Origin of the sequence: Pseudomonas sp. SWRI50 (assembly GCF_014269095.1) — a bacterium.
GTDB classification, from domain to species: Bacteria; Pseudomonadota; Gammaproteobacteria; order Pseudomonadales; family Pseudomonadaceae; genus Aquipseudomonas; species Aquipseudomonas kermanshahensis.
The window spans coordinates 1-57,671 of the sequence record NZ_JABWRW010000013.1 but is presented as its reverse complement, the minus strand read 5'-3'; the positions used below and the strand labels follow the sequence as shown (position 1 = coordinate 57,671).

Below are 57,671 nucleotides of genomic sequence, written 5' to 3'. Positions count from 1 at the left end.
CAGCCGTTGGCCAGCATTTCGGTTGGCACGCTGCCGAGGAAGGCCAGTTGCAGCAGGGCGTAGATCGCGGTGGACAACAGCACCGACAGGATCAGCGCGATGGGAATGGTGCGCTGCGGGTTCTTCACTTCACTGGCTACCGAAATGATCGGTGTCAGCCCCAGGTAGGCGAAGATGATGCCACCCGCCGAGACGGCCATTTCCACACCGGACAGGCCGAATGGCGCAAAGCCCTGTACCTCGAAGTTTGCCGGTTTGAAGAAGGTGAACAGCACGCCGATCACCAGCAACGGCACGATGAACTTGAATACGCTGACCAGGTTGTTGGCTTTGGCGAAGGTCTTGACGCTGCGGTAGTTGAGCAGAAAGAACAGCCCCAGCAGCGCGAACTGCACCAGCCAGCCGAGCACGCTCGGGTCACTGGACCCGGCCTTGGTCAGTTCGGGGAACCAGGCCGCGGCGTATTGCCGTGACGCGACCACTTCGATGGCGATCAGGCTGGAAAACGCGATCAGCGTGATGAAGCCCATCAGGTAGCCAAGCAGCGGGCCGTGGGAGTACACCGGGTAGCGCACTACGCCACCGGCGCGGGGCAGGGCGGCGCCGAGCTCGCAGTAGACGATACCCAGCAACAGCACGGCGAAACCGCCGAGGAACCAGGACAAAATACCGGCGGGGCCAGCGATGGCCGAGACGTGGCTGGCGGCGAACAGCCAGCCAGAGCCGAAGATGGCGCCTAGGCCGATGAAGGTGAGGTCGAGCAATGAGAGCTGTTTTTTGAATTTGCCTGACATGGGTACGCCTTTTTGTAGGTTTTGGATAGGCAGGTCTGATGTCACGAGGTGCGGCTTTTTGGGCCGCGCTCTTGTAGGTATTGGGCGGCTTGTGTGGGGCATAGAGTGGACCGATCTGGGCATCGGTTCTTGATGGTTTTCTGCAGGGTGGATGACGAAATCGGCACAGTTGCAGAAAAGTAGTGGCGGGGTGGTGGGCTCGTGGATAGGCTGAAAGCCATACCGCATAAGGGCTTGGGAGATGCAGTGCCAGTGCCGGCCTCTTCGCAGCACAAGGCTGCTCCTACAAGGCAGTGCGGTTCCTGTAGGAGCAGCCTTGTGCTGCGAAGAGGCCAGTAAAGCCATTAGAGATCAACCCGATGAGCGCCCCTTCCCTGGCAACCCTGTACCAGTCCTTGGACCAGCACCGCCCCGCCACCCTGGAGGCCCTGCTCGCCGGGGTCTCCCTGCTGCTGCCGATCCTCGACGCGATCCCCAACGCCGCGATCTTCATCAAGGACGCCGACGCCCGCTACGTGCTGGCCAACAACACCCTGGTCCAGCGCTGCGGCCTCAAGCGTTTGCAGCCCTTGCTGGGCAAGACCAGCGCCGAGGTCTTCCCGGCACAACTGGGCCCCGGCTACACCGAGCAGGACCGTCGCGTACTCAAGGATGGCCTGGTGTTGCAAGACCAGCTCGAACTGCACCTGTACGGCAGCCGCGAACCGGGTTGGTGCCTGACCCACAAGCGGCCTTTACTCAACCCCGACGGCGCAATCATCGGCCTGGTGGGCATCTCGGTCGACCTGCAGTCAGCCGCCGACACCCACCCCGCTTACCAGCGCCTGGCAGCCGTGGATGAGCACATTCGTCGGCATTTTCATCAACCCATCAGCATGGGCGAACTGACCCGCATCGCGGGTATTTCCGTGGCGCAGCTGGAGCGCTATTGCAAGCGGGTGTTCCACCTCACGCCACGGCAGATGATCCACAAGGCGCGGCTGGAGCATGCCCATCGCTTGCTGCACAGCGACTTGCCAATCACCGAGGTGGCGATGCAGTGCGGCTACACCGACCACAGCGCCTTCAGCCGCCAGTTCAAGCAACTGACCGGCTTCACCCCGCGCCAGTACCGCCAGGCGACGGCCGCTCAGGAAGGTTGAAACAGCGCGCGCGCCTCGTCAAAGCACTGCTCGGCAATCGCCGAACGCGGCTCGCTGCGGCGCAGCAGCAGGCCCACCGGGCTGTGGATGCTGGCGTCGACGATAGGCAGGATGCGCATGTGCTCGCTCAAGTCTTCCAGCCCGCAATCCAGTGGCATGATCGCGCAGCACACGCCGGTGCTGATGGCTTGGATCAGCTGGAAGCTCGAGTCGCTTTCCAGCACGGCGTTGGGTTCCAAGCTGCGACTGCGGAAGCTCAGGTCCAGCGATTGACGGTAGTGCATGCCTTTGCTCAGCAAGCCCAGTGGAATCTCGCCGAGGTCTTCCCAACGCAGGGTGTCGGCCTGGAACTGGAAGTGGCGGGTATCGTGCAGCAGGCCCATGGTGGTGGTGCCCAGCTCGATCACTTCGAAGAAGCTGGCATTGACTTGGTCCAGGTAGCAGATGCCCAGGTCGAGCTGGTTGCGGCTCAGGCTATCCATGATCTGCTCGGTGCTGTGCGAGCTGATCTGGAAGTGCAGCTCGGGGTATTTTTCGCGCAGCGGCAGCAGCAATTGCATCGGGTTGAAGCTGGCCAGCGGCACGGTGCCCAGGCGCAGGCTGCCGACCACCTGGCCGCGGCAACTGGCGGCTTCGGCTTGCAGGCCGTCGTGGGCCGCCAGCAGCGTGCGGGCCCAGGCCAGAATGCGTTCGCCGGCTTCGGTGAACCCTTCGAAGCGCTGGCCGCGTTTGACCAGCACCAGGTCCAGTTCGTCTTCCAGGTTGCGCAGGCGCATCGACAGCGTCGGCTGGGTGATGTGGCACAGCGCTGCGGCCTGGCCAAAATGGCGAGTCTGGTCGAGCGCGATGAGGAACTTGAGTTGCTTGATGTCCATGGGAGTGCCTGGCGTCTGGTTATGCTGACCTTAACCAAGTCAGCGATAGATGTCATTGATCACCCGGTACGCCATATCGATTGGACGCCCCCCGGCCGTGCCTCTAGCGTGGTGACAATGCCCTTTCAGGAGTAGCCCACCGTGAGCGTCAAACCCGATGCGGTCTTCGTACCGCTCAACATCGCCGTACTGACCGTCAGTGACACCCGCACCTACGACACCGACACCTCCGGTGAGCTGCTGGCCAGCCGCTCGGTGGAAATCGGCCATCGCCTGGTGGCGCGAGCGCTGCTCAAGGACGACCTGTACAAGATCCGCGCCCAGGTCGCCACCTGGATCGCCGACGAGCAGGTGCAAGTGGTGCTGATCACCGGCGGTACCGGCTTCACTGGGCGTGACAGTACGCCTGAAGCCGTTGAATGCCTGTTGGACAAACGTATCGATGGCTTCGGTGAGCTGTTCCGGGCGTTGTCCATTCTCGATATCGGCACATCGACCATTCAGAGCCGGGCATTGGCCGGGCTCGCCAACGGTACCTTGGTGTGCTGCCTGCCAGGCTCGACCGGGGCTTGCCGCACAGCGTGGGAAGGGATCCTGGCCGAGCAACTGGATGCGCGCCACCGGCCGTGCAACTTCGTGCCGCACCTGAAGCCTGTGGAGGCTTGCGCAAGCCGCGGTTAATGCCCTGCCCGCGAAGCGGCCAGCACAGGCAGTAAAAGAATCAGCTCAACACATACCCCACCGGCTCCAATGCCGGTGGCAGCGGCTCAACCCCCAACCCCGCCAGCACATCGCGCTCCACGGTGCGCACCAGCGCATCGGTAGGCAGGTCGTTCTCATCGCGCCCAAACGGGTCTTCCAGTTCGTTGCCAATCGCATCCAGCCCAAAAAACGTATAGCCGACGATGGTGGTGAACAGCGGCGCCAACCAGCCCAGCGGTTCAGCCAGGGCGAACGGCAGCAGCAGGCAGAAGATGTAGATGGTGCGGTGCAGCAACAAGGTATAGGGGAACGGCAACGGTGTGCCTTTGATCCGCTCGCAGGTGGCCTGCACTTCGGTCAGCCCCACCAGCCGCTGTTCCAGCACGCTGTAGCGCCAATCGCTGATCTGCCCCTGTTGCGCCAGCCGTGAGCAGTGCCCGCCGGCTTCGCGCAAGATCGTGTCGCACACATTGTGCGCGCTGATCGCATTGGGGTTGGCCAGCCAAGGCCGGGCGGCCGCCAGGTCATCCTCGTTGCGCAGCCGGGCGTTGAGCGCATGGGCAAAGCCGCACAGGCTGCGCAACAGTTCGGCACGCAGTGCCGGGTCGGCGATCACCACGCTTTCGCGCACGAACGAACGGGTCTCGATGATCAGCTTGCCCCAGGCCTTGCGGCCTTCCCACCAGCGGTCGTAGCAGGCGTTGTTGCGAAAGCTCATGAAGATCGACAGCGACAGGCCCAGCAAGGTGAACGGTGTGGCGCTGACCGGGTAGAAAAATGCCGGATAGTGGCGCTCGACCAGCACGATCAGTGCGGCCAGCAGGGTGACCATCAGGCAGCGCAGGGCGATGCGTTTGACGATCGACCCCTTGAGGGTGAACAGCACGCGCAGCACATCGGGGCGGGGGTGAACGATCATGGAAATCCAGAGGTGGCTGTTCAGCCGCCGGTCATGTTCATGAAACGCAGGATCTGCACGTCACCCCCCACCTCGAAATGATGGCGGTAAGGCTTGAGGTGCAAGGAGTCGCGGATGGCGTTTTCCAGGCGCTCGGCGTTGCCCGGGTGGGCACGCAGGACCTGCTTGAGGTCCACCGAATGCTCGTTGCCCAGGCACAGCAGCAGGCGACCTTCGACGGTCAGGCGCACGCGGTTGCAGGTGGCGCAGAAGTTATGGCTGTGCGGCGAGATGAAGCCGACCCGGGTGTGCGCCGCTTCGGCCAGGCGCCAGTAGCGTGCCGGGCCTTGGGACGACTCGGTGGACTCGATCAGGGTGAACTGCTCGGCCAGCCGGTCGCGCACCTCGTCACTGGAGTAGAACGACTCACCACGCTGGTGTTCGCTGATGTTACCCAGGGGCATTTCTTCGATGAAGGTGATGTCCAGCTCGCGGTCGATGGCAAAGCGCACCAGGTCGACCAGTTCGTCATCGTTGCGGCCCTTGAGCACTACGTAGTTGAGCTTGGTCTTGCGAAAGCCTGCCTGGCGCGAGGCGTCGATGCCGGCGATCACCTGGTTGAGGTCGCCGGTGCGGGTCAGTTGCTTGAAGCGCCCAGGGTCCAGGCTGTCGAGGCTGATATTCAGGCGCGAGACGCCGGCGTCGAACAGCGGCTGGGCCAGGCGCCCGAGTTGCGAGCCGTTGCTGGTCATGCACAGTTCGCGCAGGCCGGGCAGGGCGGCGATGCGCCCGCACAGCTCGACGATGCCCTGGCGCACCAGCGGCTCGCCACCGGTCAGGCGGATTTTGCGGGTGCCCAATGCGACGAAGCGCTCAGCCACCTGGAACAGTTCTTCGAGGCTGAGGATCTGCTGGCGCGGCAGGAACTGCATGTCTTCAGCCATGCAGTACACGCAGCGGAAGTCGCAGCGGTCGGTGACCGACATCCGCAGGTAGTCGATTTTCCGGTTGAAGCCGTCGATCAGGGCCCGGCTGTTCTGTTCCACGATTGCGCTCGAATGGGATGGACTCAGCTCCAAGCTATAACCTGGCCGCACCCCCGTCAAATTGCTTTCCCCGACTGGTTGATCAATCTGCTCTATCACGGCTTCAGGCCCCGGCATGTATGGGAGATTCCCCCTGTAGGAGCAGCCTTGTGCTGCGAAGAGGCCATTGCAGCCACAGCTTCTCGGCTAGCCAAACCGGCCTCTTCGCAGCACAAGGCTGCTCCTACAGGACGCGATCTGGATTGTCAGTGCTGGCCCGTGATCGAAACGGCTTATCAGCCCGTAAGATCTTTCGATTGGACGCTTGTGCCCCACGCTCAATAGTCTGGAAAAAACACCGAGCGTGAGGATTCACCGCATGAGCCAGGACGAACATATCAGGGACTACAAAGGCGCGGCTGCCGGCTGGGGGGCGCTCAAGAGCGTGACCAAAAGCTGGCTGGGCAGCGAAAACGCCTTCAAGAACCTGCGGGCCATGCTCAAGACCAACCAGAACGGCGGCTTCGACTGCCCCGGCTGCGCCTGGGGCGAATCGCCGGAAAACGACATGGTCAAGTTCTGCGAGAACGGCGCCAAGGCGGTCAACTGGGAAGCCACCGGTCGCTCGGTAGACCCTGCATTCTTCGCCAAGTACAGCGTCAGTGCGTTGGCCGAACAGACCGATTACTGGCTCGAATTCCAAGGCCGGCTGACCCACCCGATGCGCTACGACGCGGCCACCGACCACTACGTCGAAACCTCCTGGGAAGAGGCCTTCGCCCTGGTCGCCAAACACCTGCAGGCGCTCGATTCGCCCGACCAGGCCGAGTTCTACACCTCGGGGCGGGCCAGCAACGAAGCGGCGTTTTTGTACCAGCTGTTCGTCCGCGCCTACGGCACCAACAATTTCCCCGATTGCTCGAACATGTGCCACGAGGCCAGCGGTGTGGGCATGTCGGAAACCCTTGGCGTGGGCAAGGGCACCGTGGTGTTCCATGACCTGGAACTGGCCGACGCCATCTTCGTCATCGGCCAGAACCCCGGCACCAACCACCCGCGCATGCTCGAACCGCTGCGCGAGGCGGTCAAGCGTGGGGCCCAGGTGGTGTGCTTCAACCCGCTGAAGGAGCGTGGCCTGGAGCGCTTCCAGCACCCGCAACACCCGTTCGAAATGCTCAGCAACGGCTCCGAACCGACCAACACCGCGTACTTCCGCCCGGCCCTGGGCGGCGACATGGCGGCCATGCGTGGCATCGCCAAGTATTTGCTGCAATGGGAACGCGAGGCCCAGGCCAAGGGTGAACCGGCGGTGTTCGACCATGCCTTCATCGCCGAACACACCAGCGGCGTCGACGCCTACCTGGCGGCGGTGGATGCCACCTCCTGGGCGCATATCGTCGAGCAGTCGGGCCTGACCCAGGCCGAGATCGAGTTGGCAGCGCGCATGTACCGCAAGGCCGAGCGGGTCATCATGTGCTGGGCCATGGGCGTCACCCAGCACCGCCACTCGGTGCCCACTGTGCAGGAAATCGTCAACTTGCAACTGCTGCGGGGCAACGTTGGCAAACCCGGTGCTGGCCTGTCGCCGGTGCGTGGCCACAGCAATGTGCAGGGTGACCGCACCATGGGCATCGACGAGAAGCCCAAGGCCGGGCTGCTCGATGCCCTGGAAAAACGCTTCCAGTTCCGTGTGCCCCGTGCCCACGGGCATAACGCGGTGCTGGCGATCAAGGCCATGGAAGAAGGGCAGGCCAAGGTCTTCATCGCCCTGGGCGGTAACTTCGCCCAGGCTACCCCAGACACCCCTCGAACCCACGCGGCCCTGCGCAACTGCGCATTGACCGTGCAGATTTCCACCAAGCTCAACCGTTCGCACTTGGTCACCGGCCGTGATGCGCTCATCCTGCCGTGCCTGGGGCGAACCGAGATCGACCTGCAGGCCGACGGGCCGCAGGGCGTGACCGTGGAGGACACCTTCAGCATGGTGCACATCTCCCACGGCCAATTGCGCCCGCGCTCGCCACACTTGCGTTCGGAGCCGGCCATCGTGGCCGGCATGGCCCAGGCGACCTTGGGCAAGCAGCCGATCGATTGGGAGTACGCCATTGCCGACTACAGCCGCATCCGCAGCATGATCGCCGATGTGATCCCCGGCTTTACCGACTTCAACGAGCGCTTGCAGCACCCGGGTGGCTTCCACCTGGGCAACAACGCGGCGGATCGCACGTGGCGTACCGCCACCGGCAAGGCGCGTTTCAGTGCCAGCCAGTTGCCGGAGCAACTGGTCAATGCCCAGGTGCTGGCCCGTGGCGACAAACCGGACCTGATTCTGCAGACGTTGCGTTCGCACGACCAGTACAACACCACCCTGTATGGCCTGGATGACCGCTACCGTGGGGTGTTTGGCCTGCGTGAGGTGGTGTTCGTCAATGAGGCTGACATCCGTCGCCTGGGGTTCGAGCCTGGCGAGCACGTGGACTTGGTGTCGTTGTGGGAGGACGGGCGCGAGCGGCGGGTCTCCGGGTTCCGCCTGGTGGCGTATGACGTGCCGCAGGGGCAGGCCGCGGCGTATTACCCGGAGACCAACCCGCTGGTGCCGCTGGAGAGTTATGGCGAGGGGACGTATACGCCGACCTCGAAGTTCGTCGCGATCAGGGTAGAGAAAGCCAAGGCGGGGAACCGGATCGAGGCGGTGCAGGCGGCTGAATAAAGGTTTGCCTGATCCGGCCTCTTCGCGGGCAAGCACCGGTCAGGGCCGGTGCACCGGGTAAGCGGTGGTGTACTTCATCTGCTCCATGGCAAAACTCGACGTAATGTTGGAAAGCCCGTCGGTGCGGGTGATCAGCTTTTTGTAGAACCGGTCATAGGCGGCAATGTCACCCACCACCACCCGCAGCATGTAATCCCAATCCCCCGACATGCGGTAAAACTCCATCACCTCCTCGAAACCGGTCACGGTCGCGGCAAACTGCTCCAGCCAGGCGCTGTCGTGGCGCTGGGTCTTGAGCTGGACGAACACGGTCAGGCCCAGCCCCAGGCGTGTGGGGTCGAGCAGGGCGACGCGGCCAAGGATGTAACCCTCTTCTTCCAGCCGTTTGACCCGCTTCCAGCAGGGCGTGGTGGACAGGTTTACCGCCTCGGCCAGGTCTTTGAGGGAAATGGACGCGTCGCGCTGCAGCAAGGTGAGGATGTGTTGGTCGAAATTGTCCATGTCGATTACAGGCTGGCCAGAGAATGATTTTCTCCAGATTACTGCAAAACCGGAAAAATGCGTGACCCCCGTTGCACGTCCTTGCCGCCGGCAATGGTTGTGCGATAGTTGCAGGCTTACCTCAGTCAATGGACCGGATCATGTCCGACAAGCCGCGTAATTTCGCCACCCGTACCATCCACGCCGGCGAGCAGCATAGCGTTGCCGACAACGCGATCTTCCCGCCCATTTATACCGCCAGTTCGTACATCAAGCGCAGCCTGGACGACAACCCCGAGTATGCCTACAGCCGCGTCGGCAACCCGACCCGGCATGCTTACGAGAGCTGTGTCGCGGCGCTGGAAGAAGGTGTCGGCGCGGTGGCTTGCGCCTCCGGCGTGAACGCCACGGCGACGGTGCTGGAGTTGTTGCCCAAGGATGCCCACGTGGTGGTGATGAACGGCGTATACGGCGGCACCTTCCGAATTCTGGAGGACTATCGCAGCCACACATCAGGGCTGACCACCACTTACGTCGATCTCAACGACGTGCAGGCTGTGGCCGCGGCGATTCGCCCAGAAACCCAGCTGATATGGATCGAGTCGCCGACCAACCCCTTGCTGCACCTGGTCGACATCAAGGCGGTCTGCGACCTGGCGCGCTCGCGCGGTATCCTCACCTGCATCGACAACACCTTCTGCTCGCCCTGGAACCAGCGCCCGATCACCCTGGGCGTGGACCTGGTGATGCACTCGGCAAGCAAGTACATCGGCGGCCATTCCGACCTTACTGGCGGTGTGGTGGTGGCCGCTAACGACGCGCTGCTGGCGCGGTTGCGCAAGATCAGCATGGCGGTCGGGGCGATCCAAGGGCCGTTCGACTGCTACCTGGCCCTGCGTGGCCTTAAAACCTTGGACGTTCGCATGGAGCGCCAGTGCGCCAATGCCCTGCAGGTGGCGCGTTTTCTCGAAAGCCATCCGCAGATCGAGCAGGTGTTTTACCCGGGGCTAGAAAGCCACCCCCAGCATGCGCTGTGCAAGCGCCAGATGCGTGCGGGCGGGGCCGTGGTGGCCATGAAGGTCAAGGGTGGCGACCGGGCGGCGCTCAATCGCCTGGTCGAGGCGCTGCAGATCTTCGTACTTGCCGATTCGCTGGGCGGCGTGGAGAGCATGATCAACCACTCCTGGAGCATGTCGCACAACTCCCTGAGCCCGGAGCAGAAGGGCGTGATGGGCATCAGTGAGAACTTGCTGCGGCTGTCGGTGGGGATCGAGGACTATCGGGACCTGATCGAAGATCTGGATACGGCGTTGAAGGCTTCGGCTAGCGTATAAAAGCGGCTGGCCCTATCGCCGGCTTGCTGGGGATAGGGCCGGTTGATTCAGCAGAAGCGCTTCACGATTTCGGCGGATGAATGATCCGTTCGATCTTGTCCTTGATCAGCAGCCGCTCCTTGCGCAGTCGGGTGATGGTGTCATCAGTGCTGGCGTTGCCTTCAGCGGCCAGCACTTCCTTGTCTTTGGCGTTGTACTCCTTGTGCAGTTTGTGCAGGTCATGGTCTTTGTCGATGCGCGTCTGGAAATCCTCGGCAGTGATGTTCAGGTCAGCGAGCAGATCATGCGGAACGGGCATTTCTTCACCTCTCGTGGGGGTTGGCGAACGGTCCTGACCTTTGAGGATAGTCGCCTTTGCGCAGGTGCGGGGCGGGGGGAGGCCGGCGCAGCCTTCTCGCAACCGGGCAGCACACTTGGCCTGCCAGGCTGAATGGCGGCTGAATAAACTTCATTTAATGTTGGGATAACGCCATCTCACGGTTTTGTTGGCGTCTTTTTCACGAAAAATTGATGGTGGCCTTTCTAGAGTTCAGCCAACTTTTCGCGGTGCCGTACAGGCCCGCGGGCTGATAATCACTCTTGATTGCGAACACTGATGCTCAACTTTAAATCCCTGCGGACTGAATGGGTCACGCTGCTGGCCAGCCTGTACCTGCTGATCGGCTTCAATTTCTTTCTCTGGCAGCACCTGGAGCACGTGGTTCCGCCAGGGTTGGCGGGGCTTTGGCTGAGCCTGGCATTTGCCGTGCTGATGCTGTTCGCATTCAACCTGATTTTGACCTTGTTTGCCTTCCGGTATGTATTAAAGCCGGTACTTATTGTGCTGTTCATGAGTGGCGCGGGTGTGGCTTACTTCATGAATCAGTACGGGGTGCTTATTGATGCCGGCATGTTCCGTAACATGGCAGAGACCAATGTTGCGGAAGTGCGCGACCTGATGTCGTTCAAGTTTGCCGCTTATATATTATTGCTGGGCGTATTGCCCTCGGTCCTGCTGTGGAAAACACCGATCGCCTACCGCGCCTGGCCCCGTGAGCTGTTGGGCAAGCTGGTGGTCAGCGGCGCCTGTGTGGTCGCCCTCGGGTCGGTGGCGTTGGTCAACTACCAGGGCTTGTCGTCACTGTTTCGCAATCACCACGAACTGCGCCTGATGCTCACCCCGAGCAATATCGTGGGTGCCTCTATTGGTTATGTCAGCGAACGCGTCGGTACAGCGGCCAGGCCCTTCCAGAATTATGGTACGGATGCGAAACGTGATGCCGCCTGGCAGAAGCATGAGCGCAAGTCGTTGACGGTGCTGGTCGTCGGCGAAAGTGCGCGGGCCGACCATTTCGGCGTGCTCGGTTATGACCGCGACACCACCCCCAGCCTGGCCAAGGAGCAGGGCCTGCTGGCCTTCTCCGATGTGCATTCGTGCGGGACTGAAACCGCCGTTTCGGTGCCCTGCATGTTCTCGGGCATGCCGCGCAAAGACTACGACGCGCGCGTGGCAAAAAACCGTGAAGGGCTGCTGGATATCCTGCAGCGGGCAGGCCTGGCCGTGCAGTGGCGCGACAACCAGTCGGGCTGCAAGGGCACCTGTGATCGGGTGCAGTTCATCGATGTCAGCAACCTCACCGACCCGGCGCTGTGCGCCAACGGCGAATGCCATGACGAGATCCTGTTGCAGGGCCTGGGTGAGCTGATCGACAACCTCGACAAGGACACCGTGCTGGTGCTGCACCAGATGGGCAGCCACGGCCCCGAGTACTTCAAGCGCTACCCCAACGCCAGCGAGCGCTTTACCCCGGTGTGCCAGAGCAATGCGCTGAACCAGTGCAGCGAGCAGGAAATCATCAACGGCTACGACAACACTTTAGCCTACACCGACAAGGTGCTGGCGTCCCTGATCGACACGCTGCGCAGCAAGCAGGGCAAGGTCGACACAGCGATGATCTACCTCTCCGACCACGGTGAGTCGCTGGGTGAGTACAACCTGTTCCTGCACGGCACCCCTTACCCCATCGCCCCGGAGCAGCAGAAGCACGTGCCACTGCTGACCTGGTTCTCCGACAGCTACAAAGAGGACTTTGGCCTGGACACCGACTGCCTGGCCAAGCTCAGCGATGCGCCGCTGTCCCAGGACAACCTGTTCCACTCGATGCTCGGCCTGTTGCAGGTGCGCACCGAGGTCTACCAGCAATCGCTGGACATGTTCGCCAGCTGCCGGCCGTGGCTGGCCGCCAAGCGCTGATCGCGCATGGCTTTTACACCACCGTTTATCTATTCCAGGGATGGCGCAAGTTTCACCCGCAGTGCCCGCGCCGTATATACTGCGCGCCAATGTTAGTGGGAGAGCCTCGTGGCCATCGAAATTCACTGGATCCGTGACGACCAGACCCTGGCCGACCTCTGCCGAAAGTGGCGCCAACTGCCCTTCGTAGCGCTCGACACCGAATTCATGCGGGTAGACACGTTCTACCCCAAGGCGGGGCTGATCCAGATTGGCGACGGTCAACGTGCCTTTCTGATCGACCCACTGCTGATCAAGGACTGGCAACCCCTGGCCGAACTGCTTGAAGACAGCGGCGTGGTCAAGGTGTTGCACGCCTGCAGCGAAGACCTCGAAGTGTTGCTGCGCCTGACCGGCAAGCTGCCACAGCCACTGTTCGACACGCAGTTGGCCGCCGGTTACCTGAACCTGGGTTTCTCCATGGGTTACTCGCGCCTGGTCCAGGACGTGCTGGGGCTCGAGCTGCCCAAGGGCGAAACCCGGTCTGACTGGCTGCAACGCCCGCTGTCCGACACCCAGGTCAGCTACGCCGCCGAAGATGCCGTGCACCTGGCCGAGCTGTTCATCGCGCTGCGCCCGCGCCTGTCCGATGACAAGTACGCCTGGGTGCTGGAAGACGGCGCCGAGCTGGTGGCCCAGCTGCGCCGGGAAGTCGAGCCCGAGAGCCTGTACCGCGACGTCAAGCTGGCCTGGAAGCTGGCGCCCCAGCAACTGGCCGTGTTGCGCGAGCTGTGTGCCTGGCGTGAGCGCGAAGCGCGCAACCGCGACGTGCCGCGCAACCGCATCCTCAAGGAGCACTCGCTGTGGCCGATGGCCAAGTCCCAGCCCTCTAACTTGTCGGCCCTGGCCAAGATCGACGAGATGCACCCGCGCACCATCCGCCAGGACGGGGAGTTTCTCGTGCAACTGATCAAGCGTGCTGCCAGCCTGCCCGCCGATCAGTGGCCGCAGGTTTTGCCTGAGCCATTGCCGATCGAAGCGGCCGGCATCCTCAAGCAGCTGCGCGCCATCGGCCAGGCCGAAGGCGAGCGCTTAGGCATTGCCCCCGAGCTGATGCTGCGCAAGAAAACCCTGGAAGCGCTGCTCAAGAGCGGCTACCCCAATGGCCCCTATCAACTGCCCGATTCGCTGCGCGGCTGGCGTCGCGAGCGCATGGGCCAGGCCCTGCTGGACAACCTGGCAGGCGCCGGAGAGACCCGATGAAACGTATCTGCTCGATCTACAAGAGCCCCCGCAAGAACGAAATGTACCTGTATGTGCTCAAGGCCGAAGGCCTGGAGCGCGTGCCCGAGGCCTTGCTGCCGTTCTTCGGCACCCCCGTGCATGCGTTCGACCTGGTGCTGAGCCCCGAGCGCAAGCTGGCGCGCGAGGACATCACCAAGGTGCTGGAAAACCTCGACAACCAGGGCTATCACCTGCAGATGCCGCCGGCCGAGGATGAGTACATCGAGCACCTGCCCGAAGAGCTGCTGCGCCGTAACGACCCGGTCTGACCCAGGCCCGGTTCCTCTCATTCGCCAAGTGGCCCGCCTGTCGGGCCGCTTTCGTTGTCTGCCAAGGTTGTTTTCACGATGCGCGTTCTGATCGCCGAACAGGATCATGCCAAGTACACCCAGCTGCTGGGCGAAGCGGCCCCTGACCTGCAAATCCTGACCAGCAGCGACTCTGCCGAGCTGGCGCTGCAGGCGCCGCAGTGCCCAGTGTGGCTGGGCCAGCCCGACTTGTTGGCGAGCCTGCTGCGCCAGGGCCACAAGCCGGCCTGGATGCAGTCGACCTGGGCCGGCATCACCCCGTTGCTGGCCGAGGGTTTGCCACGGGACTATCGCCTGACGCGCGCAGTTGGCATTTTTGGCCAGGTCATGGCGGAGTACATGCTCACCTACCTGCTCGGCCATGAACGCGAGGTGCTGTCGCGCCTGGTGAGCCAGGTCGAGCGGCGCTGGGACGACCGCCCAGGGCGCACCCTTGAGGGGCGCAAGGTGCTGATCGTCGGCACCGGTGATATCGGCCAACGTGTGGCGGAGTTTCTGCTGCCGTTCGGCGTGACCCTGTACGGGGTCGCGAGCAGCGCCCGCGAGCAGCTGCCGTTCGTCGAAGTCGCGGCCCTGGCGGACCTGCCGCGCATGGTCGAGCAGGTCGACTACGTGATCAACCTGCTGCCGGACACGCCTGCCACCCACGATTTGTACGATGCGGCGCTGTTCCAGCGCTTCAAGCCCAGTGCCTTGTTCATCAATGCCGGGCGTGGAGTGGCGGTGGTCGATGCCGACCTGGTGGAAGCACTGAAGCAGGGGCATCTGGCGGGCGCGGTGATCGATGTGTGCCGCCAGGAGCCACTGCCCCAGCGTCACCCGTTCTGGACCGCCTGGGGGTTGCTGCTGACCGGGCACAGCTCGGCGCCCACCTCGCCGGCGGCGATGGTGCGGTTGTTTGTCGAGAATGTGCGGGCGTATGAGGCGGGGCAGGGGTTACGCGGGGAAGTGGATTTCGCCCGGGGTTACTGATTGCTAGTGGCCTGTACCGGCCTCTTCGCGGGGCAAGCCCGCTCCCACAAGTACTGCGCCGACCTTGGGCCTGCGGAGTACCTGTGGGAGCGGGCTTGCCCGCGAAGAGGCCAGTACAGCCCATAAAAAGGCTTACAGGCTCCCACAAGTACCGCGCCGACCTTGGGCCTGCGGGGTACTTGTGGGAGCGGGCTTGCCCCGCGAAGAGGCCGGTACAGCCAACAAAAAGCCTTACAGGCTAAAATCCCCCTCAGCCGCCAGCTCGCTCAGCGGCCGGCGCGAGCTCGGCACTTCACGCGCCTGCAGCGCCTCAGCCAAGGTCGCCTTGTCGCCCAGCTTACCGATCGCCACCATGGCATGCAGCTCGTAACCCTCAGGCACCTTCAGTTCGCTACGCGCCAGCTCCTTGTCGAAGCCGGCCATGCCGTGGGTGTGCCATCCGCTGATGCTGGCCTGCAGGGCCAAGTGCCCCCAGGCGGAGCCAGTGTCGAAGGTGTGCCACAGGGCAGGGCTTTCTTCCGCGGCGCCAGGCGCTGCGAAGGTGGTTTTAGAGATGATCAGCACCAGCGCCGACGCCTGTTGCGCCCAGCTGCGGTTGAACGGCACCAGCAGGTTCAGGTAGCGCTCCCAGTTCGCGGTATCGCGACGGGCATAGAGGAAGCGCCAAGGCTGCGAGTTGTACGCCGACGGCGCCCAGCGCGCGGCTTCCAGGAAGCTCAGCAGGGTCTCCTCACTGATCGGCTCGGCGGTGAAGGCGCGTGGCGACCAGCGGTTGATGAACTGCTCGTTAATGGCGTAATCGGCAATACGGGGGGTGGCGCTCATGGCTTTTCCTACAAGCGGATGGGAAAACTCCACGCTACTGCGTCCCGTCATGACTGACAAGCGGTCTGGCTTTGCCGAAGGCCAGGCTCTAGACTGGCGCCGCCGCGCGCCGCGCACTGATGATGAATGCAGGAAACCCGTGTGATGATCGCAGACAGCGCGCCGTTCTGGCGGCGCAAAACCCTCGAACAACTCAGCCCGCAAGAGTGGGAATCGCTCTGTGACGGCTGCGGTTTGTGCTGCCTGCAAAAGCTCGAGGACGAGGACGACAACAGCATCTATTACACGCGCATTGCCTGCAAACTGCTGGATCTCGACACCTGCCAGTGCAGCGACTACCCCAACCGCTTCGCCCACGTGCCCGACTGCATCCAGCTGACCCCTGGCAAGGCTGACCAGTTCAAGTGGCTGCCAAGCACCTGCGGTTACCGCCTGGTCAGCGAAGGTAAGGACCTGCCTGACTGGCATCACTTGATCTGCGGCGATCGCCAGCAGGTCCATGAACAGCGTATTTCCCAGTCAGGGCGAATGCTCAGTGAGCATGATGTCGATGAAGACGACTGGGAAGACCACCTGATTTTTCGCGCCAGCTGACCGGCGCACCCCCGTCGCCTCTGGGAAACAAGGAGTTTCTGTATGCGTTGCCAGCTGTTGTTGCTGCTGAGCCTGATGGCCTGTTCGCCGGCCTGGGCGAAGAAAGTCGACCTGGATTATCACGTGCGCCTGTTGCCAGCCAATGGCCAGGCCGAAGTGCGCCTGACCCTGGCCGAAGGCAGCAGCGTACGCAGCCTCGACTTCGACCTGGGCAAGGCCGGCACCTACAGTGGCTTCCAGGCTGACGGCCAATGGCAAGTCGCAGGCAAGGGCGAGCGCGGTGTGTGGCACCCGGCGCCCGGCAAGACCAGCCTCAGCTACCGCGTGCAACTGGACCAGAAGCTGCGCAGTGGCGCTTATTCGTCGCGTATCACGCCCCATTGGGCCTTGTTCCTCGGCGACCAACTGGTCCCGCCCGCGCACCTTGATCAGCAGGACGGTACGGAATTGGTGGCACGCCTGTGGTTCGACCTGCCAGAAGGCTGGAAAAGCATCGAAACCTCCTGGCCGCGCATTGGCAAGGACAAGTTCCGCATCGACAACGTCTCGCGCCTGTTCGACCGCCCCACTGGCTGGATGCTGGCGGGTGACCTGGGCAGCCGCCGGGCGCGGCTGGGCGAGACTGAAGTCACCGTTGCCGCGCCAGTCGGGCAGGGCATGCGTCGCATGGACAGCCTGACCCTGCTGACGTTCGTCTGGCCGCAATTGCAGGCCGTGTTCCCGCGTAACCCACCGAAACTGCTGTTGGTCGGCGCCCGGGACGGCATGTGGCGCGGGGCGATGGCGGCGCAGGGCTCGCTGTATATGCACAGCGCCCGGCCGATGATCAGCGAAAATGGCAGCAGCCCGTTGTTGCGTGAATTGGTGCAACTGTTTGCGCAGATTCATGGCCGTGACGGCAGTGACTGGCTGATCGAGAGCCTAACTGACTACTACGCCAGTGAGTTGTTGCGTCGGGCAGGTGGGGTCAGCGATGACCGCTATGAGGCCTGGCAGGCGCGTTTGAGCAAACAGGCTGCTAAGGTTACCCAGCTCAAGGGCGAGCAGGCCAACCCGGCGCAGGTTGCCCGTGGGGTGCTGTTGCTGCAGGCCCTGGACAAGGAGATCCGCATCCACACCCAGGCCAAGCGTTCGCTGGATGACGTGGCGCGGGCGCTGATGCGATTACGGAGTGTGAGCACCGAAGAGTTCGTGCAGATCAGTGAGAGTGTGCTGGGGCGGCGGTCCGAAGTGTTGCAGAGCAAGGTGTTGCGCTAGCGATTTGTGTTACCTGTGCCGGCCTCTTCGCGGGGCAAGCCCGCTCCCACAGGATTGCGCTGCTCTGAGGCCCCATGGAGCAACTGCACTGCTCTGGGGGCCAATGGAGCAATGGACTGCTCTGAGGCCCCCATGGAGCAACTGCACTGCTCTCAGGATTAGTGAATAATTGTGGGAGCGGGCTTGCCCCGCGAAGAGGCCGGCACAGGCAAAACAAAATCAAAGGCCAGTCAGCGGATCCTTCCCTGTCACCGTCACCCCGCGTGTAGCCGCTTTGGCACTCGCCTTCAACGCCTGCAACTGCGCAGCACTGTCTTCGATGTCCGCGCGCAACCGGTTGTATTCCTGACGATGCCGCTGCCACCAGGCCTTGGTCGAGCAATGCCCGCTGACCCCGCGCGCCACGGCCATACCGCCCACCACCATCTGCAGCAGCCCAACCAGGCCGCCATGGCGCAGCCCCTTGCTGAACATCAGCGCCCCGCCGGCCAGCGAACCGACCCTTTCCAGGCCCTGAACATTGTGCTCCGGCGACGCCGCAGCGGAATGGATATCGAGCATGGCAAGCCCTCCGTATGAAGTGTAAGCAGCTGACCGCAGGGGGCTCGCAGCCGTTCATTCGCTGCGCCGAATGGTTGCCAGGCGCACGGCCTGCGCATTGCCAATCAGCGCCAGCACCTGAAAAATGTCTTGTCTGGGCAGCTATTTGTCCGGTTTGGCAATGCAGCCCGCCAGGTGTTTAATCTCACCCTTTAAAACCGCGAAGCCCTTTAAATACGGGCGATCCAGAGATTCAACCGCTCATCTAAAATGCTGTAGACACATTGTCTAACAGTGCCCTATAGTCGTTATACAAATAGTAGACACAGCGCTATGACAACAAAGAAGGCCGCCATGAAAGCCACCGTTCAAGCCATCAGCGAAGAAGCGCCGCAGGACCGCAAGGCCGTCCTCGCCGAAGCGCTGCGCCGCCGGATCCTCAGCATGGAACTGGCCCCCGGCGCTGTGGTGGACGAGTTGGCCCTGTGTGACGAGTTCGGCCTGTCGCGCCCGCCGGTGCGTGAGCTGCTGCGCCAGATTGCCGCCGAAGGCTATATCGAGCTCGAGGCCAACCGCGCGCCACGGGTTGCCGCGATGAACCACGATTCGCTGCACAGCTTTTTCGTCGCGGCGCCGCTCATCTATATCGCCACCACCCAGTTGGCCGCTACCTACGCCAGCGAAGCGGAAATCGAGGCGCTCAAGGCTATCCAGGCGCAGTTCCGCCAGGCCATCGAAGCGCGTGATGTGGAAAACCGGGTGGTCTACAACGACGCATTCCACCTGGAAATCGGCAGGATGGCGCACAACGACTACCTGATGCCGAGCCTGCGCCGCCTGCTTATCGACCATGCCCGTCTAGGCAAGATTTTTTATCGCCACCCGACCACTGATGACATGCAACAGGACCTTGAAACCGCCTGCGACCAGCATGACCAGATGATCGATGCCATCGAACGCCGTGACCCCGCGCGCGCCGGGCAACTGGTGCGAGAGCACTTCGAGCTATCGCGCCGGCGCATGGCTGAATACGCGGCACCCCAAGGGCTGGATGTACCGATTCAGATATGAGGTTTCCAGGTCGTCGCCACTGGCGCTGATCGCTCGTCAACAACAAGATCCAGGTTAGTGACATGACAAGAATAAGCTCGTTACCTGCCGATGATGCCACCTGTGGTTGGTATCACCTGAGCACACCCCGCACGCCACGGCCGGCCCACCGTGGCCATAGCCAGGCGCGCTGGGTGGTGGTCGGTGCCGGCTTCACCGGGCTGGCCGCTGCGCGCCAGCTGGCAACGAACTTTCCGCATGACGAGGTTGTGCTGGTCGAGGCCCAGGAAGTCGGTTTTGGCACCTCCGGGCGCAACGCCGGTTTTGCCATCGACCTGCCCCATGACATCGGCGCCGAGGACTACATCGGCGATATCGATACTGCCAAGACCGTGCTCAAGCTCAACCTGGGTGGGCAGTCGTACCTCAAGGAGCTGATCGAGCGCCATGGCATCGAATGCCAGTTTCGGCACTGTGGCAAATACCAGGCCGCTGTCGAGGATCGTGGCATTGCCGTGCTCGATGCCTACCGTCGAGGCCTGGACAAACTCGGCCAGCCCTATGAAGTGATCGAAGGTCGCGACCTGCCCGAACACATCGGCACGCACTTCTACCGCAAGGGCTTGTTCACGCCGGGTACCGCGTTGCTGCAGCCTTCGGCGCTGGTCAAAGGCTTGGCCGACAGCTTGCCGAGCAATGTTTCGCTGTACGAGCACACGCCGATCACTGACGTCGAGTACGGCGACAAAGTGGTACTGCGCCACGCCAAGGGCTCGATCACTGCTGACAAGCTGGTGCTCACCACCAATGCCTTTGGCATGAGCTTCGGCTTCCTCAAGGGCCGCATGTTGCCCGTGTTCACCTATGGCAGCATCACCCGCCCGCTGACCGAAGACGAGCAAGTCCGCCTGGGTGGCAAACCCTACTGGGGCGTGATCCCCGCCGACCCATTCGGCACCACCCTGCGGCGCACCGTCGACAACCGTCTGCTGGTGCGCAACAGCTTCAGCTTCAACCCGGACGGGCGCAGCAACCGCAAGTACCTGGACCGTTTCGTTCAACGCCACCGCGAATCCTTTGCCCGACGCTTCCCGATGTTGCCCGACGTGAACTTTGAATACACCTGGGGCGGCGCCCTGGCGTTGTCGCGTAATCACATGGGGTTCTTTGGCCAGTTGGCGCCCAATGTGGTCGGCGCGCTGTGTTGTAACGGCCTGGGTGTTACCCGCGGCACGGTCACCGGGAAGTTGCTGGCCGACTGGCTGGCCGGTGACAAACACGAACTTATCGAGTTTTTGCTCAACGCCCCCGGGCCTTGCGCGAATCCACCGCAGCCCTTGGTATCCCTGGGCTTGAACGCCAACTTGATGTGGGGGCAACTGCGCGCGGGCAAAGAAAGCTGAGCGTTTTGTAAGTTAGGCCATTGAATATTTGACGTCGGGCGGATTTGCCCGGCACGGGCGCGCTTTGCCCGAAATTGATGATCGAGATGTCATGTCCGATGACCCGGGGCTGAAGGCTGTTTTCAGTTTCGCGGACGCGCTCGCCTTGAAAACGTGCATACAGAAGAAGTGGTAGGAACAACAATGACAAGTCCGAATATTTCGATTGAAGATGTACCGATCAACCGTTTTCACCAGTTCTTGACCCTGCGCTCCGGCGGGGGCTCTTTCGTCGATGGGTATGTGTTGAGCATCATCGGCGTGGCAATGGTGCAAATGTCCGCGGGCCTGAGCCTGACCAGCTTCTGGCAGGGCATGATCGCCGCCTCGGCGCTGATCGGCATTTTCTTCGGCGGCTTTTTCGGCGGTTGGCTGACCGACCGCTTTGGCCGCAAGCGTGTGTTTTTCGTCGGCCCGACCCTGTTCATTCTGTCGTCGCTTGCGCAGTTCTGGGTGGAGTCGGCGCTGGCCTTGTTCCTGTTGCGTTTTGCCATCGGCATCGCGGTGGGCATCGAGTACCCGGTGGCCACCTCGCTGCTGGTGGAGTTCCTGCCCAAGAAGAACCGCGGCCCGCGCCTGGCCACCTTGACGGTGCTGTGGTTCGCCGGCGCCGCGACCGCCTACATGGTCGGTGAGGCGATCCTGCGCCACGGTGGCGATGATGCCTGGCGCCTGGTATTGGCCAGTGCGGCGGTCATTGGCGCGCTGCTGTTCGCCATTCGCCTGGGCACCCCGGAATCGCCACGCTGGCTGATCAGCAAGGGCCGCTCGGCCGAGGCCGAACAGGTAATCAAGCGGGTCTATGGCAATGGCTTCTCGCTGCGCAACCTGCCGGAAGAGCCCAAGGCCCGCAAGCTGTCGTTTCTCAGCCTGCTGCACGCCGGGTATGGCAAGCGCATGCTGTTCGTCACCCTGTTCTGGACCTGTTCGGTGATCCCGGTGTTCGCCGTGTACGCCTTCGCCCCGAAAGTGCTGGGCGCGCTCAACCTCAAGGGTGACTGGGCATCGATCGGTTCGGTCGCCATCACCTTCCTGTTCGTGGTCGGTTGCATCATCGGCACCCGCCTGCTCAACACCCTCGGTCGGCGCACCACGCTGCTGCACAGCTTCTTCTGGTCTGGGCTGGCGCTGCTGGGCCTGGCGGCGTTCAGCCATGGTAGCGAGCTGCTTATCCTGGTGCTGTTCGGTGCTTATGCACTGTTCATCGGCGGTGCCCAGGTATTGCAACTGGTCTACCCCAACGAGCTGTTCCCCACCGAAATCCGTGCCGGCGCCGTGGGCGTGGGCACCTCCATGTCGCGGGTCGGTGCTGCTGTCGGTACCTGGCTGGTACCCATCGCCCTCGACAACTATGGCATCGGCGCAACCATGTATGCCGCCGCCGCCGTCACGTTTGTTGGCCTGGCCGTCTCTGTCGCCCTGGCCCCCGAAACCCGTTCATTGAACCTGCAGCAAGCGGCATCGCTGAGCTGAGCTATTCGAAAAGCCGCCGCAGCGTAGACCGCTGTGGCTTCTACACCCCTGAACAACGCACTGGAGAACCTACCGTGAAATTCGAAGGCATCTACACCCCGGCAATCACTCCGCTGGCTGCGGACGGCTCGATCGACAAGGCGGCGTTCGCCGAAGTACTCGACTACCTGGTCGAATCGAAAATCCACGGCGTGATCATCGGTGGCTCCACCGGCGAGTACTACGCCCACACCGCGCAAGAGCGCATCGAACTGGCCGCCCAGGCCAAGGACGTGCTCAATGGCCGCCTGCCGCTGATCATCGGCACCGGCGCGATCCGCACCGAAGACTCCGTGGCCTTCGCCAAGCACGCCAAGGAAATCAAGGCCGACGCGCTGTTGGTGGGCACGCCGCCCTACGCGCTGCCGACCCAACAGGAAATCGCCCTGCACGTCAAAGCGGTCGACGCGGCTGCCGGCCTGCCGATCATGCTCTACAACTACCCAGGCCGCATGAGCGTGGGCATGGGCGAGGAATTCTTCGATGCGGTCGCCGATGTGAAAAACATCGTCGCCATCAAGGAGAGCTCGGGCGACATGGCCCAGTTGCACCGCTTGGCCATCCAGCGCCCGAATATCCAGCTGTCGTGCGGCTGGGACGACCAGGCCCTGGAGTTCTTCGCCTGGGGCGCGCAGAGCTGGGTTTGCGCCGGTTCCAACTTCATCCCGCGTGAGCACGTGGCCCTGTTCGAGGCCTGCGTGATCGAGAAGGACTTCGCCAAAGGCCGCCGCATCATGGCCGCCATGATGCCGCTGATGGACTTCCTCGAAGGTGGCAAGTTCGTCCAGTCGATCAAGTACGGCTGCGCGCTGAACGGCCTGAGCACCGGTGGCGTGCGCAAGCCGCTGTACGACCTGGATGCCGCCGAGAAGCAGGCACTCGAGCGCGTGGTCACTGAACTCAAGCGCAACATCGCCCAGATCACCGGAGGTGCCTGACCATGGCTGAATTGCTGAGCAAGGAACAGTACGCGGCCATCGCCGCCGACCTGCAACTGCGTACCCAGGCGTTCATCGACGGTGAGTTCCGCGATGCCGTCTCGGGCCGCACCTTCGTCACCACCAACCCGGCCACTGGCAAACAGCTGGCCGAAGTCGCCGCCTGCGACGTGCAGGATGTCGACGTTGCCGTGGCGGCGGCCAAGCGTGTCTTCGAAGACGGCTCGTGGTCGAAACTGCAACCCGCTGAGCGCAAGCACATCCTGCTGAAGTTCGCCCAGCTGCTGGAAGACAACAGCCACGAACTGGCGGTTTTGGAGGCGCTGGACAGCGGCAAGCCGGTCAGCGAATGCCAGAACGTCGACGTGCCGGAAACCATCCACACCCTTCGCTGGCACGCCGAGCTGATCGACAAGATCTACGACAACACCGCCCCCACCGGCAATGCGGCCGTGACCATGGTGGTGCGTGAAGCCATCGGTGTGGTCGGCCTGGTGCTGCCGTGGAACTTCCCGCTGCTGATGCTGGCCTGGAAGATTGCCCCGTCGCTGGCGGCCGGTTGCTCGATCGTGGTCAAGCCAGCCAAGGAAACCACCCTCAGCGCCCTGCGCGTGGCCGAGCTGGCGCATCAGGCCGGCGTACCGGCGGGTGTGTTCAACCTCGTGCCAGGCGGTGGCCGTGAAGTGGGCGAGGCCATCGGCCGCCACATGGACATCCCGATGGTCAGCTTCACCGGCTCCACCGACACCGGCCGCCTGTTCCTGAAATACGCCGCCGAGTCGAACCTCAAGCGCATCGTGCTGGAGCTGGGTGGCAAGAACCCGGCCGTGGTCATGAATGACTGCGAAGACCTGGACGAAGTGGCCCAGTTCGTCACCGCCGGTGCGTTCTGGAACATGGGCGAAAACTGCTCGGCGTCCTCGCGCCTGATCGTGCACAAGGACGTCAAGGACGAGCTGCTGACGCTGATCGGCAAGCACTTGAAGGACTGGAAGCTGGGCGACCCGCTGGACCCGGAAAACCGCTTGGGGGCGATGGTCAGCAAAGCGCACTTCGAGAAGGTGAAGTCTTACCTGGAATATGCCGCCGAGCAGAAGCTCAACGTGGTGCAGGGCGGTGAGACCGAGCAGGGCGTGTTCGTGCAACCGACCATCGTTGACGGGGTGACGCCTGACAATCGGTTGTTCGTCGAGGAAATCTTCGGGCCGGTGCTGAGCGTGACCAGCTTCGAAACCATTGACCAAGCGATCGAGCTGGCCAACGACACCATCTACGGCCTGGCGGCTTCGGCCTACACGGGCAGCCTGCGCAATGCCCTGCGCCTGTCGCGGGAAATCCGCGCGGGTGTGGTCACGGTCAACTGCTTCGGCGAAGGCGATGCTTCGACGCCGTTCGGTGGCTACAAAGAGTCCGGCTTTGGTGGGCGCGACAAGTCCATCTGGGCGCACGATCAGTACACGGAGTTGAAGACCATCTGGATCAACGCTTCGTGAGCTGACTGCAGGACGGTGCTGTTCTGACGGAGCTCAGCACCTGGCCGCCTCTGGTGATGCCTCTACCGACCTGTAGGAGCAGCCTTGTGCTGCGAAGAGGCCGGTACAGGCACCCTCAGAGGCGGCTTTTTTACTTGAACTTGGGCCCCGACCGGGTATTCAGCCCTTTGGCCATCCGGTCATACAGCACCACGTTCACTGTCGCCGCCAGGTTCATGCAGCCCTGGGTCGGGATGTAGATGGTCTCTTCACACCACCCCCGCACATCCGCATCGAGGCTGCCGTCTTCTGGCCCGAAAATGTAGATGGCGCGATCCGGGTGGGTGTACTCGGGCAGCGGCCGTGCGCCGTCGACCAGTTCTACCGCCACCGGCGTGCAGCCCAGCGGAATGATGCGTTGCAGGTCGTCGATGCCGATCAGCGGGATGTCGTAGTGCACACGTTTGGTGTCGGTGACGAAGTCGCGGGCGCGCTCATACCGTTTGCCAGTGTAGAACACCGAGTTGACGCCGTAGCAACCCGCTGCGCGCATCACCGAGCCGACGTTTTCCGCCGACTTGGGGTTGAACAGGCCGATGCAGCTGTATCGTTTGTTTGCCACGTGCCGGGGCCCTTCGCAAAAAAAGCGCGATTATACGGGCTCGCCGGCCGCAGCGGGGGCTGTGTCGATGGTCAGTCTTTTTTCAGCAGGCCAGCCAGCCCGGCAAACGGGTTATGGGTAGCCTTGGCGATGCTCGGGGTGCTGGTCGAGCCTTCGCTGAAATACTGCTGGTCGGTGTAGCGCGAGTGTTCGTTGTCGTGGCAGTACAGGCACAGCAACTCCCAGTTCGAACCGTCCTGCGGGTTGTTGTCGTGGTTGTGGTCACGGTGGTGCACGGTCAGCTCGCTCAGGCGCTTGCCGGCAAACTCGCGGGCGCAGCGGCCACACACGTGCGGGTACATTTTCAGGGCCTTGTCGCGGTAGCCCATCTCTTTGTCGCGCTTGGCGTCGGCAAGGATGCGGTCGAGGCGTGCGGTGGCGGCGGAGGTAGAGGCCGAACTCATGGTGTTTCCTTTGTTCTGATCAGGCAAATGACGGTTATGCCACTGAGTCTAGCGCGCTTGCAGGCCAGGCGGACAGGCGAAAGCTTCCATTTAGGCGTAGCCTGTAGGAAGGTTCCCGACAGGAGGTTGCTGATGTTGCATGCGATCCTCACCGCGTTGCTCCTGGCTGGCCTGCCCATGGCCGAAGCCGCCAGCGCGCCACCCCGGCTCAATACACCCGTGCCCGGCGCCCCCGGCACGCCCACGCCCACGCCCTATCCGCAGATCACCCCGAGTACGCCGCCGAAGGCTTATGACAGCCAGCCTGGCGCACCGTTGTTGCCGCCAATGCCGGTGCCTGGGCCGCCGAAGGACCAGCCATTGCCAGGCTTGCGGCCAGAGCCGCCGAAGGTGCAGGTGGAGGAGGATTAGAGTGACGGTTTTGGGCGGGAAGGGTTTGCCGTGGCATTTGCAGTGTGGCGAAGATCGAGCGCCGCCCGCGCGGCGCATCGCGAGCAACGCTCGCTCCTACGTTTGTTTCGGGCCAGTCACGCCGGTGCCAGCGCGCGCGACCGCCTTGTTTATACGTCCCGATATTGAGCTGGACGCCAAGGGGCCGCGCGCCAATGCCTCAGGAATAATTGGCCAGAAACAAACGTAGGAGCGAGCGTTGCTCGCGATGCGCCGCGCGGGCGGCGCTCGGTTTCAAAGCCGCTGCATCCCCAACGGCATGCACCTATAAAACACTGTGCGGTCTCACCTTTGCGCTACACCACCCCCAACTCGCCAAACACGAACGCATACTCCAGCGCCACATCCTTGAGCCCCTGGTACCGCCCACTCATGCCGCCATGCCCAGCCCCCATTTCAGTCTTGAGCAGCAGCAGGTTGTCATCGGTCTTGCGCGTGCGCAGGCGGGCGACCCACTTGGCGGCCTCCCAGTACTGCACGCGGCTGTCGTTGTAGCCGGCCACCACCAGCATGGCGGGGTAGGCCTGGGCTGTTACGTTCTCGTACGGTGCATAGGCCTTGATGCGCTCATACACCTCGGGCTCTTGCGGGTTGCCCCATTCGTCGTACTCGGTGACGGTCAGCGGCAGGTCGGGGTCGAGCATGGTGTTGAGCACGTCGACGAAAGGTACTTCTGCAATCGCGCAGCGGAACAACTCGGGGCGCAGGTTGAGCACCGCGCCCATCAACAACCCGCCCGCGCTGCCGCCGCTGATGGCCAGACGCTCGGGCGAGGTCACGCCTTCGGCGATCAGGTGCTCGGCACAGGCGATGAAGTCGGTGAAGCTGTTCTGCTTGTGCGCCTGCTTGCCGGCCCGGTACCAGGCCTCACCCAACTCGCCACCACCGCGCACGTGGGCAATGGCAAAGGCCACGCCGCGCTGCAGCAGGCTCAGGCGGGCATGCGAGAACCACGGGTCGAGGCTTTCGCCATAGGCGCCATAGCCATACAGGTACAGCGGCACGGTCTTGCCCAGGTCTTCGCGGCGGCGCACCAGGCTGATCGGCACCTGAGTGCCGTCCTGGGCGGTGGCCCACAGGCGCTGGCTGACATAGTCGTCGGCATCGAACGCACCCAGCACCGGGGTTTGCTTGAGCACCGCCTGTGCACCGGTGGCCAGCTCCAGCTGCCGCACCTGGGCCGGGCGGTTGAGCGCTTCGTAGCGCAGGCGTACGCGGGGGCTGACGAACTCAAGGCTGTCCTGCACGTAAAGGCTGTAGGCAGCATCCGGCAATTCGACACGGTAAGCCGCCAGGCCCTGGGGGCGTACTTCGATGATCGGCAGGCCACCTTCGCGCAGGCTCAGGGTCAATGCCCCTGCGTTGAGGCTTAGGCCTTCCAGCATCACCTCGTCGCTGTGCGCTACCAGCAACTGCCAGCGATCACGGGTCGGTACGTCATCGGCCGGGGCGTGGTACAGGGCGAAGTTGATGCCGTCCTGGTTGGTGCGGATGAACCAGCGCCACTCGCCATCGAGCTGGCCGTGGTCCGGGAAGTACTCATGGTCTTCAACGCGTGGCGCCAGGCAGGTGAACGGCAGCTGCGGCGTTTCGGCATCGAGTACCCAGGCCTCGCTGGTGGTCTTGCTGTTCAGCAGCAGCACCAACTGGCGTTCGGAGCTGGTGCGGTAGCAATGCAGGAAGAAGCGGCCGTCGGGCTCTTCGAACACGGTTGGCGCGCCGTTGCTACCCAGGGTGTGACGACGCAGGCGCCAAGGGCGATGGGTGTCATCCAGCTCGGCGAAGAACAGCGTCTGGCTGTCATTGGCCCAGGTCAGGCTGCCGTCGCAGTCCTCGAAGGGCAGGGGGGTGATGCTGCCGTCGCCCAGGTCCTTGACGTACAGGGTGTAGATCTCGTCGCCGCTGGTATCGAGGCTGTAGGCCAGCAGGCGATGGTCGGGGCTGACGTTGAACGCCCCCAGTGACAGGAAGCCGCCGTTGGCCAGTGCGTTGGGGTCGAGCAGCAGCTGTTCGCGGCTTTCATCCACAGTATTGGAGTCGTCAGCCGGGCGCGGGCAGCGGTAATGGCGCGGGTATTCGTCGCCGGCGGTGGTGCGGGTGTAGTACAGGTACGGGCCCCAAGGGGAGGGCAGCGACAGGTCGGTTTCCTGGATGCGGCCTTTGATTTCCTCGAACAGCTGTTCGCGCAGGGGCGCCTGGTCGGCCAGGCAGGCTTCCTGGTAGCTGTTCTCGGCCTGCAGGTATTCGAGCACCTCGGGCGCGTCGCGCTGTTGCAGCCAGGCGTACGGGTCGGCGGCTTGATCTGCACGGGCGATGGGGGGCTGGGGCTTGGTGGGCATCGGGGGTCCTTGGCTGAGGGCTTGCGGTGCCTGTTCTGGCCGCTTCGCGGGCAAGCCTGAACAGGGAAGCGCTGTCTGCGCCCTGAAAAGTGTTTATCATAGGCAACTCTTTGCCTGGCTTGCACGAACACCATGACCGAGAACGACTATACCCTCGCCTGGGGCCTGTACGCCCTTGCCGCCCTGGGCTGCCTGTTGGTGGGCTTCAAGCTCACGGGTTGGATGTGGCGCTGGCTGCGCGAACCGCTGCGGGTGATCCTGGCGGTACTGCTGCTGACCCCGACCATCGTCGACCCGGTCAAGGACAGCTTTGCCCCGGCCATCGCCATTACCGCCCTGGACGTGGCCTTCAAGGTCGGCAACAACGCCTGGCGCGCGGTGTCCGATTTTGCCATGTACGGCATGATCGCCTTTGGCCTGTACTTGCTCTTCGTGCTGGTGCGCTGGCCGCTGGAAAAACGTGCCCGTGAGCGCCGTGAGCAAGCCGAAGCCGCGGCCAAGCGCCAGGCTGCCGAAGATGACGAGGTCCGGGTCGATGCCCCGCTGGCGGCCGAGCGCCGCGACCGTTACCGCAACGATCCACCCCCTGCCGCGCCTGCGGGCGGCGGTCGGGTCGAGCCTCGCCTGTAAATCGGAGACACGCGCATGTGCGAACTGCTGGGCATGAGTGCCAACGTCCCCACCGACATCGTTTTCAGCTTCACCGGCCTGATGCAACGCGGCGGCCGCACCGGCCCGCACCGTGATGGCTGGGGCATCGGCTTCTACGAAGGGCGCGGCCTGCGCCTGTTCCAGGACCCCGCCGCGAGCAGCGAGTCGGAAGTCGCCAACCTGGTGCAGCGTTACCCGATCAAAAGCGAAGTGGTCATCGGCCACATCCGCCAGGCCAACGTCGGCAAGGTGTGCCTGTCCAACACCCACCCGTTCGTCCGCGAAATGTGGGGCCGCAACTGGTGCTTCGCGCACAACGGCCAGTTGGGCGATTTCAAAGGTGAAGCGACCTTCTATCGGCCCGTGGGCGATACCGACAGCGAAGCGGCCTTCTGCGACCTGCTCAACCGCATCCGCGCGGCCTTCCCAGAGCCGGTAGCCGTGGAACAGCTGCTGCCGGTGCTGGTTGAAGCCTGTGCCGGTTACCGTGGCAAGGGTGTGTTCAACTGCATGCTCAGTGACGGCGACTGGCTGTTCTGCTTCTGCTCGACGAAGTTGGTGCACATTACCCGGCGCGCACCCTTTGGTGCGGCACGGTTGAAGGATGTCGACCTGATCGTCGATTTTCACACCGAAACGACCCCCAATGACGTGGTCACGGTGATTGCCACCGAGGCCCTGACCGAGAACGAGACCTGGGCGCGTTACGCGCCGGGCGAGTGGGCACTGTGGCGGCACGGAGAGTGCGTTTCGCAAGGCCAGAGCTAAGGACGCTGCATGTTCAGAAGTTACCTGCGGTTGTTGCTGTTCACCTTCGGCCTGCTGGCCGGTATCCAGGTTCCGGGGCTGGTCAATGACTACACCCAGCGGGTCGAGGCGCACCTGTTCGAATCACGCCAGGCGCTGGATGGCTTCAAGCAGACGGCCGAACGCTTCTTCAATGGCGACCTCCAGGCGCTGCTGCGGCATTACCGCAGCAGTGATGACCCGGTGTTCAACAGTGATGCCAACAGCATCGAAAGCCTGATGATCCGCAACGAACTGCTGGAAAACGAATGGCAGGCGTTGCAAGGGTCGTGGGTGAGTCGTACCTGGCATGTGTTGGTACAGCCGGACCCGCAAATGCGTGAAGAAACGCTCAAGGGCTACAGCTACCAGATTCTGCTGGTGCCAGAGGCGGTTGGCTGGGGCATTGGTGCCGGGTTTGTGCTGGCCTTTGTGGTCGAGAGCCTGTTGCTGGCGCTTGGCTGGGTGATCATGGGCGGGCGGCGCCGGGTGGTGAAGGAAAGCTGGCGCTGAGTCATGTAGCGCCTGTGCGGGCCTCTTCGCGGGGCAAGCCCGCTCCCACAGTTGCCCACTGCTCCCAGGCTCAGTGGGCAGCCTGTGGGAGCGGGCTTGCCCCGCGAAAGGGCCGGTAAAGGCAGCGATAATCCGTAGACCAGCACAATCCGTTGCCCACCCACATCCTGCGCATACCGCTCAAGCACCTGCCGGCACACCTCGACCACCTCATCCACCAATGCCACCCCAGTCTGCCAAGCCACCACCAGCTCCAGGCTGGGCGGTGGTTGCAGCCCTTCCAGCAGCACCAATTCCCCCAAACCTAGCTCCGCATCCACCAAGGCCGGTGGCAGCGCACCCACCGCAAAGCCGTCGCGCAGTAGCCGGGTAATCGCTGCCACTGAATTCACACAGTTCAAGCGCGGTGTTTGCACCCCGGCGCCTTGCAACAGGCTGAGCACCTCCTGGTGCGGCCTCGAGTTTTTCGAAAAGGTCACGATGCGCTCGCGGCCCAGTTCCGCCAGCGAGGCGTAATCACGGTGCTGGAGCGAGCCTGCGGCCACGATCCAGCCCATCGGGTAACGCGCCAGGTCCAGGCTGCGGATCGACTGTTCACGCAGCAGGTCGGTCTGCAGGATCACATCCAGAAAGCCCTTCTGCAGCTGTTCGCGCAGGTTCAACGCGGTATCAGCCACCAGCTCGATCTCTACCTGCAGGTAGCGCTCGGTCAACGCCGCCACCAACGCGCTCATCCAGGTATGAATCACCGTGTCCATCACCCCGATGCGAATGCGCCCGACCTTGGCCCGGTCGCTGTCCAGCGATTGCTTCATGGCCTTGGCGGTGTCGAGCATACGCTCGGCGTATTCCAGCACCTTGCTGCCCTCCGGGGTCAGGCTGACGCCGCGCGAGTCGCGCAGCAGCAGTTTGACGCCCAGGTCGGCTTCCAGCGCGGCGATGCGGCTGGAGACCGAGGCCTGGGTGGTGAACAGCTTTTCTGCGGTCAGGCGGAAGCTTTTGAGCCGGGCGACCCAGACGAAAGTTTCGAGGAAACGAAGGTTCATGATCAGTTTTTCTTGTTCCAGACCGGCGGTTTTTCTCGTTGGACGCACCCGGCGCGGTCTCTGAACAATGATGCCCAGGCCGCGACGCAATAAGTCGCCCCATAAAACAATACCAACAAGCCGAGGCAAGCATGAACCCCACCGGCGTGCAGCAGCAGGTCGCTTCACCTTCTTCGACCGGGCCTTTCGCCTGGTACCGCGACATCGACAAGCAGCAACGACGCACCTTCTGGAGCTGCAAGATCGGCTATGGCCTGGACGGCATGGACACGCAGATGCTCAGCTTCGTCATCCCCACGCTGATCATGCTGTGGGGCATCAGCACCGCCGAGGCCGGGCTGATCCATACCAGTACGTTGATCGCGTCTGCCATCGGCGGCTGGGTCGCCGGCATCCTGTCCGACCGTATTGGCCGGGTCCGCACCTTGCAGCTCACGGTACTGTGGTTCGCCTTCTTCACCTTCCTCTGCGGCTTCGCGCAAAACTACGAGCAGCTACTGATTGCCCGCACCTTGATGGGCTTTGGCTTTGGCGGCGAATGGACCGCCGGCGCGGTGCTGATCGGCGAAGTGATTCGCGCCCAGGACCGTGGCAAGGCGGTGGGCATGGTGCAGTCTGGTTGGGCCATCGGCTGGGGCTTGACCGCAATTCTGTACGCGCTGCTGTTCTCCTGGCTGCCGGCCGAGCAGGCCTGGCGCGCGCTGTTTTTGCTGGGGCTGGTGCCGGCCGTGTTCGTGATCTTCGTGCGCCGCCTGGTCAAGGATCCGGAGGTGTACCGCCAGGCCAAGGCGGCTGAGGCGGTCGAAGCACCGTCGCACTTCTACGAAATCTTCGCCCCCGGCATGCTCTGGACGACCGTGCGTGCATCCTTGCTGACCACCGGAGCGCTGGGCGGTTACTACGCGATCACCTCGTGGTTGCCGACCTTCCTCAAAAACGAGCGCGGCCTCAGCGTGCTGGGTACCGGTGGCTATTTGGCGATGGTGATCGTCGGTTCCTACATCGGCTATGTGGTCAGCGCGTACCTGTCCGACCTGTTGGGCCGCAAGAAGAACTTCATCCTGTTCGCCGTGGGCTCGTTCATCATCGTGCTGCTGTACACGCAGGTGCCGGTCAGCGATGGCGTCATGCTGTGGCTGGGCTTCCCGCTGGGGTTCTTCGCCTCGGGCATCTTCAGTGGCATGGGCGCGTTCCTGACCGAACTGTTCCCCACCCGCATTCGTGGCTCGGGGCAGGGCTTTTGCTACAACATTGGCAAGGTTATCGCCGCACTGTTCCCCTTGCTGATCGGCGTGCTCAGCCAAGAGGTGCCCCTGGGGTTAGGGATTGGTGTTTTCTCGGCCGTCTCGTACGGCGTGGTAATCCTGGCAGCGCTCAGCCTGCCGGAAACACGCGGCAAACACCTCCAGGCGCGGTAAGGTAGGCCTATGAACAGCGACAAGGGAGTCTGTGTGGTGGAACGCCTGCTTCTCAATTGTGACATGGGCGAGAGTTTTGGCAGCTGGCGCATGGGCCTGGATGCCGAAGTGATGCCGTTTATCGATTGCGCCAACATCGCCTGCGGCTACCACGCCGGCGACCCCAGCATCATGCGCCGTACTGTGGAGTTGGCACTGGCCCATGGCGTGACCATCGGCGCGCACCCGGCCTACCCAGACCTGGTCGGCTTCGGCCGCCGCTCCATGGCCTGCAGCCCTGAGGAAATCCGCGACCTGCTGCACTACCAGATCGGTGCGCTGGACGGCATCTGCAAGGTGCTTGGCAGCCGGGTGGCCTATGTCAAACCCCATGGCGCGCTGTACAACGACATGATGGCCGACCCGCTCAAGTTGCGCGCGGTGCTCGAAGCCGTGGCGGCCTATGACAGCGGCTTGCCGTTGATGCTCATGGCCACTGCCGACGACAGTGCGGCACAGGCCCTGGGGGAGGAGATTGGCGTGCCGCTGTGGTTCGAGGCCTTCGCCGACCGCGCCTACACCGCCAGTGGCCACCTGGTCTCGCGGCGCCTGCCCGGCGCCGTGCACCATGACCCGGCCCTCGTGGTCGAACAGGCCGTGCGCCTGGCACGTGGTGAAACCCTTGTAGCGGACGATGGCAGCGCGCTGCGTCTGCGCGCCAGCACCCTGTGCGTGCACGGCGACAACGACAGTTCAGTGGCAGCGGTGCGGCAGATCCGCCAGGCCCTCGATGCGCTGGAGCACGCATGAAATTGCGCATTGAAGTGGTCGCCTTCGATAGCCTGATGGTGCGCCTGTTCGACACCATCGATGAAGCCAACATGCCGTGGATGCTCGCGGCCAGCCAGCGCTTGAGCGCCGCGTTCGGGAAGCACCTGGTGGACTTGGTGCCTTCCTACACCACGCTGATGGTGCAGTTCGATCTGCCGCCTGGGCAGGCGAGGGCGCTGATCACCCAAGCGCTGGAGGGGCTGCAGCCGGACACCGGCAGCGGTGGCCGTCGGCATGAGATTCCGGTGTGGTACGACGCCAGTGTTGGCCCTGAATTGCCCGTATTGGCGGCGCGCACCGGCCTGAGTGAGCAAGCGGTGATCCGCCTGCACAGCGAGCGCGAATACCCCGTATTCGCCCTCGGCTTCGCCCCGGGTTTCGGCTTCATGGGGCTGGTGGACGAGCGCCTGGCATCGCCGCGCCTGAGCACCCCGCGTAAGCGTGTGGCGGCGGGCAGCGTGGGTATCGCCGAGCGCCAGACCGCCGCTTACCCGGCGGTATCGCCAGGCGGCTGGAACCTGATCGGGCGTACCCCGGTGCGCCTGTTCGACCGTGAACGCGAAGGCTACAGCTTGTTGCAACCGGGGGATCGGGTGCGTTTCGTGGCGGTTTCCCACGCCGAGTTCAGGGCGTTGGGGGGGGATGACAGCCCACTGGAGGCGCAGGCATGACGCAGTTGAAGATCGAGGCCAGCACCGCGCTGTGCCAATTGCAGGATGCCGGGCGGTTTGGCGTGCGCCACCTGGGCGTGACCCAGGGCGGGGCGCTGGACTGGGTGGCGATGAATTGGGCCAACTGGTTGCTGGGTAACCCGCTGGGGGCGCCAGTGATCGAGGTGGCGCTGGGCGGATTCAGCGTGGTCGCCGAGCACGATTGCGTCCTGGCCTTGGCGGGCGCCGATCAGGATGCGCGGGTTGATGATCAGCCCCTGGCGCCTTGGCGCAGTTTTGCTCTGGCCAAGGGCCAGCGGCTGACTTTGAGGCAGCCCAAGCAGGGCGTACGCGCTTATCTTGCTGCGCCTGGCGGGTTCCAGGCTGAGACAGTGCTAGGCAGTTGCGCCACCGTTGTACGTGAGGCATTAGGCGGTATCGATGGTCGAGGGGAAGCGCTTGGCAAAGGTCAGGGGCTGACGTTTGTCGGTTTATCCCCGGCCTTGCGCGAAGTGCCTGGGGCGTTGCGGCCTGTGTATTCGGCGAAGCCTGTGCTCGACCTGGTGATGGGCGCGCAGATCGGTGACTTCAGCGGCATGAGCCTGTTTGAAGCGTTCAACAGTGACTGGACGTTGGACAGCCGCGCAGACCGCATGGGGATCCGATTGCTTGGGCCACAGCTGGTTTACCAGGGCGCGCCGATGATCTCCGAAGGGATCCCGCTGGGCGCGGTGCAGGTGCCGCCAGATGGGCAGCCGATCGTGCTGCTCAATGACCGGCAGACCATTGGCGGGTATCCGCGATTGGGGGCGTTGACGCCGTTGGCGCTGGCGCAATTGGCGCAGTGCATGCCGGGGGCGGTGGTGCGGTTCAGGGCGGTGGTGCAGGAGGAGGCTTGGCGGGAACAGCAGGGTTATCTGAACCGTTGGCGGTGAAGCTACCGACCTCTTCGCGGGACAAGCCCGCTCCCACAGGTAAGGTGCTGTCCCTAAGAACAGCACCCTACCTGGACTGCACTTGAACCTGTGGGAGCGGGCTTGTCGCGCGAAGAGGCCGGTGCAAGCGATATCACTTAGACAGGTACCGCATCCCATCCTCCAACCCCTGCAAGGTCAGCGGGTACATCTTGTCCTCGATCAAATCCCGCACCAGGTGCGTAGACGCCGTGTAGTCCCAGGCCTGCTTCGGATACGGGTTGATCCAGATGATCTTCTTGAATTTCTCCATGAAGCGCTGCATCCACACATACCCGGCTTCTTCGTTCCAGTGCTCGACGCTGCCACCAGGCTGGGTGATCTCGTAGGGCGCCATGGCCGCGTCGCCGACGAACACCACTTTGTAGTCATCGCCGTACTTGTGCAGCAGGTCGAAGGTGGAGAACCGCTCCGAGGTGCGCCGTAGGTTGTTCTTCCACACCGACTCGTACACGAAGTTGTGGAAGTAGTAGTACTCCAGGTGCTTGAACTCGGTCTTGCAGGCCGAGAACAGCTCTTCGCAGACTTTGACGTGAGCATCCATCGAGCCACCGATGTCGAACAGCAACAGCAGCTTGACGGTGTTGCGCCGCTCCGGGCGCATCTGGATGTTCAGCAACCCGGCGTCGCGTGCGGTGTGGTCGATGGTGCCGTCGATATCCAGCTCTTCGGCAGCGCCTTCACGGGCGAACTTGCGCAGCCGGCGCAAGGCCAGCTTGATGTTGCGCGTGCCCAGCTCGACCTGGTCGTCGAGGTTTTTGTACTCGCGTTGGTCCCACACCTTCACCGCCTTGCCCTGGCGTTTGCCAGCCTCGCCCACGCGGATACCTTCGGGGTTGAAACCGCCTGAACCGAATGGGCTGGTGCCGCCGGTGCCGATCCACTTGTTGCCGCCGGCGTGGCGTTCCTTTTGCTCTTCGAGGCGTTTCTTGAATTCCTCGATCAGCTTGTCCAGGCCGCCCAGCGACTGGATTTGCGCGCGTTCTTCATCGGTGAGCGAGCGCTCGAACTCCTTGCGCAACCAGTCTTCGGGAATCAGCGCTTCAAGGTGGCGATCGAGGTTTTCCAGGCCCTTGAAGTAGGCCGAGAAGGCTCGGTCGAATTTGTCGAAATGCCGCTCGTCCTTCACCAGGATCGCCCGTGCCAGGTAGTAGAACTCGTCCATGTCGGCGAACACCACGCGTTTTTGCAGGGCATTGAGCAGGTCGAGCAGTTCGCGTACCGACACCGGCACCTTGGCCGCGCGCATTTCGTTGAACAGGTTGAGCAGCATGGCCGGCCCCTCAGCGGTTGCCGCGCCGGCTCATGAAGGCCAGGCGCTCGAGCAACTGGACGTCCTGCTCGTTCTTCACCAGGGCGCCCGCCAGGGGTGGGATGGCCTTGGTCGGGTCACGCTCGCGCAGCACCGCTTCGCCGATGTTGTCGGCCATCAGCAGCTTGAGCCAGTCGACCAGCTCGGAGGTGGAGGGCTTTTTCTTCAGGCCCGGCACCTTGCGCACGTCGAAGAACACGTCCAGCGCCTCGCTGACCAGCGATTGCTTGATGTTCGGGTAGTGCACGTCGACGATCTGTTGCAGCGTGGCGCGGTCGGGGAAGGCGATGTAGTGGAAGAAGCAGCGGCGCAGGAAGGCGTCGGGCAGTTCTTTTTCGTTGTTCGAGGTAATGATGATGATCGGGCGCTGCTTGGCCTTGATGGTCTCGTCGGTTTCGTAGACATAGAACTCCATCTTGTCGAGTTCTTGCAGCAGGTCGTTGGGGAACTCGATGTCGGCCTTGTCGATTTCGTCGATCAGCAGGATGACCCGCTCTTCAGCCTCGAAGGCTTCCCAGAGCTTGCCCTTTTTCAGGTAGTTGCGCACATCGTGGACTTTTTCGGTGCCCAACTGCGAGTCGCGCAGGCGGCTGACCGCGTCGTACTCGTAGAGGCCCTGGTGGGCCTTGGTGGTGGACTTGATGTGCCAGGTGATCAGGCGGGCGCCGAAGGAGGCGGCGAGCTGTTCGGCGAGCATGGTCTTGCCAGTGCCCGGTTCGCCTTTGACCAGCAGCGGGCGTTCGAGGGTGATGGCCGCGTTTACCGCCAGTTTCAGGTCGTCTGTGGCGACGTAGTCGCGGGTGCCTTCGAACTTCATGGGAGTGTCCTCTGCGGGTGGCTGTGCCGGCCCTTTCGCGGGGCAAGCCCGCTCCCACTGGGGTTATGCAGTCTCTGTGGGAGCGGGCTTGCCCCGCGAAAGGGCCGGCACAGGCAACACATGTTTATCGTTTGTCAGCGACTATACCCCGGCCCCGGACGCCTGCAAACGCAGACCGGGTATTCAGTCCCTGAATGCCCCGTCACGCGCTTTCAGTCGGACTTTGGCGCAGGCTGCTCATACCGGGCATTGAACGCCTGGACAAAGCCATTGCGCAGGATCTGCAAAAACGCCTCGAAGGCACTGACATCCTGCTTGTGCACGCTGCCACTAAGCTCCACCCGGGTGGCGAACTGGTTTTTCGGCTGGTTTTTCAACACCGATTCGGTGCCCCCCACCAGCGCCTCCCACACCGAGCGGAAAAAGCCCTTGTCCTTGTTCTGCACGTCTTGCTGCCAGTTGAACACATCGACATCGCGCAGCAACGGCTTGATATAGCCCGTAAGCCGGCCCTTCTCAGCCTGGGCTTCGATCACCAGGTCGCCATGCCCGGCATTGAAGTCGAACTTGCCATAAGCGCTGGCAAAGTCATTGAGCTTGCGCAACTGAATGCCGGTGGCGCGCAGGCGGAATTCGAAGTCGTCGAAGTCGCTGAACGGGTCGAAGGTGGCGCGGCTCTCCACCTTGGCATCCCCGAATAACACGGCATGGGCGTCGAAACTGGCGTCGCGCCGGCCTTTTTCGTTGCGCACGTTGGTCAGGTTACGAATGCTGGCGTCGAGCTGGGTGGCCTTGAGGTTGACGGGGGGCTTGGAGGTGAAGTTGCGAAAGGTCAGCACGCCGTCTTCAATGCGTAATTCGTTGAGGGTGATCGGCAGCAGTTTTTCCAGTTGTTGGCGCCAATCGGTGCCACGGCCGGTCTGTGACGCCTGCTTGCTGCCGCCATCGACAAAGTTCAGCGCTGGCCGCACGAAGGTCACCTCGGCTACTACGGCGCGGTCGTACCACAACGCGTGCCAGCTCACCGACAGGTCGATCAGGGGCGCATCGAGCAGCGGCACCGGGACCTTGCCGCTGGTCTTGACGATCTTTAGGCCGTTGATCTGGTAAGCGCCGCGCCACCAGGCCAGGTCGACGTCGACGACCTGGCCGCGGTAGTCACCCATGTCGGCCAGCTTGTCGTTGAGGTAGTCGCGCACCAGGTAGGGCAGGGCCAGGTGCAGGGCCACCAGCAGCACGACCAGGCTGGCCAGGCCGACCAGCGGCCAGCGGTAGCGACCTTTCATCGAAGGTTCTCCTAGGCTGGATGTGCGGTTGACCGCAGCCGCCGCCTGGGAGTTCGAACAGGCTTTACGGGCCAACGGGGCAGGCTTACCCTTGAAGTCTTTCCCTGCATCTTCATGTTCAAGGACCCCTGCCATGAGCCGTATCTACGCAGACAATGCCCATTCCATCGGTAACACACCGCTGGTGCAGATCAACCGCATCGCCCCGCGTGGGGTCACCATCCTTGCCAAGATCGAAGGGCGCAACCCGGGCTACTCGGTCAAATGCCGGATCGGCGCGAACATGGTCTGGGACGCCGAAAGCAGCGGCAAGCTCAAGCCCGGGATGACCATCGTCGAGCCCACCTCGGGCAACACCGGTATTGGCCTGGCGTTCGTTGCCGCCGCCCGGGGCTACAAGCTGATCCTGACCATGCCGGCCTCGATGAGCCTTGAACGGCGCAAGGTGCTCAAGGCCTTGGGTGCCGAATTGGTGCTGACCGAGCCGGCCAAGGGCATGAAGGGCGCCATCGAGAAGGCCAACGAAATCGTTAACTCCGACCCGGCCCAGTACTTCCAGCCAGGCCAGTTCGAAAACCCGGCCAACCCGGCAATCCATGAAAAGACCACCGGCCCGGAGATCTGGAACGACACCGACGGCGCCGTCGATGTGCTGGTGGCCGGTGTAGGCACTGGCGGTACCATCACTGGCGTTTCGCGCTACATCAAGCAGACCCAGGGCAAGTCGATCCTCTCGGTGGCGGTGGAGCCGGTGGCCTCGCCGCTGATCAGCCAGACCCTGGCCGGTGAAGAACTCAAGCCCAGCCCGCACAAGATCCAGGGCATTGGTGCGGGCTTCGTGCCGAAGAACCTCGACCTTTCCATGGTCGACCAGGTCGAGACGGTGACTGACGAAGAGTCCAAAGCCATGGCCATTCGGCTGATGCAGGAAGAGGGCATTTTGTGCGGTATTTCCTGTGGCGCAGCGATGGCGGCGGCGGTGCGCCTGGCCGAAAAACCCGAGATGCAGGGTAAGACCATCGTCGTAATCCTGCCCGACTCTGGCGAGCGCTACCTGTCGAGCATGCTGTTCAGCGATATGTTCAGCGAGCAGGAAAACCAGCAGTAATCGCCTCGTCCTCTGATCAGGCGCAACACTCGGTAATCCGGTTTATTGCAGAATCTTCATGAATGAGATCCCGCCCAGGTTGTTTTTACCGGGGCGGGATGGGTTTATGATGGCCGGATGATTTTTTCGGGAGCAGGCGGCGCAGGCCTGCTTCCTTTCCAAGGAGTGTTGCATGACCTTTTCCTTTGCAGCCAAGGCGGGTGTCCTGCTGGTGTTTTTCGGCAGCGTGCTGTTCGTGCACCTGCGCGGCAAGGCGCGCCTGCCGGTGTTGCGCCAGTTCGTCAACCATTCGGCGCTGTTCGCCCCCTATAACGCCTTGATGTACCTGTTTTCTGGCGTGCCGTCCAAGCCGTACCTGGACCGCCAGCGCTTCCCTGAACTGGATGTGCTGAAGGACAACTGGCAGGAAATCCGCGAAGAGGCCATGCGCCTGTTCGACGAGGGCTATATTCGCGCAGCTGAAAAAGACAACGACGCCGGCTTCGGTTCGTTCTTCAAGAAGGGCTGGAAGCGCTTCTACCTGAAGTGGTACGACAAACCGCTGCCGTCGGCCGAGGCCCTGTGCCCGCGCACCGTCGAGCTGGTCAGCAGCATCCCCAACGTCAAGGGCGCGATGTTCGCCTTGCTGCCCGGTGGCAGCCACCTGAACCCGCACCGCGACCCGTTCGCCGGCTCGTTGCGCTATCACCTGGGCTTGTCCACGCCCAATTCCGACGACTGCCGCATCTACGTCGATGGCCAGGTGTATGCCTGGCGTGACGGCGAGGACGTGATGTTCGACGAGACCTACGTGCACTGGGTCAAGAACGAGACCGACGTCACCCGCGTGATCTTGTTCTGCGACATCGAACGCCCGCTGAGCAGCCCGCTGATGACCCGCATCAACCGCCAAGTCAGTGCCTTCCTCGGCCGCGCCACCGCGCCGCAGAACACCGACGACGAGCGCGTCGGCGGGATCAACCAGGCGTATGCCTGGAGCAAGCGTTTCAGCAACAAGATCAGCAGCCACGTGAAGCAGTTCAAGCGCGCCAACCCCAAGGCTTACCGCATTTTGCGGCCGGTGTTGGCGGTGGTGGTGGCGTATCTGTTGTACCGCTGGTTGTTCTGATTGCTAATTGCCCGCAGCGCCAGGTGTTCCTGGCGCTTGCAGACGACCCTTTTTCGGGGTTTATAGTGATTTATAGATCGATTATAGAGCCATTATAGATAGCGCAAAAAAAGGGCGGCCATTGTCGTGACCGCCCCTAGCCAAGCCCGCGCTACGCTACTTCACGCCGGCTCTAACGCCTCGACCACCTTCCCGCGGCTCAGGTGCACCACCTTGTCCGCCGTATCGAAGTAGCGGTCATCATGCGAGATCACGATGATGGTCTTGCCCAGCCGCTTCAGGTCCGGCAGCAGCTCGGTGTAAAACACCCGGCGGAAGGTCGGGTCCTGGTCCGCCGCCCATTCGTCGAACAGCAATACCGGCCGGCCATCCAGCCAAGCGTTGACCAGCGCCAGGCGTTTGCGTTGGCCGGTGGAAAGGTCGGTGGTGGTAAACGCACCATCGCGCACGCTCACCTTATGGGCGATTTCCAGCCGCTCCAGGTAGCGCGTGGCATCGCTGGGCAGGCTGTGCTCGTGCTCGGGCAGGTCTTCGAACAGGTAGTAGTCGGCGAATACGGTGGTGAACAGCTGGCGATAGTCGTCCAGGCCCTGCGGGTCAACGGCCTTGCCGTTCAGGCGTACTTCGCCGCGTTGCGGGGTATACAGGCCCAGCAGCAGCTTGATCAGCGAGGTCTTGCCGCAGCCGTTTTCGCCGACGATGAACAGGATCTCGCCCGGCGCGATGCTCAGGTTCACCGGCCCGACGCGGAAGGGTTCGTTACCGTCCACCGGTGGGTAGGCGTATTCGACATTGTGCAGCTCCAGGTGCGCGCTGCCGGGGGCGGTGTGCTTGACCGGCTGGTCCAGCAGCAGGTGCGGTTCGGGCGAGGAAAAGCGCTCGGACAGGTCGGCGATGCGGCGGAACGCCACTTGCGCGCGGCCGAGAATCGGCAGGTTGCCGATCAGCGTCTCCAGCGGGCCTTTCATGTACAGCAGCACCAGCACGAAGCCGCTCATTACGGCCGGGTCGTTGCTCGGCCACAGCGACTGCAGGGCCAGGGTCAGGCCGATGACCACGAAGAACAGCATCGAGCCGAGGCTCTTGGCGGCCACGAAGATGTTGATGGCGCGAATGTGGGTGTTGGCGATGAAGTCGGCCGTGCCCTGGATGTTGCGGGTCAGCATGGCATGGCGGCGGCGGCGGTCGATGCGCAGTTCTTTGGCGCCTTCGGCAATCGCCGAGTAGTGCTTTTGCAGGTTGTCCTCGGCATCGCGGGCGGCGTTGAAACCGGCCACGCCTTTTTGCCGGGCCACGTACTGCACGGCGCTGCCGATGCCGATCGCTACCAGGGTGATCAGGAAGATCGGCCACGACAGCCAGGCCAGGTAGGCCAGGCAGCCGATCACCGTGGTCAGCGAGATGGCCAGCGGGGCGAAGGCGAAGGCGAAGTCGCTGATGGTGTCGACGTCGCGGGTCAGCACTGGGATCAGGCGGTGGGTGCGGTAGCGCTCGATCTGCTCGATCGGCGCCGACAGCACCTTGGCGCCGAGGTCTTTGCGCAGCCGGGCGATGACCTTCTGGCCTACGTAGTTGGTGCCACTGTCGGCGGCCACGCTGCTCACCAGCGCCAGCACGCACAGGCCGGCGAAGGCCAGGATCACGCCCTGGCTCATGCCATCGGGGGCATGCAGGCCCTGGTTGACGGTGGCCAGCAGCGCGGTCACGGCCAGGCCGCCGACCATGCCCAGCAGCACCGAGACGATGACCGCTGGGCGGTAGGGTTTGAGCAGGCCCAGCAATTCGCGGATGGCCCCGGGGGAAGACGTTTTCATGAAGCGCGATCTCGGTGAGGGAGTGGAGGTGGGCGGCGCGGCGGGGTCAGCTCCCGAGGGCCAGGGTGCCCTTCATCAAGGTGCTGTGGAACGGGAACGAGCAGTAGAAGCTGTAGGCAGTGCCGGCCTTCAACGACCGGGTGTCGAGGGTGACGCTGTCTTTTTCGCCACCGCCAATCAGGCGGGTATGGGCGATGACCCGGGTATCGCCGGGCTTCACGTAGTCCTGGGCCTCGCCTGCCTTCAGGCCGTCGTCCAGCACGCCCTGCATGTCTGCCTGGGTGCTCAGGACCCAGTTATGGCCCATCACGTTCTTCGGCATTTCGCCAGGGTGGGCGAGGGTGACGGTGAACGACGTGCAGGCCTTGGGGATGGTGATTTTGGCCTTGTCGAAGGTCATCTGGTCGGTGCCGTGGATGTCCACGGCGCAGTGCTCGGCCGACCAGGCGACGGCAGGGGCCGCGGCAAGCAAGGCGAGGAGCAGAAGCTGGCGAGTCATGTAGGGTTCCTGGACGATAAAAGGGTGCACATCGTTCAGACGAACCGGCGCGCGTTCGCTTTACCTGTGTGTTCGCGCGGGTGAATTTCTGCCGGGCATGCTCGTTCATCTAGTCAGGCGCCCTGATGGCGCAGCATCCCTTTCGCCGCCACGGCGGCCCTGGCTTGAGGTGACGGTACATGAGTGAATTGCTGAGCTTTGCGATCGAACCCCTGGACGCTGCCCGCGGCGACCTGCCGTTGTTGGTGCGCGCGCCGGAGCCTGGCATCGACCTGCTCGACGCGTTTGACGAGCTGAAACCGCTGGTTGAGCGCCACCTGCTGCACGCAGGCGGCATCCTGTTCAGGGGCTTCCAGGTGGGCGGGGCTGAGGCTTTTCGCCAGTTCGCCGCCGCGTTCGGCCACCCGCTGCTCAACTACGAGTTCGGCTCCACGCCGCGCAGCAACGTGACCCAAGGCGTGTACACCTCGACCGAGTACCCGGCGCACCAGAGCATCCCGCTGCACAACGAGCAGGCCTACACCCTCGAGTGGCCGATGAAGATCTGGTTCTACAGCGTGATCCCCGCCGAGACCGGCGGCGAGACGCCGATTGCCGACAGCCGCGAGGTGTATCGGCGGATGCCAGCGCGTATTCGCGAGCGCTTGGTCGAGAAGGGCCTGATGTATGTGCGCAACTACGGCAACGGCCTGGACGTGGAATGGTCGCAGGTGTTCAACACCGAAGACCCGCGGCAGGTAGAGGCCTACTGCCGTGCGCATGCCATTGAATGCATCTGGAAGGAAGATGGCGAGTTGCGCACACGCCAACGCTGCCAGGTGGTAGCGCGTCATCCGGTGACGGGGGAGGACGTGTGGTTCAACCAGGCGCACCTGTTCCATGTGTCGAACCTGCAGCCGGAGGTGCGGGAGTCGTTGATGGACATCGTCGAGGAAGAGGACCTGCCGCGTAATGTGTATTACGGCGATGGCTCGACCATTGAGGACGCGTTGCTTGATGAGGTACGCGGGGTGTTGGATGAGTGTGCCATCCGTTTCCCTTGGCTGGAGAATGATGTGCTGATGCTCGACAACATGCTCGCGGCGCATGCGCGTTCGCCGTTTACGGGGAAGCGCAAGGTGGTGGTGGCGATGGCGCAGGGGCATTCGCAGGTGGGGCGGTGAGGAGGTGCATGCCTTGGGAGTTCTGTCGCCTGTGAGACCGAGCGCCGCCCGCGCGGCGCATCGCGAGCAACGCTCGCTCCTACGTTTGTTTTTGGCCAATAACGCCTGTGACAGGCGCGCGCGACCGCCTTGTTTGTTCGACGCGATATCGAGCCATGCGCCAAGGGGCCGCGCGCCAATGCCCCAGGAATAATTGGCCCGAAACAAACGTAGGAGCGAGCGTTGCTCGCGATGCGCCGCGCGGGCGGCGCTCGATCTCACCGGCGCTGCAAACCCCAAGGCATGCACCTATCAGCCCCAACCCCTAAATCAGCCTCCCATGCCTTCGTCTGACAGTTACCGCTCGACTGCCAGGACACCGCTCGACATGAATGCTGAACAGACGCTCAAACTCGCCCGCCGCTTCATCGAACTCAGCCCCGACAAGCGCCGCCTGTTCCTCAAGGCGTTGCAGGGCGAGGGCATGGACTTCTCCGTGCTGCCGATTGCGCCAGGTGTCGAGGTCGACGAGCGTGACCGGTTGTCCTACGCCCAGCGGCGCATGTGGTTCCTCTGGCAGCTCGACCCCCAAGGCGCAGCCTACAACCTGCCGATGGCCGTGCGCCTGAATGGCCCATTGGTCCTGAGCGCCCTGCAACACGCATTCGACGCCCTGGTCGCCCGCCACGAAACCCTGCGCACCCGCTTTGTCGCCGACGGCGATGACGTACGTCAGCACGTGGATGCCGTCGCGGCCCCGCTGCAATTGCGCCAGGACTGCCTGAGCGAGCTGGCCGAAGCGGCCCGCCAACACGCCCTCGAATCGATTGCCGAAGCAGAGGCCCTGGCGCCTTTCGACTTGGCCACCGGCCCGCTGCTGCGCGTGCGCCTGCTGCAACTGGCAGCGCAGGAACATGTCCTGCTGCTGACCCTGCACCACATCGTCGCCGATGGCTGGTCGATGAACGTGTTGATCGACGAATTCCTGCACCTCTACGACGCCGCCGTGGCCGGCACCCAAGCCACACTCGAGCCCCTGCCGATCCAGTACCGTGACTACGCCCTGTGGCAGCGCAGCTGGCTCGAGGCCGGTGAGCAGGACCGCCAGCTGGCGTACTGGCAGGCGCGCCTGGGCGATGATCACGCCCCGCTGGAGCTGCCGCTGGACCGCACCCGCAACGGCCGGCCAAGCTACCGCGGCGCCCGCCACACATTCCCGATTGCTGCCGATGTCGCCGAGCGCCTGCGCGGCCTGGCGCGTCGGCACAACGTCACCTTGTTCATGGTTTTGCTGGCGGCCTTCAAGCTGCTGCTGCAGCGCTACAGCGGGCAGGGCGCAATCCGCGTCGGCGTGCCCATCGCCAACCGCAACCGCGCCGAAAGCCTGGGTTTGATCGGCTGCTTCATCAATACCCAAGTGCTGCACACCGAGCTCGACCCGCTGCTGGATATCACCGGCCTGTTGCAGCGTGTGCGCGAAACCGCCGTGGGCGCGCAGAGCCACCAGGACCTGCCGTTCGAGCAACTGGTCGAAGCCTTGGACCTGCCCCGCAGCACCGACAGCCCGCTGTTCCGCGTGCTGTTCAACCATCAGGCCCAGGTGGCGGATGTCGAAGCCATCAAGACCCGCTCCGGGCTGAGCCTGGCGCCGATCACGCTGGAAAAGCACAGCGCCCGTTTCGACCTGGCGCTGGATACCCACGAGCGTGCCGGGCAGTTGCATGCGGCCTTCACCTATGCCCTGGACGTGTTTGATGCGGCCACTGTCGAGGCCCTGGGCGAGCAATGGCTGGCCTTGGTGCAGGCGCTGGCCGATGACACCGCTGGCGCGGTGGGCGAGTTGCCGTTGCCTGGCCTGGCAGCCACTCGGGGTGTGCCAGGTCATTTGGTCGAGCCGCTGCTGGTTCACCAGCGCTTTGCCGACGCCGTCCGCTGCCACCCCACACGCACCGCAGTGATTGCCGCTGGCGAGGCAGCCAGCTACGCCGAACTCGACGCCCGCGCCGAGGCCATCGCCGACAGGCTGGTCGAAGCCGGCGTGCAGCCAGACACCCTGGTCGGCGTGCTGGCTGACCGCAGTGTCGGCATGCTCGCCAGCATCCTCGGCGTGCTCAAGGCGGGCGGCGCGTACCTGCCCCTGGAACCTGAACAACCGGCCGAACGCCTGGCCTACTTGCTCACCGACAGCGGCACCCAGCGGGTGCTGGCCCCTGGCAGCTGGCAGGCGGAGCTGCCTGAAGGCGTCTCTCGACTGGCGTGGGAACACACCCAAGCCCTAAGCCAAAACACGCCACGCCCTAGTGCTGCCGCAGCCAACCTCGCCTACGTGATCTACACCTCCGGCACCACCGGCCAGCCCAAGGGCGTCGCGATCAGCCATGGCGCCTTGGGCAACTACGTTGAGGGTATCGCCGCACGCCTGCCGGTGGGGCAGATCCACAGCATGGCGCAAGTCTCGACCCCGGCTGCGGACCTCGGCCACACCATGCTGTTCGGCGCCCTGTGCGGCGGCCAGACCTTGCACCTGATGCTGCGCGAGCAAGTGTTGGATGCCGAGGGCTTTGCGGCCTACCTGGCACAGCACCAGGTGGGCGCCGTTAAGATCGTGCCCTCGCACCTGGAGGCCATGTTGGTCGCCGGTCGCGCGGCACTGCCTGGCCAGTGTCTGGTGCTGGGCGGCGAAGCCATCAGCCCGGGCCTGCTCGGCAAAATCCGCGCCCTGGCGCCGACACTCAAGGTGTTCAACCACTACGGCCCGACCGAGACCACGGTCGGCGTGCTGGTGGCTGAACTGGACGATCAGGCGTCGCTCGGCCAACCGCTGGCCAACGCAACCGTCAGCGTGCTCGACAGCTGCCTGCAGCCACTGCCGGCCAAGGCCAAGGGCGAGCTGTACATCGGCGGCGCCGGCCTTGCCCGTGGCTACCTCGGCCGCCCGGCGCTCACCGCCGAGCGCTTCGTGCCCGACCCAAGTGGTGCCCACGGCGAACGCCTTTACCGCAGTGGCGACTGGGTACGGCACAACGCCGCTGGCGAGCTGCAGTTTGCCGGGCGCATGGACGGCCAGGTGAAAATCCGCGGTTACCGCGTGGAACTGGCCGAGATCGAGCAGCAGTTGCTTAGCCTGGAAGGCGTCGTCAACGCCGTGGTCCGGGTCAAGGGCCAGGCACCGGAAGCGGTGCTGGCGGCCTGGCTGGTGCCCAGCCAAATGCCGGCAGACAGCCAAGCTTGGCAGGACACGATTCGCGCCACGCTCAAAGGCCTGCTGCCCGAGCACATGGTGCCGACCCACCTGATGGTGCTGGCGCAACTGCCGGTCACGGTCAACGGCAAGGTCGACGTCAAGGCGCTGCCCGAGCCGGTGGCCACCCAGGCGGCTTACCAGGCACCGGTGACCCCGCTGCAGGTGCAACTGGCGCAGATCTGGGCTGAAGTGCTGCAGGTGCCGCAGGTGGGCCTGAGCGACAACTTCTTTGCCTTGGGCGGGCACTCGCTGCTGGCCACCCAGGCCGTATCGCGGGTGCGCAAGCACCTGGGCCTGGACATCCCGCTGCGTACCCTGTTCGACACGGTCGACCTGCAGGCCTTCGCCCAGGCAGTGGCTGAGGGCGAGCAGGGTGCAGGGCTTGAGATCGAGATCCTCGACCGCGAGCAGCCACTGCCGGTGTCCCGCTCGCAAAACCGTCAGTGGCTGTTCTGGAAGCTCAACCCCGAAAGCCTGGCCTACAACACGCCAATGGCCGTGCGCATGCAAGGCACCCTCGACCGTGCTGCGGTGCAGGCCGCGCTGGATGCGCTGGTGGCGCGCCACGAGTCACTGCGCACGGTGTTCGTCGAAGCCAACGGTTTGCCGTGGCAACGCATCCTGCCCGCCGCCTCGGTGCCGATCGGTTTCGAAGACCTCAGTGGCCAGGACGAAGCCGCGCAGATGCGCAAGCTGGAGGCCGAAGCCTTCGCCCCGTTCGACCTGGAGCACGGCCCATTGCTGCGTGCCCGCCTGTTCATGGTGCATGCGCAAGAGCACCTGCTGTCGCTGACCCTGCACCACATCGTCTCCGACGGTTGGTCGATGAGCCTGTTGGTACGCGAGTTCGCAGCGGCCTACAACGCGGCGGCCAGCGGCCAGGTGCGGGCCATTGAACCGCTGCCGGTGCAGTACGCCGACTTCGCCGCCTGGCAACGCAAATGGCTGGACGAGGGGCAGATGCAGGCACAGATCGACTATTGGAAAGCGCGCCTTGAAGACGACTTCGAAGTCCTCGAACTGCCCGCCGACCGTATTCGCCCGCAGGTCAAAAGCTACCAGGGCAGCCGCTTCGATGTGCGCCTGCCGCTGGCCCTGACCGAGCGCCTGCGGGCATTGGCGGTGTCGTCCAATGCCACGCTGTTCCATGTCTTTTTGGCGGCCTATGCCATCGTGCTGTCGCGCTACAGCCGCAAGGACACGATCAACATCGGCGTGCCGGTCACCAACCGCAACCGCCTGGAGCTCGAAGGGCTGATCGGCTTCTTCATCAACGTGGTAGTGGCGCGGGTGGGCGTCGATGGCAGCCTGCCGTTCCCGCAACTGCTGGCCGCGATCAAGGAGACCACGTTGCAGGCCCAGGCCAACAAGGACGTGCCGTTCCTTGAGGTGGCCGAAGCCCTGTACCCCGAGCGCGACCAGGGCGTGAACCCGTTCTTCCAGGTGCTGTACAACCATTTGCGCGACTTGGGCGAGCAGGTGTCCAGCGATGCCCTGCTTGGCCTCAAGGTCCGGGAAGTGGACCTGCTGGAGCCGGGCGCGCAATACGACATCTCGCTCAACACCCTGGAACGTTCCGACGGTGTAACGGCCTCGTTCAACTACTCCACCGACCTGTTCGATGCCCCGCGTATCGAGCGCATGGCCGGGCACTGGCAATCGCTGCTCGAAGCCATCTGTGCCGAGCCGCAGCGCTGCATCGCCGAGCTGGACTTCTTGGCCGACGCTGAGCGCCGTCAACTGACTCATGGCTGGAACCCGGCACCGCAGGCCAGCAGCGGCCTGTGTGCGCACCAGTTGCTGGAGCGTCAGGCAAGTGCACGGCCCGACGCCGTGGCGCTTATTTTCGACGACCAGCAACTGAGCTACGCCGAGCTCGACCGCTGCAGTAACCAGTTGGCCCACCGCCTGCGTGCCCTGGGCGTAGGCCCAGACCGCCTGGTAGGTGTAGCCGTCGAGCGCGGCCTGGGCATGGCGCTGGCGCTGATCGCCATTCACAAGGCTGGCGGTGCCTATGTGCCGCTAGACCCGGACTACCCGCAAGAGCGCCTGGCGTACATGGTCGAGGACAGCGGCATCGGCCTGCTGCTGGCCGATGCGCCGTCGCTGGCGCGCTTGCAGCTGGATAAGCAGCTGCCTTGCGTGGTGCTCGAACCCGGCACCCAGTGGCTGCACGCCTGGCCAACCGAGCCGCTGCCGAACTTGGCCGCGCCGCACAACCTCGCCTATGTCATCTACACCTCCGGTTCCACCGGCATGCCCAAGGGTGTGGCCATCGATCACCATGCCTTGTCGGTGTTCTGCCAGGTGGCTGGCGACTACTCGCGCCTGAGCCCGGAAGACCGTGTGCTGCAGTTCGCTACCTTCAGCTTCGACGGCTTCATCGAGCAGTTTTTCCCGCCGCTGGCGCAAGGCGCTTGCGTGGTGCTGCGCGACCTGCGGCTGTGGGACACCAACACCCTGGTGGACGAGATCAACCGCCACGGGGTTACCGTGGCCGACCTGCCGGCGGCCTACTGGCGCCTCCTGGCCCTGGAGCGTCGCGCACCCGAGGCCTATGGCCGGCTCAAGCAGATCCACGTGGGCGGTGAAGCGGTGCCGGAAGATGCCCTGCGCGCCTGGCTGGCCGACGGGCCGCCGGCGGTGCGCCTGCTCAACACCTACGGCCCGACCGAGGCGACTGTGGTCGCCACCACGTTCGACTGCTCGCCAATGACGCCCGAGCAGATCAGCGCAGGCGGCGTACCGATTGGCCGCGCGTTGCCAGGCCGGACCTTGCACGCTCTGGACGACGGCCTGTCGCCGACCCCGGTCGGCGTGTCGGGCGAACTGTTCATCGGCGGGGCAGGGTGCCTGGCGCGGGGTTACCACCAACGCCCATCGCTGACAGCCGAACGCTTCATTCCCGACCCGTTCGACCCCGTGGGTGGAGGCCGGTTGTACCGCACCGGCGACCTCGGTTACTACGACGAGCAGGGGCAACTGGCCTATCGCGGGCGAGCTGACCACCAGGTGAAAGTGCGCGGCTTCCGCATTGAACTGGGCGAGATCGAGCAGTACCTGCGCGCGCACCCGGATGTGCGCGAGGCAACGGTACTGGCCATCGACCTGCCCAGCGGCAAGCAGCTGTGCGCCTATGCCGTGCCTGTCGAAGGCAGCACTGGCGACCTGCGCCAGGCGCTCAAGCAGTACCTCAAGGCCAGCCTGCCGGACTACATGATCCCGTCCTACCTGGTGACCCTGCCGAACATGCCGCTGACCCCCAGCGGCAAGCTCGACCGCAAGGCGCTGCCGCTGCCCGACCCCAGCCAGCCGCAGCACGACTACGAAGCGCCGCAGACCGAACTGCAACAGCAACTGGCGCAGATCTGGGCGCAATTGCTGAACCTCGGCCAGGTTGGCCTGAACGACAACTTCTTCGAGCTCGGCGGCCACTCCCTGCTGGCCGCACAGGCGGTTTCGCGCATCAACGTGGAGCTGGGCCTGGACCTGCCCCTGCGGCTGATCTTCGCCCACCCCGAGCTGCGTGCGTTCGCCCAGGCACTGGACGAGCAGGGCCTGTCGCTGAGCGACGACGGCCTGAGCGATATCGAAAAAATGATGAATGAATTCACAGAGGCCTGACATGGAACTCACTGCAGCACAACGCATTGCCCAACGCTTCGTCGGCCTCCCTGTGGAGCAGCGTCAGCAGATCCTGGAGAAAATGCAGGCCACCGGGCAAAGCTTCCGCCTGTTGCCCATCGTGCCCGCACGCCAGGGCCTGGCGCGCATTCCGTTGTCGTTTGCCCAGCAGCGCTTGCTGTTCCTGTGGCAGTTGGAGCCCGATAGCCCGGCCTATAACGTGCCGATGGCCGTGCGCCTCAAGGGCGCACTCGACCTGGCGGTATTGCAGCAGGCGCTGGATGCGCTGGTCAGCCGCCATGAATCACTGCGTACCCGCTTCGTCTCGGATGAAGGCGAGTTCCATCAGGACATTCTCAACGCCTGCCCGCTGCTGCTGGACGTGGTCGAATGCCAGGACGATGAAGCCGCCTTGAGCGTGGCTGTCGATGCCGCGCTGAAGCACCCGTTCGACCTGCTGGCCGGGCCGTTGATGCGGGTTACGCTGCTGCGCGTGGACGCTGAGCACCATGTGCTGGCCCTGAGCATGCACCACATCATCTCCGACGGTTGGTCGAGCGACCTGCTGGTGCAGGAATTCATCCAGCTGTACACCGCGTTGGCTGAAGGCCGTCAGGCCGTATTGCCGGCCCTGCCGATCCAGTACGCCGATTATGCGATCTGGCAGCGTGCCTGGCTGGAGGCCGGTGAGGCCCAGCGCCAGCTGGCGTACTGGCAGGCGCAACTGGGTGACGAGCAGCCGTTGCTGAGCCTGCCGCTGGACTTCGAGCGGCCGGCCACGCCGAGCTATCGCGGCGCGGTGCTCAAGCTGAACATCGGCGCCGAGCAGGCCGAGGCTTTGCGCGCCCAGGCACGCAAGGGCGGCCACACCGTATTCGTGCTGATGCTGGCGGCCATGGCGGTGGTGCTGTCGCGCTACAGCGGGCAGTCGGACATCCGCATCGGCGCGCCGAATGCCGGGCGTAACCGCAAAGAGCTGGAAGGCCTGATTGGCTTCTTCATCAATACCCAAGTGCTGCGCGTGCAAGTGGACGAGCGCGCGACCTTCGCTGCGCTGCTGGAGCAGGTCAAGGACGTGATTGGCGGCGCCCAGTCGCATCAGGAACTGCCGTTCGAGCACCTGGTGGATGCCTTGCTGCCAGAGCGCAACCTGGCCCACAACCCGCTGTTCCAGTTCAAGATCAACCAGCACGTGGCGGCCGGCGACCCCTCGCGCAAGCGCCTGGGTGAGCTGGAAGTGGAAGGCTTTGCTCGCGAAGGAGGCGATGCGCGCTTTGACCTGGCCTTCGACTTCTCGGACAAACCCGAAGGCATCGAGGGGTATTTCACCTACGCCACCGACCTGTTCGAGCAGGCCACCATTCAGCGCCTGGCGGATTCGCTGCGGCGCGTGCTGGACGTGCTCAGCCACGCCCCGCACACGCCGATCGTCGAACACCTTGAAGTGGCGGCGCAGCAGAAGGCCGTGCCAGCAGCTTACTCGCACCGCGACTTCCTCGCCTTGTGGCACCAGGCGATGGCCCAAGGGCAGGCCCAAGGTGGCGTGCGCGCAGGTGACCGCTTCATGACCCAGGCCGGGCTGGACGCTGCGTCCAACCGCGTGGCCGACTACCTGCGCCAGCGCGGCGTCGGTGCTGGCAGCATCGTTGCCCTGTGCCTGCCGCGCTCCATCGAGTGGGTCACAGCCTTGCTGGCAGTCCTCAAGACCGGGGCCGCCTACCTGCCGCTGGACACCCAGCAGCCGGAGGAGCGCTTGCAGCAGTTGATCGTCGACAGTGGCGCTGCCGTGCTGCTGCATGAGCCGGGCGATACACGCTTCGCGGGCCTCGACGGGGTGCAGGCGGTTGCCTGTGAGCCCGCCACCTGGGCAGGCTGCAGGGACAGCCGGGTAGAGGTTGCAGTCAGCCCTGAACAGCCGGCCTACCTCATCTACACCTCGGGCTCGACCGGCCAGCCGAAAGGCGTGGTGGTCAGCCACGGGTCGCTGGCCAGCTACATCCAGGCCGTGCTGGAGCGCCTGCAACTGCCCGCCGGTGCGAGCATGGCCATGGTGTCCACCACCGCCGCCGACCTGGGCCACACCGTGCTGTTCGGGGCCCTGGCCTCGGGCCGCCTGCTGCATTTGTTGCCGCAGGAGCTGGCCTTCGACCCCGACGGCTTCGCCAGCTACATGGCGCAGCACCAGGTGGGCGTGGTTAAGCTGGTGCCAAGCCACCTGCAAGGCCTGCTGCAAGCGTCCCGCGCCGCCGAGGTGCTGCCCGCCGAGGCGTTGATTCTGGGCGGCGAAGCGTGCCCTTGGAGCCTGCTGGAAAAAGTCCGTGAATTGCGCCCGGGGTGCCGGGTGATCAACCACTACGGCCCAACCGAGACCACGGTCGGCGTGCTGACCTTCGAGCCAGGCCAGCGTTTGCAAGGCTGCCGCACGGTGCCGGTTGGTCGCCCGCTGGGCAATGCCTGCGCCCAGGTGCTCGATGGTTACCTCAACCCGCTGGCGCCGCACGTGGCCGGCGAGCTGTACCTGGGTGGGCAGGGCGTTGCTCAGGGCTACCTGGGCCAGCCGGGGCTGACGGCCGAACGCTTTGTACCGGCCCCGGGTGGCGCCCGCCTGTACCGCACGGGCGACCGAGCGCGAATGAGTGCTGAAGGCCTCATCGAATTCATCGGGCGTGCCGATGACCAAGTGAAAATCCGTGGCTATCGCGTCGAGCCGGGTGAAATCGGCCGAGTCATCGCCGGGCTGCCCGGTGTCAGCGACGCCGTGGTCCTGGCCGTGCCGCTGGAAGGCGATGCCGAGCGCCTGCAGTTGGTGGCCTACGTGGTGGCTGAAGGGGGCATGAGCACGCAGCAGTTGCAGGCGCACCTGCAGACGCGCCTGCCTGACTACATGGTGCCCGCACACATCCTGTTGCTCGAGCGCCTGCCACTGACCGCCAACGGCAAGCTCGACAAGCGTGCCTTGCCCACACCGGGCGCGGTAAGCCGCGGCTATGTGGCCCCAGAAGGCGAGGTCGAAGAAAAGCTCGCCGCCGTGTGGGCCGATGTGCTCAAGCTGGAACGCGTGGGCAGCAGCGACAACTTCTTCGAGTTGGGTGGCGACTCCATCCTTAGCCTGCAGATCATTGCCCGGGCCAAGCGCCAAGGCATCAAGATCACCCCCAAGCAGCTGTTCGAACAGCAGACCGTTGGCCAACTGGCCCAGGTCGCCAAGCGCATCGAAGCCAAGCAACCGCTTGCAGCCCCCGTGGATACCGCGACCCGCGGTGAGGTGGCGCTGCTGCCGGCCCAGGTGCGTTTCTTCGAGATGGACATCGCCCAGCCTGCGCACTGGAACCAGTCGGTGCTGCTGAAGCCGGCCCAGCGTGTGCAAGTGGAGCACCTGGAGTCGGCCCTGCGTGCGGTGCTGGAACAGCACGATGCCTTGCGCCTGCGCTTTAGCCGCCAGAGCGGCCAGTGGCAGGCCTGCTTCCAGGCCCTGGACGCTTCGCCGGTGCTGCGCCAGCGCAGCCTCGCGGCGTTGAGCGAACTGGACGCTGCGGGCACCGAGGTGCAAGCCAGCCTCGAGCTGGAGCACGGGCCGCTGCTGCGTGCCGAACTGTTCGACGTCGCCGATGGTCAGCAGCGTTTGCTGTTGGTCATCCACCACTTGGTGGTAGACGGCGTGTCCTGGCGGGTACTGCTGGAGGACCTGCAAGAGGCCTATCAGCAACGCCTGAACGGGCAGGTCGTTAGCCTGCCGGCCAAAACCTGCGGCGTGAAAGCCTGGGCAGAGCGCCTGGCCGCTCACGCCAGCAGCCCAGCGCTGCACGCCCAGGCTGACTACTGGCAGCAGGTGCTGCAAGGCAGCCCGGCAGAACTGCCGCGTGACAACCCGCAGGGCAGCCTGGGCAACCAGCATGCCCGCACCGCTGCATCGCGCCTGGATGCCGCGCGTACCGCCCAGTTGCTGAAGCAGGCACCCGCCGCCTACCGCACCCAGGTCAACGACCTGCTGCTGACCGCGCTGGCGCGTACCCTGTGCCAGTGGAGCGCGCAGGACGAGGTGCTGGTGCAACTGGAAGGCCATGGCCGCGAAGACCTGTTCGACGACCTTGACCTCAGCCGCACGGTGGGTTGGTTCACCAGCGTGTTCCCGGTACGCCTTGCCCCTGGCCAGGCGCTGGGCCCGTCGATCAAGGCAATCAAAGAGCAATTGCGCGCGGTGCCGGACAAGGGCATCGGTTACGGCCTGCTGCGTTACCTGGGCGATACCCCGGTGCGTGAGCGGCTCAGCGGCACTGCGCAGCCACGCGTCACCTTCAACTACCTGGGCCAGTTCGACAGCAGTTTCACGACCGACGATACCGTCTTGTTCAGCCCGAGCGGCGAAAGCGCCGGGCGTACCCAATGCGCCGGTGCGCAACTGGGCAACTGGCTGAGCATCACCGGCCAGGTGTATGGCGGCGAGCTGTTCCTGGAGTGGACCTACAGCGAAGACGTCTACCACCCGGAAACCATCCAGCAGCTGGCCCAGGCCTACGAGCAGGCACTGGCCGAGTTGGTCGAGCATTGCTGCCAGGCGCAGCACCACGGCGTGACGCCTTCGGACGTCCCCTTGGCCGCGCTCACCCAGGGCCAGTTGGACAGCTTGCCTGTACCTGCAGCGCAGATCGCCGATGTGTATCCGCTGTCGCCGATGCAGCAGGGCATGCTGTTCCACACGCTCTACGACCATCAGGCCGGCAACTACATCAACCAGTTGCGCGTCGATGTCGAGGGGCTGGATGTACAGCGCTTCAAGCAGGCCTGGCAGGCTGTGCTCGATGCCCATGACATCCTGCGCAGCGGTTTCGTCCTGCAGGGCGAGCTGGAGCAGGCCGTGCAGGTGGTGCGCAAATCGGTGGCGTTGCCGTGCAGCGAGCATGACTGGCGTGGCCAGCCGGCGCTTGAGCAGGCCCTGCAGGCGCTGGCCGAAGGGGAGCGCCAACAAGGGTTCGACCTGACCGAAGCGCCGCTGCTGCGCCTGGTGCTGGTCCGTATCGACGATGACCGTTACCACTTGATCTACACCAACCACCACATCTTGATGGATGGCTGGAGCACCTCACGCCTCCTGGGTGAAGTGCTGCAACGTTACGCAGGCATGGCGCTAAAGGCCCAGGCCACGCACTACCGCGACTATATCGCCTGGCTGCAAGGCCAGGACGCGGCGGTCGCCGAAGCCTTCTGGCAGGCCCAACTGGCCGCGCTCGATGAGCCGACGCGCCTGGCCAAGGCCATTGCCGGTTGCGCAGGCGATGCCGGCAGCGGCTACGGTGATCATCGCCTGGCCCTCGATGCCGAGCAGACCGCCCGCATCGAAGCCTTCGCCCGGGCTAACCGCGTCACCGTCAACACCTTGGTGCAATCGGCCTGGCTGCTGCTGTTGCAGCGCTATACCGGCCAGGCCAGTGTCTGCTTCGGCGCCACCGTGGCCGGCCGCCCGGCAGATTTGCCAGGCGTTGAGGAGCAGATCGGCCTGTTCATCAACACCCTGCCGGTGATTGGCGCGCCCCGCGCCGAGCAGCGTGTCGGCGAGTGGATCGCCCAGGTTCAAGGCTGCAACCTGGCGTTGCGCGAGTTCGAGCACACCCCGTTGTACGACGTGCAGCGCTGGGCCGGGCAGGGCGGTGACGCGCTGTTCGACAGCATTCTGGTGTTCGAAAACTACCCGGTGTCCGAGGCGCTGCAACAAGGCGCGCCGGGCGGGTTGCGCTTTGGCGACGTGGCTGTGCAAGAGCAGACCAACTACCCGCTGACGCTGGTAGTAGAACTGGGCGCGACCCTGTCGATGCAATACAGCCATGACCGTGCCCTGTGGAGCGACGAGAGCATTGGCCGGTTGGCGGGTTATTTCACTCGCCTACTGCAGGCATTGGTCGCCGATGCGGATGCAGTAGTCGGCGAGCTGCCGATGCTGAGCCTGCAAGAGCAGCAGATGATGGTCGAGGGTTGGAACGACACCGCCGCGACGTACCCGAATGAGCGCAGCATCCACTCACTGATCGAAGCCCAGGTGTTCGCCACCCCGGACGCCCCGGCGTTGATGTTTGGTGAGCAGACCCTGAGCTACGCCGAACTCAACGGCAAAGCCAACCAGCTGGCGCACAAGCTGCGTGAACTGGGCGTTGGCCCGGACGTGCTGGTAGGCATCGCCATGGAGCGCAGCCTGGAGATGGTTATCGGCTTGCTGGGTATCGTCAAAGCCGGTGGCGCCTATGTGCCGCTGGACCCGGAATACCCGCAGGACCGCCTGAGCTACATGTTCGAAGACAGCGGCATTGCCTTGCTGCTGACCCAGTCGCACCTGCGTGATGCCTTGCCGATCCCGGCTGGCCTGCGCAGCCTGGATCTGGACAGCGAAAACCTCGATGGCTACAGCGATGCCAACCCAGGTATCGACGTAGCCCCGCTGAACCTCGCCTACGTGATCTACACCTCCGGCTCCACCGGCCGCCCGAAAGGCGCCGGCAACAGCCATCAGGCACTGGTCAACCGCCTGTGGTGGATGCAGAAGGCCTACGGCCTGGACGCCAGTGACAGCGTGCTGCAGAAAACCCCGTTCAGCTTCGACGTGTCGGTGTGGGAGTTCTTCTGGCCGCTGATGACCGGTGCGCGCCTGGTCATGGCCCAG

44 protein-coding genes and 1 pseudogene (1 of these 45 running past the window's edge) are annotated in these 57,671 nt (G+C 63.9%); 28 read left to right on the top strand and 17 right to left on the bottom strand.

Translation table 11 applies throughout. The features are described 5' to 3' along the window. A protein-coding gene (locus HU750_RS15240; RefSeq protein ID WP_027594629.1) for an APC family permease crosses the window boundary here: on the bottom strand, positions 1-794 show its beginning. The gene continues 823 nt to the left of window position 1, outside the view; the window shows 794 of its 1,617 coding nt (coding positions 1-794); it begins with the start codon at positions 792-794; the stop codon falls past the left edge of the window. A 359-nt stretch (positions 795-1,153) separates the two neighbouring features. On the opposite strand from HU750_RS15240, the gene HU750_RS15235 reads away from it, so the two are divergent. Further along, a complete protein-coding gene (locus HU750_RS15235; RefSeq protein WP_186680956.1) occupies positions 1,154-1,936 on the top strand; it encodes an AraC family transcriptional regulator in 783 nt (260 codons plus the stop codon). Here HU750_RS15235 and HU750_RS15230 read toward each other — a convergent pair. Then, the gene (locus HU750_RS15230; RefSeq protein ID WP_186680954.1) at positions 1,924-2,811 is read right to left on the bottom strand and encodes a LysR family transcriptional regulator; all 888 of its coding nucleotides are present in this window, start codon (positions 2,809-2,811) and stop codon (positions 1,924-1,926) included. The genes HU750_RS15235 and HU750_RS15230 overlap by 13 nt on opposite strands. Before the next feature lie 141 nt (positions 2,812-2,952). On the opposite strand from HU750_RS15230, the gene moaB reads away from it, so the two are divergent. After that, the gene (gene moaB, locus HU750_RS15225; RefSeq protein ID WP_027594626.1) at positions 2,953-3,492 is read left to right on the top strand and encodes a molybdenum cofactor biosynthesis protein B; all 540 of its coding nucleotides are present in this window, start codon (positions 2,953-2,955) and stop codon (positions 3,490-3,492) included. 40 nt (positions 3,493-3,532) lie between these two features. Here the strand turns inward: moaB and HU750_RS15220 are convergent, their stop codons facing one another. Then, positions 3,533-4,432: a bestrophin family protein gene (locus HU750_RS15220; RefSeq protein WP_186680951.1), complete on the bottom strand. Its 900-nt coding sequence runs from the start codon at positions 4,430-4,432 to the stop codon at positions 3,533-3,535. Between the two features lie 20 nt (positions 4,433-4,452). Further along, a complete protein-coding gene (gene moaA, locus HU750_RS15215; protein ID WP_186680949.1) occupies positions 4,453-5,457 on the bottom strand; it encodes a GTP 3',8-cyclase MoaA in 1,005 nt (334 codons plus the stop codon). Between the two features lie 358 nt (positions 5,458-5,815). On the opposite strand from moaA, the gene HU750_RS15210 reads away from it, so the two are divergent. After that, positions 5,816-8,146 carry an FdhF/YdeP family oxidoreductase gene (locus HU750_RS15210; protein WP_186680946.1) on the top strand — a complete coding sequence of 777 codons (2,331 nt, stop codon included), beginning with the start codon at positions 5,816-5,818 and terminating at the stop codon, positions 8,144-8,146. 39 nt (positions 8,147-8,185) lie between these two features. On the opposite strand, the gene HU750_RS15205 is transcribed toward HU750_RS15210, so the two are convergent. Beyond that, positions 8,186-8,647: an Lrp/AsnC family transcriptional regulator gene (locus HU750_RS15205; RefSeq protein ID WP_027594622.1), complete on the bottom strand. Its 462-nt coding sequence runs from the start codon at positions 8,645-8,647 to the stop codon at positions 8,186-8,188. A gap of 128 nt (positions 8,648-8,775) precedes the next feature. Here HU750_RS15205 and HU750_RS15200 point away from each other — a divergent pair, with 128 nt between their 5' ends. Then, positions 8,776-9,960, top strand: coding sequence for a trans-sulfuration enzyme family protein (locus HU750_RS15200; RefSeq protein WP_186680944.1), 1,185 nt, complete (start codon positions 8,776-8,778; stop codon positions 9,958-9,960). A 61-nt stretch (positions 9,961-10,021) separates the two neighbouring features. Here HU750_RS15200 and HU750_RS15195 read toward each other — a convergent pair whose 3' ends face one another. Continuing rightward, positions 10,022-10,258 carry an HP1242/YdcH family protein gene (locus HU750_RS15195; RefSeq protein ID WP_186680942.1) on the bottom strand — a complete coding sequence of 79 codons (237 nt, stop codon included), beginning with the start codon at positions 10,256-10,258 and terminating at the stop codon, positions 10,022-10,024. 297 nt (positions 10,259-10,555) lie between these two features. Here HU750_RS15195 and HU750_RS15190 point away from each other — a divergent pair, with 297 nt between their 5' ends. The 4 genes from HU750_RS15190 to HU750_RS15175 all read left to right on the top strand — a co-directional run bounded on the left by HU750_RS15190 (position 10,556) and on the right by HU750_RS15175 (position 14,736). Then, positions 10,556-12,193 carry a phosphoethanolamine transferase gene (locus tag HU750_RS15190; protein WP_186680940.1) on the top strand — a complete coding sequence of 546 codons (1,638 nt, stop codon included), beginning with the start codon at positions 10,556-10,558 and terminating at the stop codon, positions 12,191-12,193. Positions 12,194-12,301: 108 nt separating this feature from the next. Further along, the gene (gene rnd, locus HU750_RS15185; RefSeq protein WP_027594618.1) at positions 12,302-13,435 is read left to right on the top strand and encodes a ribonuclease D; all 1,134 of its coding nucleotides are present in this window, start codon (positions 12,302-12,304) and stop codon (positions 13,433-13,435) included. Further along, on the top strand, positions 13,432-13,725 hold the full coding sequence (locus HU750_RS15180) for a YcgL domain-containing protein (protein ID WP_027594617.1): 294 nt from the start codon (positions 13,432-13,434) through the stop codon (positions 13,723-13,725). Before rnd ends, HU750_RS15180 begins: the two co-directional genes overlap by 4 nt. A gap of 78 nt (positions 13,726-13,803) precedes the next feature. Next, complete coding sequence (locus HU750_RS15175) at positions 13,804-14,736, top strand: D-2-hydroxyacid dehydrogenase (protein WP_186680938.1); 933 nt, start codon at positions 13,804-13,806, stop codon at positions 14,734-14,736. Positions 14,737-14,967: 231 nt separating this feature from the next. On the opposite strand, the gene HU750_RS15170 is transcribed toward HU750_RS15175, so the two are convergent. Continuing rightward, positions 14,968-15,561 carry a nitroreductase family protein gene (locus tag HU750_RS15170; protein ID WP_186680935.1) on the bottom strand — a complete coding sequence of 198 codons (594 nt, stop codon included), beginning with the start codon at positions 15,559-15,561 and terminating at the stop codon, positions 14,968-14,970. 144 nt (positions 15,562-15,705) lie between these two features. Between HU750_RS15170 and HU750_RS15165 the strand changes: the two genes are divergently transcribed. Continuing rightward, complete coding sequence (locus HU750_RS15165) at positions 15,706-16,155, top strand: YcgN family cysteine cluster protein (protein WP_027594614.1); 450 nt, start codon at positions 15,706-15,708, stop codon at positions 16,153-16,155. Positions 16,156-16,197: 42 nt separating this feature from the next. After that, the gene (locus HU750_RS15160) at positions 16,198-17,412 is read left to right on the top strand and encodes a hypothetical protein (RefSeq protein ID WP_186680933.1); all 1,215 of its coding nucleotides are present in this window, start codon (positions 16,198-16,200) and stop codon (positions 17,410-17,412) included. A 219-nt stretch (positions 17,413-17,631) separates the two neighbouring features. Here the strand turns inward: HU750_RS15160 and HU750_RS15155 are convergent, their stop codons facing one another. Continuing rightward, a complete protein-coding gene (locus HU750_RS15155; protein WP_027594612.1) occupies positions 17,632-17,973 on the bottom strand; it encodes a YgaP-like transmembrane domain in 342 nt (113 codons plus the stop codon). A gap of 333 nt (positions 17,974-18,306) precedes the next feature. Here HU750_RS15155 and HU750_RS15150 point away from each other — a divergent pair, with 333 nt between their 5' ends. The 5 genes from HU750_RS15150 to HU750_RS15130 all read left to right on the top strand — a co-directional run bounded on the left by HU750_RS15150 (position 18,307) and on the right by HU750_RS15130 (position 24,387). Further along, a complete protein-coding gene (locus HU750_RS15150; protein ID WP_186680931.1) occupies positions 18,307-19,023 on the top strand; it encodes a GntR family transcriptional regulator in 717 nt (238 codons plus the stop codon). Positions 19,024-19,085: 62 nt separating this feature from the next. After that, positions 19,086-20,405: an NAD(P)/FAD-dependent oxidoreductase gene (locus HU750_RS15145; protein WP_186680928.1), complete on the top strand. Its 1,320-nt coding sequence runs from the start codon at positions 19,086-19,088 to the stop codon at positions 20,403-20,405. Between the two features lie 183 nt (positions 20,406-20,588). Beyond that, positions 20,589-21,917: an MFS transporter gene (locus tag HU750_RS15140; RefSeq protein WP_027594609.1), complete on the top strand. Its 1,329-nt coding sequence runs from the start codon at positions 20,589-20,591 to the stop codon at positions 21,915-21,917. Positions 21,918-21,991: 74 nt separating this feature from the next. Beyond that, a complete protein-coding gene (locus HU750_RS15135; RefSeq protein WP_027594608.1) occupies positions 21,992-22,894 on the top strand; it encodes a dihydrodipicolinate synthase family protein in 903 nt (300 codons plus the stop codon). A 2-nt stretch (positions 22,895-22,896) separates the two neighbouring features. Further along, positions 22,897-24,387 carry an aldehyde dehydrogenase gene (locus HU750_RS15130; protein WP_099430179.1) on the top strand — a complete coding sequence of 497 codons (1,491 nt, stop codon included), beginning with the start codon at positions 22,897-22,899 and terminating at the stop codon, positions 24,385-24,387. A gap of 130 nt (positions 24,388-24,517) precedes the next feature. On the opposite strand, the gene HU750_RS15125 is transcribed toward HU750_RS15130, so the two are convergent. After that, positions 24,518-24,988: an RNA methyltransferase gene (locus HU750_RS15125; protein ID WP_027594606.1), complete on the bottom strand. Its 471-nt coding sequence runs from the start codon at positions 24,986-24,988 to the stop codon at positions 24,518-24,520. 71 nt (positions 24,989-25,059) lie between these two features. Further along, positions 25,060-25,431, bottom strand: a complete 372-nt coding sequence (locus tag HU750_RS15120) for a YajD family HNH nuclease (RefSeq protein WP_027594605.1) — start codon at positions 25,429-25,431, stop codon at positions 25,060-25,062. Between the two features lie 132 nt (positions 25,432-25,563). Between HU750_RS15120 and HU750_RS15115 the strand changes: the two genes are divergently transcribed. Further along, on the top strand, positions 25,564-25,842 hold the full coding sequence (locus HU750_RS15115) for a hypothetical protein (RefSeq protein ID WP_186680926.1): 279 nt from the start codon (positions 25,564-25,566) through the stop codon (positions 25,840-25,842). Between the two features lie 335 nt (positions 25,843-26,177). Here HU750_RS15115 and HU750_RS15110 read toward each other — a convergent pair whose 3' ends face one another. After that, on the bottom strand, positions 26,178-28,220 hold the full coding sequence (locus HU750_RS15110; RefSeq protein ID WP_186680924.1) for a S9 family peptidase: 2,043 nt from the start codon (positions 28,218-28,220) through the stop codon (positions 26,178-26,180). 132 nt (positions 28,221-28,352) lie between these two features. Here HU750_RS15110 and HU750_RS15105 point away from each other — a divergent pair, with 132 nt between their 5' ends. Genes HU750_RS15105 through HU750_RS15095 form a run of 3 tightly spaced genes read left to right on the top strand, consistent with a single transcriptional unit; the run spans position 28,353 to position 30,170 of the window. Beyond that, positions 28,353-28,850 carry a hypothetical protein gene (locus tag HU750_RS15105; RefSeq protein WP_027594602.1) on the top strand — a complete coding sequence of 166 codons (498 nt, stop codon included), beginning with the start codon at positions 28,353-28,355 and terminating at the stop codon, positions 28,848-28,850. 15 nt (positions 28,851-28,865) lie between these two features. After that, a complete protein-coding gene (locus tag HU750_RS15100; protein ID WP_027594601.1) occupies positions 28,866-29,639 on the top strand; it encodes a class II glutamine amidotransferase in 774 nt (257 codons plus the stop codon). A 9-nt stretch (positions 29,640-29,648) separates the two neighbouring features. Continuing rightward, positions 29,649-30,170 carry a DUF2937 family protein gene (locus HU750_RS15095; protein WP_027594600.1) on the top strand — a complete coding sequence of 174 codons (522 nt, stop codon included), beginning with the start codon at positions 29,649-29,651 and terminating at the stop codon, positions 30,168-30,170. A gap of 137 nt (positions 30,171-30,307) precedes the next feature. Here the strand turns inward: HU750_RS15095 and HU750_RS15090 are convergent. After that, a pseudogene (locus HU750_RS15090) lies at positions 30,308-31,216 on the bottom strand (LysR family transcriptional regulator); the annotation flags it as partial. A 131-nt stretch (positions 31,217-31,347) separates the two neighbouring features. Between HU750_RS15090 and HU750_RS15085 the strand changes: the two are divergent. The 4 genes from HU750_RS15085 to HU750_RS15070 are packed head-to-tail and all read left to right on the top strand — an operon-like array spanning position 31,348 to position 35,029. Continuing rightward, positions 31,348-32,634, top strand: a complete 1,287-nt coding sequence (locus HU750_RS15085; protein ID WP_186680922.1) for an MFS transporter — start codon at positions 31,348-31,350, stop codon at positions 32,632-32,634. Positions 32,635-32,643: 9 nt separating this feature from the next. Then, on the top strand, positions 32,644-33,423 hold the full coding sequence (locus HU750_RS15080; RefSeq protein ID WP_186680920.1) for a 5-oxoprolinase subunit PxpA: 780 nt from the start codon (positions 32,644-32,646) through the stop codon (positions 33,421-33,423). Further along, on the top strand, positions 33,420-34,115 hold the full coding sequence (gene pxpB, locus HU750_RS15075; RefSeq protein ID WP_186680918.1) for a 5-oxoprolinase subunit PxpB: 696 nt from the start codon (positions 33,420-33,422) through the stop codon (positions 34,113-34,115). The genes HU750_RS15080 and pxpB overlap by 4 nt, the downstream gene beginning before the upstream one ends. Next, positions 34,112-35,029 carry a 5-oxoprolinase subunit C family protein gene (locus HU750_RS15070; protein ID WP_186680916.1) on the top strand — a complete coding sequence of 306 codons (918 nt, stop codon included), beginning with the start codon at positions 34,112-34,114 and terminating at the stop codon, positions 35,027-35,029. Before pxpB ends, HU750_RS15070 begins: the two co-directional genes overlap by 4 nt. Positions 35,030-35,162: 133 nt before the next feature. On the opposite strand, the gene HU750_RS15065 is transcribed toward HU750_RS15070, so the two are convergent. From HU750_RS15065 to HU750_RS15055, 3 genes are all read right to left on the bottom strand, one after another. After that, the gene (locus tag HU750_RS15065) at positions 35,163-36,341 is read right to left on the bottom strand and encodes a vWA domain-containing protein (RefSeq protein ID WP_027594592.1); all 1,179 of its coding nucleotides are present in this window, start codon (positions 36,339-36,341) and stop codon (positions 35,163-35,165) included. Between the two features lie 10 nt (positions 36,342-36,351). Then, complete coding sequence (locus HU750_RS15060; RefSeq protein ID WP_027594591.1) at positions 36,352-37,197, bottom strand: AAA family ATPase; 846 nt, start codon at positions 37,195-37,197, stop codon at positions 36,352-36,354. Between the two features lie 212 nt (positions 37,198-37,409). Next, complete coding sequence (locus HU750_RS15055; protein WP_186680913.1) at positions 37,410-38,483, bottom strand: DUF748 domain-containing protein; 1,074 nt, start codon at positions 38,481-38,483, stop codon at positions 37,410-37,412. Positions 38,484-38,616: 133 nt separating this feature from the next. Here HU750_RS15055 and cysK point away from each other — a divergent pair, with 133 nt between their 5' ends. Then, entirely contained in the window at positions 38,617-39,591 is a 975-nt protein-coding gene (cysK, locus tag HU750_RS15050) for a cysteine synthase A (protein WP_027594589.1), read from the top strand. A gap of 172 nt (positions 39,592-39,763) precedes the next feature. Further along, positions 39,764-40,699 carry an aspartyl/asparaginyl beta-hydroxylase domain-containing protein gene (locus HU750_RS15045; protein WP_027594588.1) on the top strand — a complete coding sequence of 312 codons (936 nt, stop codon included), beginning with the start codon at positions 39,764-39,766 and terminating at the stop codon, positions 40,697-40,699. Between the two features lie 161 nt (positions 40,700-40,860). Here the strand turns inward: HU750_RS15045 and HU750_RS15040 are convergent, their stop codons facing one another. After that, a complete protein-coding gene (locus tag HU750_RS15040; protein ID WP_186680911.1) occupies positions 40,861-42,513 on the bottom strand; it encodes a cyclic peptide export ABC transporter in 1,653 nt (550 codons plus the stop codon). Between the two features lie 46 nt (positions 42,514-42,559). Continuing rightward, positions 42,560-43,012: an azurin gene (gene azu / locus HU750_RS15035; protein ID WP_186680909.1), complete on the bottom strand. Its 453-nt coding sequence runs from the start codon at positions 43,010-43,012 to the stop codon at positions 42,560-42,562. Between the two features lie 179 nt (positions 43,013-43,191). Between azu and HU750_RS15030 the strand changes: the two genes are divergently transcribed. The 3 genes from HU750_RS15030 to HU750_RS15020 all read left to right on the top strand — a co-directional run. After that, entirely contained in the window at positions 43,192-44,175 is a 984-nt protein-coding gene (locus HU750_RS15030; protein WP_186680907.1) for a TauD/TfdA family dioxygenase, read from the top strand. Positions 44,176-44,542: 367 nt separating this feature from the next. After that, positions 44,543-51,022, top strand: a complete 6,480-nt coding sequence (locus HU750_RS15025) for a non-ribosomal peptide synthetase (protein WP_186680905.1) — start codon at positions 44,543-44,545, stop codon at positions 51,020-51,022. Position 51,023: 1 nt separating this feature from the next. Continuing rightward, the coding region (locus HU750_RS15020) for a non-ribosomal peptide synthetase (RefSeq protein WP_186680902.1) at positions 51,024-57,671 on the top strand (6,648 nt) is incomplete at its 3' end.

Coding starts and splice junctions, on each gene's coding strand:
- HU750_RS15220 (WP_186680951.1), bottom strand. CDS start 4,432: ATGATCGTTCACCCCCGCCCCGATGTGCTGCGCGTGCTGTTCACCCTC.
- HU750_RS15195 (WP_186680942.1), bottom strand. CDS start 10,258: ATGCCCGTTCCGCATGATCTGCTCGCTGACCTGAACATCACTGCCGAG.
- HU750_RS15180 (WP_027594617.1), top strand. CDS start 13,432: ATGAAACGTATCTGCTCGATCTACAAGAGCCCCCGCAAGAACGAAATG.
- HU750_RS15055 (WP_186680913.1), bottom strand. CDS start 38,483: ATGAAAGGTCGCTACCGCTGGCCGCTGGTCGGCCTGGCCAGCCTGGTC.
- HU750_RS15130 (WP_099430179.1), top strand. CDS start 22,897: ATGGCTGAATTGCTGAGCAAGGAACAGTACGCGGCCATCGCCGCCGAC.
- HU750_RS15170 (WP_186680935.1), bottom strand. CDS start 15,561: ATGAGCGCCACCCCCCGTATTGCCGATTACGCCATTAACGAGCAGTTC.
- HU750_RS15175 (WP_186680938.1), top strand. CDS start 13,804: ATGCGCGTTCTGATCGCCGAACAGGATCATGCCAAGTACACCCAGCTG.
- HU750_RS15230 (WP_186680954.1), bottom strand. CDS start 2,811: ATGGACATCAAGCAACTCAAGTTCCTCATCGCGCTCGACCAGACTCGC.
- HU750_RS15105 (WP_027594602.1), top strand. CDS start 28,353: ATGACCGAGAACGACTATACCCTCGCCTGGGGCCTGTACGCCCTTGCC.
- HU750_RS15190 (WP_186680940.1), top strand. CDS start 10,556: ATGCTCAACTTTAAATCCCTGCGGACTGAATGGGTCACGCTGCTGGCC.
- HU750_RS15235 (WP_186680956.1), top strand. CDS start 1,154: ATGAGCGCCCCTTCCCTGGCAACCCTGTACCAGTCCTTGGACCAGCAC.
- HU750_RS15045 (WP_027594588.1), top strand. CDS start 39,764: ATGACCTTTTCCTTTGCAGCCAAGGCGGGTGTCCTGCTGGTGTTTTTC.
- HU750_RS15095 (WP_027594600.1), top strand. CDS start 29,649: ATGTTCAGAAGTTACCTGCGGTTGTTGCTGTTCACCTTCGGCCTGCTG.
- HU750_RS15110 (WP_186680924.1), bottom strand. CDS start 28,220: ATGCCCACCAAGCCCCAGCCCCCCATCGCCCGTGCAGATCAAGCCGCC.
- HU750_RS15150 (WP_186680931.1), top strand. CDS start 18,307: ATGAAAGCCACCGTTCAAGCCATCAGCGAAGAAGCGCCGCAGGACCGC.
- HU750_RS15085 (WP_186680922.1), top strand. CDS start 31,348: ATGAACCCCACCGGCGTGCAGCAGCAGGTCGCTTCACCTTCTTCGACC.
- azu (WP_186680909.1), bottom strand. CDS start 43,012: ATGACTCGCCAGCTTCTGCTCCTCGCCTTGCTTGCCGCGGCCCCTGCC.
- HU750_RS15030 (WP_186680907.1), top strand. CDS start 43,192: ATGAGTGAATTGCTGAGCTTTGCGATCGAACCCCTGGACGCTGCCCGC.
- HU750_RS15140 (WP_027594609.1), top strand. CDS start 20,589: ATGACAAGTCCGAATATTTCGATTGAAGATGTACCGATCAACCGTTTT.
- cysK (WP_027594589.1), top strand. CDS start 38,617: ATGAGCCGTATCTACGCAGACAATGCCCATTCCATCGGTAACACACCG.
- HU750_RS15065 (WP_027594592.1), bottom strand. CDS start 36,341: ATGCTGCTCAACCTGTTCAACGAAATGCGCGCGGCCAAGGTGCCGGTG.
- HU750_RS15070 (WP_186680916.1), top strand. CDS start 34,112: ATGACGCAGTTGAAGATCGAGGCCAGCACCGCGCTGTGCCAATTGCAG.
- HU750_RS15160 (WP_186680933.1), top strand. CDS start 16,198: ATGCGTTGCCAGCTGTTGTTGCTGCTGAGCCTGATGGCCTGTTCGCCG.
- pxpB (WP_186680918.1), top strand. CDS start 33,420: ATGAAATTGCGCATTGAAGTGGTCGCCTTCGATAGCCTGATGGTGCGC.
- HU750_RS15200 (WP_186680944.1), top strand. CDS start 8,776: ATGGACCGGATCATGTCCGACAAGCCGCGTAATTTCGCCACCCGTACC.
- HU750_RS15155 (WP_027594612.1), bottom strand. CDS start 17,973: ATGCTCGATATCCATTCCGCTGCGGCGTCGCCGGAGCACAATGTTCAG.
- HU750_RS15060 (WP_027594591.1), bottom strand. CDS start 37,197: ATGAAGTTCGAAGGCACCCGCGACTACGTCGCCACAGACGACCTGAAA.
- HU750_RS15205 (WP_027594622.1), bottom strand. CDS start 8,647: ATGGACAATTTCGACCAACACATCCTCACCTTGCTGCAGCGCGACGCG.
- HU750_RS15100 (WP_027594601.1), top strand. CDS start 28,866: ATGTGCGAACTGCTGGGCATGAGTGCCAACGTCCCCACCGACATCGTT.
- HU750_RS15120 (WP_027594605.1), bottom strand. CDS start 25,431: ATGAGTTCGGCCTCTACCTCCGCCGCCACCGCACGCCTCGACCGCATC.
- HU750_RS15080 (WP_186680920.1), top strand. CDS start 32,644: ATGAACAGCGACAAGGGAGTCTGTGTGGTGGAACGCCTGCTTCTCAAT.
- HU750_RS15210 (WP_186680946.1), top strand. CDS start 5,816: ATGAGCCAGGACGAACATATCAGGGACTACAAAGGCGCGGCTGCCGGC.
- HU750_RS15040 (WP_186680911.1), bottom strand. CDS start 42,513: ATGAAAACGTCTTCCCCCGGGGCCATCCGCGAATTGCTGGGCCTGCTC.
- HU750_RS15165 (WP_027594614.1), top strand. CDS start 15,706: ATGATCGCAGACAGCGCGCCGTTCTGGCGGCGCAAAACCCTCGAACAA.
- HU750_RS15145 (WP_186680928.1), top strand. CDS start 19,086: ATGACAAGAATAAGCTCGTTACCTGCCGATGATGCCACCTGTGGTTGG.
- HU750_RS15115 (WP_186680926.1), top strand. CDS start 25,564: ATGTTGCATGCGATCCTCACCGCGTTGCTCCTGGCTGGCCTGCCCATG.
- HU750_RS15025 (WP_186680905.1), top strand. CDS start 44,543: ATGAATGCTGAACAGACGCTCAAACTCGCCCGCCGCTTCATCGAACTC.